At 65.3% G+C, this 55,805-nt stretch carries 54 protein-coding genes (2 of these 54 running past the window's edge); 17 read left to right on the top strand and 37 right to left on the bottom strand.

All coding sequences use genetic code 11. The annotated features are described in order from the left end of the window. From ACE3RX_RS04055 to ACE3RX_RS04040, 4 genes are all read left to right on the top strand, one after another. Nucleotides 1–2,257 carry the 3' portion of a DUF3683 domain-containing protein gene (locus ACE3RX_RS04055; RefSeq protein WP_374480577.1) on the top strand. Its footprint begins 1,622 nt before the window's first position, so only the last 2,257 of its 3,879 coding nucleotides appear in the window; the start codon falls outside the window, past its left edge; the stop codon is at nt 2,255–2,257. A gap of 213 nt (nt 2,258–2,470) precedes the next feature. Beyond that, nucleotides 2,471–4,498, top strand: a complete 2,028-nt coding sequence (locus ACE3RX_RS04050) for an SAM-dependent methyltransferase (protein ID WP_374480575.1) — start codon at nt 2,471–2,473, stop codon at nt 4,496–4,498. Between the two features lie 24 nt (nt 4,499–4,522). Continuing rightward, nucleotides 4,523–5,314: a uroporphyrinogen-III C-methyltransferase gene (gene cobA, locus ACE3RX_RS04045; protein ID WP_374480573.1), complete on the top strand. Its 792-nt coding sequence runs from the start codon at nt 4,523–4,525 to the stop codon at nt 5,312–5,314. After that, nucleotides 5,311–6,603, top strand: coding sequence for a cobyrinate a,c-diamide synthase (locus tag ACE3RX_RS04040; RefSeq protein WP_374480571.1), 1,293 nt, complete (start codon nt 5,311–5,313; stop codon nt 6,601–6,603). Before cobA ends, ACE3RX_RS04040 begins: the two co-directional genes overlap by 4 nt. Nucleotides 6,604–6,611: 8 nt before the next feature. On the opposite strand, the gene ACE3RX_RS04035 is transcribed toward ACE3RX_RS04040, so the two are convergent. Next, complete coding sequence (locus ACE3RX_RS04035; RefSeq protein WP_374480569.1) at nt 6,612–7,775, bottom strand: PLP-dependent aminotransferase family protein; 1,164 nt, start codon at nt 7,773–7,775, stop codon at nt 6,612–6,614. A gap of 73 nt (nt 7,776–7,848) precedes the next feature. On the opposite strand from ACE3RX_RS04035, the gene ACE3RX_RS04030 reads away from it, so the two are divergent. After that, nucleotides 7,849–8,283 carry a MarR family winged helix-turn-helix transcriptional regulator gene (locus ACE3RX_RS04030; protein WP_374480567.1) on the top strand — a complete coding sequence of 145 codons (435 nt, stop codon included), beginning with the start codon at nt 7,849–7,851 and terminating at the stop codon, nt 8,281–8,283. Between the two features lie 8 nt (nt 8,284–8,291). Here ACE3RX_RS04030 and ACE3RX_RS04025 read toward each other — a convergent pair whose 3' ends face one another. From ACE3RX_RS04025 to ACE3RX_RS03970, 12 genes are all read right to left on the bottom strand, one after another. Then, the gene (locus ACE3RX_RS04025) at nt 8,292–8,855 is read right to left on the bottom strand and encodes a hypoxanthine-guanine phosphoribosyltransferase (protein ID WP_374480565.1); all 564 of its coding nucleotides are present in this window, start codon (nt 8,853–8,855) and stop codon (nt 8,292–8,294) included. A gap of 17 nt (nt 8,856–8,872) precedes the next feature. Continuing rightward, nucleotides 8,873–9,157 (bottom strand): YqjK-like family protein, encoded by a 285-nt coding sequence (locus ACE3RX_RS04020; protein WP_374480563.1) that lies wholly within the window; start codon nt 9,155–9,157, stop codon nt 8,873–8,875. After that, complete coding sequence (locus tag ACE3RX_RS04015) at nt 9,154–9,537, bottom strand: phage holin family protein (protein ID WP_374480561.1); 384 nt, start codon at nt 9,535–9,537, stop codon at nt 9,154–9,156. Before ACE3RX_RS04015 ends, ACE3RX_RS04020 begins: the two co-directional genes overlap by 4 nt. A gap of 12 nt (nt 9,538–9,549) precedes the next feature. Then, on the bottom strand, nt 9,550–9,858 hold the full coding sequence (locus ACE3RX_RS04010; RefSeq protein WP_374480559.1) for a YqjD family protein: 309 nt from the start codon (nt 9,856–9,858) through the stop codon (nt 9,550–9,552). A gap of 108 nt (nt 9,859–9,966) precedes the next feature. After that, nucleotides 9,967–13,050, bottom strand: a complete 3,084-nt coding sequence (locus tag ACE3RX_RS04005) for an efflux RND transporter permease subunit (RefSeq protein WP_374480557.1) — start codon at nt 13,048–13,050, stop codon at nt 9,967–9,969. Between the two features lie 10 nt (nt 13,051–13,060). Then, complete coding sequence (locus tag ACE3RX_RS04000; RefSeq protein WP_374480555.1) at nt 13,061–14,197, bottom strand: efflux RND transporter periplasmic adaptor subunit; 1,137 nt, start codon at nt 14,195–14,197, stop codon at nt 13,061–13,063. After that, on the bottom strand, nt 14,194–15,648 hold the full coding sequence (locus ACE3RX_RS03995; protein ID WP_374480553.1) for an efflux transporter outer membrane subunit: 1,455 nt from the start codon (nt 15,646–15,648) through the stop codon (nt 14,194–14,196). The genes ACE3RX_RS04000 and ACE3RX_RS03995 overlap by 4 nt, the downstream gene beginning before the upstream one ends. After that, on the bottom strand, nt 15,645–16,322 hold the full coding sequence (locus ACE3RX_RS03990; RefSeq protein ID WP_374480551.1) for a CerR family C-terminal domain-containing protein: 678 nt from the start codon (nt 16,320–16,322) through the stop codon (nt 15,645–15,647). Before ACE3RX_RS03990 ends, ACE3RX_RS03995 begins: the two co-directional genes overlap by 4 nt. 119 nt (nt 16,323–16,441) lie before the next feature. Continuing rightward, nucleotides 16,442–17,602 (bottom strand): NAD(P)/FAD-dependent oxidoreductase, encoded by a 1,161-nt coding sequence (locus tag ACE3RX_RS03985; RefSeq protein ID WP_374480549.1) that lies wholly within the window; start codon nt 17,600–17,602, stop codon nt 16,442–16,444. 71 nt (nt 17,603–17,673) lie between these two features. Next, on the bottom strand, nt 17,674–17,838 hold the full coding sequence (locus ACE3RX_RS03980; protein ID WP_079434560.1) for a rubredoxin: 165 nt from the start codon (nt 17,836–17,838) through the stop codon (nt 17,674–17,676). A gap of 54 nt (nt 17,839–17,892) precedes the next feature. Continuing rightward, entirely contained in the window at nt 17,893–18,378 is a 486-nt protein-coding gene (locus ACE3RX_RS03975; protein ID WP_374480547.1) for a rubrerythrin family protein, read from the bottom strand. A 150-nt stretch (nt 18,379–18,528) separates the two neighbouring features. Then, nucleotides 18,529–19,317, bottom strand: a complete 789-nt coding sequence (locus ACE3RX_RS03970; RefSeq protein WP_374480544.1) for an exodeoxyribonuclease III — start codon at nt 19,315–19,317, stop codon at nt 18,529–18,531. 34 nt (nt 19,318–19,351) lie between these two features. On the opposite strand from ACE3RX_RS03970, the gene pyrE reads away from it, so the two are divergent. The 4 genes from pyrE (at nt 19,352) to ACE3RX_RS03950 (ending at nt 22,098) form a co-directional block, all read left to right on the top strand. Next, nucleotides 19,352–19,999 (top strand): orotate phosphoribosyltransferase, encoded by a 648-nt coding sequence (gene pyrE / locus ACE3RX_RS03965; RefSeq protein ID WP_374480542.1) that lies wholly within the window; start codon nt 19,352–19,354, stop codon nt 19,997–19,999. A gap of 4 nt (nt 20,000–20,003) precedes the next feature. Beyond that, complete coding sequence (locus tag ACE3RX_RS03960) at nt 20,004–20,633, top strand: hypothetical protein (RefSeq protein ID WP_374480540.1); 630 nt, start codon at nt 20,004–20,006, stop codon at nt 20,631–20,633. Between the two features lie 44 nt (nt 20,634–20,677). Then, entirely contained in the window at nt 20,678–21,319 is a 642-nt protein-coding gene (locus ACE3RX_RS03955; RefSeq protein WP_374480538.1) for an MBL fold metallo-hydrolase, read from the top strand. A gap of 62 nt (nt 21,320–21,381) precedes the next feature. Further along, a complete protein-coding gene (locus tag ACE3RX_RS03950) occupies nt 21,382–22,098 on the top strand; it encodes a response regulator transcription factor (protein ID WP_374480536.1) in 717 nt (238 codons plus the stop codon). 28 nt (nt 22,099–22,126) lie between these two features. Here the strand turns inward: ACE3RX_RS03950 and mscL are convergent, their stop codons facing one another. Continuing rightward, complete coding sequence (gene mscL, locus ACE3RX_RS03945) at nt 22,127–22,555, bottom strand: large conductance mechanosensitive channel protein MscL (protein ID WP_374480534.1); 429 nt, start codon at nt 22,553–22,555, stop codon at nt 22,127–22,129. 200 nt (nt 22,556–22,755) lie between these two features. Here mscL and ACE3RX_RS03940 point away from each other — a divergent pair, with 200 nt between their 5' ends. Then, a complete protein-coding gene (locus ACE3RX_RS03940; protein ID WP_374480532.1) occupies nt 22,756–25,083 on the top strand; it encodes a CHASE2 domain-containing protein in 2,328 nt (775 codons plus the stop codon). A 145-nt stretch (nt 25,084–25,228) separates the two neighbouring features. Here ACE3RX_RS03940 and ACE3RX_RS03935 read toward each other — a convergent pair whose 3' ends face one another. The 6 genes from ACE3RX_RS03935 to ACE3RX_RS03910 form a co-directional block, all read right to left on the bottom strand. Continuing rightward, entirely contained in the window at nt 25,229–26,557 is a 1,329-nt protein-coding gene (locus ACE3RX_RS03935) for a diguanylate cyclase domain-containing protein (RefSeq protein ID WP_374480530.1), read from the bottom strand. After that, nucleotides 26,554–27,201, bottom strand: coding sequence for a hypothetical protein (locus tag ACE3RX_RS03930; protein WP_374480528.1), 648 nt, complete (start codon nt 27,199–27,201; stop codon nt 26,554–26,556). The genes ACE3RX_RS03935 and ACE3RX_RS03930 overlap by 4 nt, the downstream gene beginning before the upstream one ends. A gap of 4 nt (nt 27,202–27,205) precedes the next feature. Further along, a complete protein-coding gene (locus ACE3RX_RS03925) occupies nt 27,206–27,571 on the bottom strand; it encodes a response regulator transcription factor (RefSeq protein ID WP_374480526.1) in 366 nt (121 codons plus the stop codon). Nucleotides 27,572–27,737: 166 nt separating this feature from the next. Beyond that, a complete protein-coding gene (locus tag ACE3RX_RS03920; RefSeq protein ID WP_374480524.1) occupies nt 27,738–29,030 on the bottom strand; it encodes a DUF2325 domain-containing protein in 1,293 nt (430 codons plus the stop codon). Next, on the bottom strand, nt 29,014–29,256 hold the full coding sequence (locus tag ACE3RX_RS03915; RefSeq protein ID WP_374480522.1) for a hypothetical protein: 243 nt from the start codon (nt 29,254–29,256) through the stop codon (nt 29,014–29,016). The genes ACE3RX_RS03920 and ACE3RX_RS03915 overlap by 17 nt, the downstream gene beginning before the upstream one ends. A 187-nt stretch (nt 29,257–29,443) precedes the next feature. Beyond that, a complete protein-coding gene (locus ACE3RX_RS03910) occupies nt 29,444–29,761 on the bottom strand; it encodes an amine oxidase (RefSeq protein ID WP_374480520.1) in 318 nt (105 codons plus the stop codon). A gap of 278 nt (nt 29,762–30,039) precedes the next feature. Here ACE3RX_RS03910 and ACE3RX_RS03905 point away from each other — a divergent pair, with 278 nt between their 5' ends. Then, on the top strand, nt 30,040–30,183 hold the full coding sequence (locus tag ACE3RX_RS03905; protein WP_374480518.1) for a PEP-CTERM sorting domain-containing protein: 144 nt from the start codon (nt 30,040–30,042) through the stop codon (nt 30,181–30,183). Nucleotides 30,184–30,203: 20 nt separating this feature from the next. Here ACE3RX_RS03905 and ACE3RX_RS03900 read toward each other — a convergent pair whose 3' ends face one another. From ACE3RX_RS03900 to ACE3RX_RS03850, 11 genes are all read right to left on the bottom strand, one after another. Next, on the bottom strand, nt 30,204–32,375 hold the full coding sequence (locus ACE3RX_RS03900) for a primosomal protein N' (RefSeq protein WP_374480516.1): 2,172 nt from the start codon (nt 32,373–32,375) through the stop codon (nt 30,204–30,206). A gap of 496 nt (nt 32,376–32,871) precedes the next feature. Beyond that, nucleotides 32,872–33,945 (bottom strand): uroporphyrinogen decarboxylase, encoded by a 1,074-nt coding sequence (hemE, locus tag ACE3RX_RS03895; RefSeq protein WP_374480514.1) that lies wholly within the window; start codon nt 33,943–33,945, stop codon nt 32,872–32,874. A gap of 185 nt (nt 33,946–34,130) precedes the next feature. Then, nucleotides 34,131–35,381, bottom strand: coding sequence for a sigma-54-dependent transcriptional regulator (locus tag ACE3RX_RS03890; RefSeq protein WP_374480512.1), 1,251 nt, complete (start codon nt 35,379–35,381; stop codon nt 34,131–34,133). Beyond that, entirely contained in the window at nt 35,374–37,500 is a 2,127-nt protein-coding gene (locus tag ACE3RX_RS03885) for an ATP-binding protein (RefSeq protein ID WP_374480510.1), read from the bottom strand. Before ACE3RX_RS03885 ends, ACE3RX_RS03890 begins: the two co-directional genes overlap by 8 nt. Next, complete coding sequence (locus ACE3RX_RS03880; RefSeq protein WP_374480508.1) at nt 37,497–38,114, bottom strand: DUF4390 domain-containing protein; 618 nt, start codon at nt 38,112–38,114, stop codon at nt 37,497–37,499. Before ACE3RX_RS03880 ends, ACE3RX_RS03885 begins: the two co-directional genes overlap by 4 nt. Further along, nucleotides 38,074–39,390: a 16S rRNA (cytosine(967)-C(5))-methyltransferase RsmB gene (gene rsmB, locus ACE3RX_RS03875; RefSeq protein ID WP_374480506.1), complete on the bottom strand. Its 1,317-nt coding sequence runs from the start codon at nt 39,388–39,390 to the stop codon at nt 38,074–38,076. The genes ACE3RX_RS03880 and rsmB overlap by 41 nt, the downstream gene beginning before the upstream one ends. A 4-nt stretch (nt 39,391–39,394) precedes the next feature. After that, nucleotides 39,395–40,255, bottom strand: a complete 861-nt coding sequence (locus ACE3RX_RS03870) for a polyamine aminopropyltransferase (RefSeq protein ID WP_374480504.1) — start codon at nt 40,253–40,255, stop codon at nt 39,395–39,397. A 14-nt stretch (nt 40,256–40,269) separates the two neighbouring features. Next, entirely contained in the window at nt 40,270–41,034 is a 765-nt protein-coding gene (locus tag ACE3RX_RS03865; protein ID WP_374480502.1) for a sulfite exporter TauE/SafE family protein, read from the bottom strand. 30 nt (nt 41,035–41,064) lie between these two features. Continuing rightward, a complete protein-coding gene (locus ACE3RX_RS03860) occupies nt 41,065–41,907 on the bottom strand; it encodes an NAD-dependent deacetylase (RefSeq protein WP_374480501.1) in 843 nt (280 codons plus the stop codon). Continuing rightward, a complete protein-coding gene (locus ACE3RX_RS03855; RefSeq protein ID WP_374480500.1) occupies nt 41,904–42,665 on the bottom strand; it encodes a methyltransferase domain-containing protein in 762 nt (253 codons plus the stop codon). Before ACE3RX_RS03855 ends, ACE3RX_RS03860 begins: the two co-directional genes overlap by 4 nt. A 75-nt stretch (nt 42,666–42,740) precedes the next feature. Further along, the gene (locus ACE3RX_RS03850) at nt 42,741–42,971 is read right to left on the bottom strand and encodes a hypothetical protein (protein WP_374480498.1); all 231 of its coding nucleotides are present in this window, start codon (nt 42,969–42,971) and stop codon (nt 42,741–42,743) included. Nucleotides 42,972–43,183: 212 nt separating this feature from the next. Between ACE3RX_RS03850 and ACE3RX_RS03845 the strand changes: the two genes are divergently transcribed. Further along, on the top strand, nt 43,184–43,384 hold the full coding sequence (locus tag ACE3RX_RS03845; protein ID WP_374480496.1) for a hypothetical protein: 201 nt from the start codon (nt 43,184–43,186) through the stop codon (nt 43,382–43,384). Nucleotides 43,385–43,473: 89 nt separating this feature from the next. Here ACE3RX_RS03845 and mnmE read toward each other — a convergent pair whose 3' ends face one another. The 5 genes from mnmE to rpmH form a co-directional block, all read right to left on the bottom strand. Further along, nucleotides 43,474–44,820, bottom strand: coding sequence for a tRNA uridine-5-carboxymethylaminomethyl(34) synthesis GTPase MnmE (gene mnmE, locus ACE3RX_RS03840; protein WP_374480494.1), 1,347 nt, complete (start codon nt 44,818–44,820; stop codon nt 43,474–43,476). Beyond that, nucleotides 44,801–46,444, bottom strand: coding sequence for a membrane protein insertase YidC (gene yidC, locus ACE3RX_RS03835; RefSeq protein ID WP_374480492.1), 1,644 nt, complete (start codon nt 46,442–46,444; stop codon nt 44,801–44,803). The genes mnmE and yidC overlap by 20 nt, the downstream gene beginning before the upstream one ends. A gap of 46 nt (nt 46,445–46,490) precedes the next feature. Further along, nucleotides 46,491–46,700, bottom strand: coding sequence for a membrane protein insertion efficiency factor YidD (gene yidD, locus ACE3RX_RS03830; protein WP_374480490.1), 210 nt, complete (start codon nt 46,698–46,700; stop codon nt 46,491–46,493). After that, nucleotides 46,700–47,041, bottom strand: coding sequence for a ribonuclease P protein component (rnpA, locus tag ACE3RX_RS03825; protein WP_374480488.1), 342 nt, complete (start codon nt 47,039–47,041; stop codon nt 46,700–46,702). Before rnpA ends, yidD begins: the two co-directional genes overlap by 1 nt. An 88-nt stretch (nt 47,042–47,129) precedes the next feature. Beyond that, nucleotides 47,130–47,264 (bottom strand): 50S ribosomal protein L34, encoded by a 135-nt coding sequence (rpmH, locus tag ACE3RX_RS03820; RefSeq protein WP_079434516.1) that lies wholly within the window; start codon nt 47,262–47,264, stop codon nt 47,130–47,132. A 293-nt stretch (nt 47,265–47,557) separates the two neighbouring features. On the opposite strand from rpmH, the gene dnaA reads away from it, so the two are divergent. The 5 genes from dnaA to ACE3RX_RS03795 all read left to right on the top strand — a co-directional run bounded on the left by dnaA (nt 47,558) and on the right by ACE3RX_RS03795 (nt 55,090). Next, on the top strand, nt 47,558–49,012 hold the full coding sequence (gene dnaA, locus ACE3RX_RS03815; RefSeq protein ID WP_374480486.1) for a chromosomal replication initiator protein DnaA: 1,455 nt from the start codon (nt 47,558–47,560) through the stop codon (nt 49,010–49,012). 88 nt (nt 49,013–49,100) lie between these two features. Beyond that, nucleotides 49,101–50,207, top strand: a complete 1,107-nt coding sequence (gene dnaN, locus ACE3RX_RS03810; protein ID WP_374480484.1) for a DNA polymerase III subunit beta — start codon at nt 49,101–49,103, stop codon at nt 50,205–50,207. A gap of 73 nt (nt 50,208–50,280) precedes the next feature. Then, nucleotides 50,281–52,755: a DNA topoisomerase (ATP-hydrolyzing) subunit B gene (gyrB, locus tag ACE3RX_RS03805; RefSeq protein ID WP_374480482.1), complete on the top strand. Its 2,475-nt coding sequence runs from the start codon at nt 50,281–50,283 to the stop codon at nt 52,753–52,755. Between the two features lie 120 nt (nt 52,756–52,875). After that, nucleotides 52,876–54,777, top strand: coding sequence for an ATP-binding protein (locus ACE3RX_RS03800; RefSeq protein WP_374480480.1), 1,902 nt, complete (start codon nt 52,876–52,878; stop codon nt 54,775–54,777). 19 nt (nt 54,778–54,796) lie between these two features. Then, nucleotides 54,797–55,090: a hypothetical protein gene (locus ACE3RX_RS03795; protein WP_374480478.1), complete on the top strand. Its 294-nt coding sequence runs from the start codon at nt 54,797–54,799 to the stop codon at nt 55,088–55,090. Between the two features lie 78 nt (nt 55,091–55,168). Here the strand turns inward: ACE3RX_RS03795 and ACE3RX_RS03790 are convergent, their stop codons facing one another. After that, nucleotides 55,169–55,805, bottom strand: the 3' portion of a protein-coding gene (locus tag ACE3RX_RS03790; RefSeq protein WP_374480476.1) for an MAE_28990/MAE_18760 family HEPN-like nuclease. Its footprint extends 47 nt past the window's final position; 637 of the gene's 684 nt are visible here — the last part of the coding sequence; its start codon lies off the right edge, out of view — the gene reads right to left on this strand; its stop codon occupies nt 55,169–55,171.

The following is a 55,805-nucleotide window of genomic DNA, read 5'->3' as shown; positions in this document are numbered from 1 at the left end:
GCCGCGCATGGGCGAGTACTGCGACGGCATCGAGCGCATCAACATCGAGCTGTCGACCCGCAACAAGATCGACCTGTGCGACGCGCTCACCGATTTCCTGCAGGGCGATCTGCCGCTCGACGCCGGCGATGCCGATGTCGCCAAGGAGGAGCTGATCGGCGACCACCGCCAGGCGGCGCTGGAGCAGATCGCCGCGGTGCGTGCGCGCTGGCAGTGGCTGCTCGACAACCTCGACCTGCCGCTGGCCGAAGCCGAGCCGCAGTTCGCCGACTTCGGCATCGAGGCTGGCCCGCTGACCAACCGTGCCGACAACCCGCGCCTGTTCCACCGCCTGCAGGATTACTCGATCCGCGTGTCGTGGAAGAAGGAGCTGCGCCCGCTTCTGAAGAACAGCTTCGACGGCGCGGTGTTCGCGCCGGTGCTGGCGCGCATCCAGGACATCCACCGCGAGCTGCTGCGCGGCCGCGTCTTCGTCGCGCTGCACATGCACGCCGGCGACGGCAACGTGCACACCAACCTCCCGGTGAACTCCGACCACTACGAGATGCTGCAGACCGCCAACCGCGCGGTCGACCGCATCATGGCGCTGGCGCGCAGCCTGGATGGCGTGATCTCCGGCGAGCACGGCATCGGCATCACCAAGCTCGACTATCTCAGCGACGACGAGATGGCCAACTTCTGGGCCTACAAGAAGAAGGTGGACCCGGAAGGCCGCTTCAACCGCGGCAAGCTGATGAAGGGCGGCAATCTCGACAACGCCTACACCCCCAGCTTCAACCTGATGGGCCACGAGTCGCTCATCATGGAGCAGACCGACGTCGGCGACATCGCGCACGACATCAAGGACTGCCTGCGCTGCGGCAAGTGCAAGCCGGTGTGCTCCACCCACGTGCCGCGCGCCAACCTGCTGTACAGCCCGCGCAACAAGATCCTCAGCACCTCGCTGCTGATCGAGGCCTTCCTGTACGAGGAGCAGACCCGCCGCGGCGTGTCGCTGGCGCACTGGGCCGAGTTCGAGGACGTGGCCGACCATTGCACGGTGTGCCACAAGTGCGAGAAGCCGTGTCCGGTGGACATCGACTTCGGTGACGTGTCGATCAAGATGCGCAACCTGCTGCGCGAGCAGGGCAAGCGGTCCTTCAACCCCGGCAAGGCTGCGGCGATGGCCTTCCTGACCGCTACCGATCCGGCGACGATCAAGACCATCCGCGCCGGCATGATCGGCCTCGGCTACAAGGCCCAGCGCTTCGGCCACGCCGTCGGCAAGTCCCTCGGCTTGATCCAGAACCAGGTCCAGCATCCGCCGGCAACCCTCGGCAAGCCGACCATCAAGGCCCAGGTGATCCACTTCATCAACAAGCCGATGCCGGGTGGCCTGCCCAAGCGTACGTCCCGCGCGCTGCTGGACATCGAGGACGACACCATCGTCCCGGTGATCCGCAACCCGCAGGTCAAGCGCGATGAGTCGGATGCGGTGTTCTACTTCCCGGGCTGTGGTTCGGAGCGCCTGTTCAGCCAGGTTGGCCTGGCCACCCAGGCCATGCTCTACCAGGTCGGTGCCACGACCGTGCTGCCGCCGGGCTACCTGTGCTGCGGCTACCCGCAGTCGTCGGCTGGCGAGGACGAGAAGGGCCAGCAGATCACCACCGACAACCGGGTGCTGTTCCACCGGGTCGCCAACACGCTCAACTACCTCGACATCAAGACGGTGATCGTGTCCTGCGGCACCTGCATGGACCAGCTGCAGAAATACCAATTCGAGAAGATCTTCCCGGGCTGCCGCCTGCTCGACATCCACGAGTACCTGATGGAGAAGGGCCTCAAGCTCGACGGCATCACCGGTACTCGCTACATGTACCACGAGCCCTGCCACACCCCGATGAAGGTCCATTCCGGTATCAAGGTGGCCAACGAGCTGATGGGGACGCGGGTCGACCTGTCCGACCGCTGCTGCGGTGAATCCGGCACGCTGGCGGTGTCCCGCCCGGACATCTCGACGCAGGTGCGTTTCCGCAAGCAGGAAGAGATCGAGAAGGGCGCCGAGAAGCTGCGCGGCGCTGACGCCACCGCCCAGGTGAAGATCCTGACCTCCTGCCCGAGCTGCCTGCAGGGCCTGTCGCGCTACGCCAACGATGCCGGCGGCGTGGACGCCGACTACATCGTCGTCGAGATGGCCAAGCACATCCTCGGCGAGAACTGGATGGCCGACTACGTGGCCAAGGCCAACAGCGGCGGCATCGAGCGCGTGCTGCTGTAAGTAGTTTTCGCTCCACTGAAACTACAAGGCCCGCGCAAGCGGGCCTTGTCACGTCTGAAATCTATTCTGTGGAGACTCTCATTGGCCCTCACTACGGCTTGAGTGGGGTAGGCAGGAGGCGCTTGATCCTGCCCTTGTCCGCGGCCGCAAAAGGCTTCGTGCTATCCTGCGTCCCCCGTTTTTCCGGTCGTGCATGGGCATGGCCGCCAGAACATGAGCGAAGAACAGAATTTGGTTCCGCCGGCTGTGCCGGCGGACGCGGAGGTGCCCGCCAAGCCGGCCCGCCGCAAGGCCCCGGCCCGGACCTCGCGCAAGAAAGCCGAAGTCGTGGCTGAAGCCCCCGCTGTCGAGGTGGTTCCTATCGTTGGGGAAGCCGCTGAAGTGCCCGCCGCCAAGAAACCGGCCAAGCCCCGAGCGAAGCGCGCACCGCGCAAGCCGAAGGCCGAGGCGCCGGTTGTCGTCGAGACGACCGCCGACCTTTTTGCGGCGGTTGACGCGGCGGTCGATGTTGCACCGCTGGCGGTCGAACCGGTGCCTGCTGCTGAACCGCCCGTCGTGGAAGCGCATGCAGTACCCGAACCTGAAGCTGTGCCGGTCGAGGTCGTGATGCCGGTGGAGCAGCCGCAACCTGTCGAGGCCGAGCCGGTACCAGAGGTGCTTGCACTTGAACCGGTGCTGTCGGACGCCTCTGTCGAGCAGGCAGTTGCCGCCGATGGGGGGGGCCTGGAGGATGAGACGTCCCAGTCGCCAGCCGACAGTGAAGAAGTGGACACGCCTGCCGGTCCGCGGCGCAAGCGCAAGCGCCGGCGTGGCCGTGGCGAACGGAACGGCCAGGGTGAGCGCCGTGACAGCAAGGCTGGCGAAGCGTCGAGCGAAGACGAGGCCGCCGAGGCCTTCCCTGCGGTAGCGGAGACGCTTGCCGAGGTGGAGCGCGAAGCGCCCAGCGGTGCTCCCGTCGACGCGGTTTCCGATGCCGTCGAATCGTCGATGGTCACCGAAGGCGAGTCTGTAGCAGAAGCCGCCGCCGCCGAGCCAGCCCCGCTGACCATCGTCAGCTTGGGTCTCGACGTGCCGCCGGTGCTGTCTGCCGACGCGTTGGTGGCGCTGCGCAATGCGCGGATCGTGCTGGGTACTGCCGATGCACTGGACCGCCTGGCCGGACTCGAATTGAATGTGCCGCAGCAGTTGTGTGCCGCCGAGTCAGCCCACGTGGACCTGCGGGCGATCGGCCATGCGGGCAGCGTGCTGGTGGTGACCGGTGATGGCGCTGGCGACGGCCCTGCCGCCGAGCTGTTGGCCGAACTTGGCCCGGCTCATGTGCGCGTGTTGCCCGGTGTCGGACGCGTGCAGGCGGCCTGCGCCGCGCTGGGCCTGTCGGCGGAGATCGTGTCGGTGGTGGACCTGCGCCGGGCGCCGCTGGCGACGTTGCGCGGCCAGCTGCGTGCCCATCGGTTGCTGGCCCTGCCGATCGCCGATGCCGCGACGCCGGTGGCGGTGGCGCGCCTGCTGCTGGACAGCGGCTTTGCCGGTGCACGGGTGTGGGTCTGCGAATTCTTCTCCGGCCAGCTCCAGGCGCGGGCCTGGCTGGCGTCGGAACTGGTCGAACTGCGCGAAGCTTTCGACCCGCGGGCGGTGCTGATTGTCGCGACCGGTCCGTCGAGCGGACTGTTCGCCGAGCTGCCGGGCCTGTCCGACGCGGCGCTTGGCGAAGGGGCGCCCGACGCGTTGCCGCTGGCCGTGCGCACGCTGGCACTGGCCTGGCTGCAGCCGGCGGCGTGGGAAAACGGCTGGGTGATCTCCGACGGCGAAGCCAGCCTGGCGCTCGAATGGGCGCGGGCGGTGCCGACGGCGCGGGTGCGCGCGGTGGGGATGGAGCCCAGCCTGTTGGGCATGAACATTCCGCTGGCCGGGGTGGGTGACAACCTGTCCGCGGTGGGCAATGCGTCGCCGCTGCGGTGCCGCGAATGGCCGGCCCCGGAGGCCGTGTTCATCCGTGGTGCGGCGGGCCTCGGCGACTGGCTGGCCGCCGCGTGGGCGCGCCTTGCGCCGGGCGGACGCCTGGTGGCCAGTGCCGAGGACGACCAGGCCCGCGGCGACCTGCTGGCCTTCGCCGCCCAGGTGCCCGCCGAAGCCTGGCAGGAACTGAGCCTGTCCCGCGGCGAGACGGTGGCCGGGCGCCTGCGCTTCACGCCCAGCGCGCCGGTGCGCCTGGCCTTGTGGCGCAAGCCCGCTCTATCCTGAAACTTTCGACCGTGGAGCGCTGACGTGCCTGCTGCCTCTCTTCCCCGCGAACGTTCCCCGGCCAAGCCGGGCTGGGTTTACCTGGTTGGCGCCGGCCCCGGCGATCCGGAACTGCTGACGCTGCGCGCTTTCCGCCTGCTGCTAGAGGCGGACGTGCTGGTCTACGACAACCTCGTCAGCAAGGAGGTGCTCGACTGCGTGCCAGCCGCCATCGAACGCATCTACGTGGGCAAGAAGGCCTCCAACCATTCGCTGCCTCAAGAAGGCATCAATGCGCTGTTGGTGCGCCTGGCCCAGGAAGGCAAGCGCGTCGTACGCCTGAAGGGTGGTGACCCGTTCATCTTCGGACGTGGCGGTGAGGAAGTGGAGGAGCTGGTGAAGGCCGGCGTACCCTTCGAGGTGATTCCCGGCATCACCGCGGCGGCCGGCATTGGCGCTTACGCCGGCATTCCGCTGACCCACCGGGATTTCGCCCAATCGTGCATCTTCGTCACCGGCCACCTGAAGGATGGTTCGGTGGACCTGGACTGGGACATGCTGGCCCGCCCCAAGCAGACCCTGGTGTTCTACATGGGTATCACCCAGCTGGCGACGATCTGCGCCCAGCTGGTTGCTCACGGCCTGGCCGCCACGACGCCGGCGGCGGTGGTGCGGCGCGGCACGACCAAGGCCCAGCGGGTGGTGACCTCCGACCTGGCCAATCTGGCCGAGGCTGTGAAGGCGGCCGGCATCACCCCGCCGGCCCTGACCATTGTCGGCGACGTTGTCAGCCTGCAGTCGCGCCTGGCCTGGTTCCACCCGGAGGGGAAAGAATGAGCGCGGCCACCTGTCCCGCCCTGTTCGTCGCGGCCCAGGCCTCCGGCCAGGGCAAGACCACCGTCACCGCGGCGTTGGCCCGCCTGCACACCCGTCAGGGGCGCAAGGTCAGGGTGTTCAAGTGCGGCCCGGACTTCCTCGATCCACAGATCCACGCGGTGGCCAGCGGGGCGCCGGTGTACAACCTGGACCTGGGCATGTGCGGTGCCGAAGACGCCGCCTGGCGTTTGCATGCGGCTGCGCAGGATGCTGACCTGATCCTCGTCGAGGGGGTCATGGGCCTCTTCGACGGCGCGCCGTCCGGCGCCGATATCGCGCGCCGCTTCGGTATCCCAGTGATGGCGGTGATCGATGCCAAGGCCATGGCGCAGACTTTCGGCGCGCTGGTGCATGGCCTCGCCACCTGGCAGCCGGACCTGCCGTTCTCCGGCGTGCTGGCCAACCACGTAGGCAGCGAGGGCCACGCCAAGCTGTTGCAGGACAGCCTGGGGCCCGGCATCGCCTGGTACGGTGCGTTGCCGCGGGATGCCGACGCGGCGCTGCCGGAACGCCACCTGGGCCTGCTGCAGGCGGCCGAGATCGTCGATCTGGGCGAACGTCTCGATCGCCTGGCCGATCATCTGGCACGCACTGGCGCGGCGGACCTGCCGCCGCCGGTGAGTTTTCCGGCGGTCGAGCGTCCGCCGGTGGACGCAGCCCTGCGCGGCCGGCGCGTCGCCGTGGCCCGCGACGCGGCCTTCGGCTTCATTTACCCGGCCAACCTGGATACGCTGGCCGAACTCGGCGCCGAGGTCAGCTTCTTTTCGCCGCTGGCCGGCGATGCCTTGCCGGATTGCGACGCGCTGTGGCTGCCTGGCGGTTATCCCGAACTGCACGCCGAGGCGCTGGCCGCCAATGCGCGCTGGCAGGCTGATCTGCATGCCCACGTGGCGGCCGGCAAGCCGCTGCTGGCCGAATGTGGCGGCATGATGAGCCTGTTCGAGACCATCACCGACAAGGAAGGTGCGACCTTCCCCGGTTCTGCCGTGCTGCCCGGCCACACGCGCATGCAGGCGCGGCTGGCGGCCCTCGGCACGCAGGTGGCGGAGCTGCCGGAGGGACGGCTCACCGGCCACACCTTCCATTACTCGAAGAGCGAGACGCCATTGCAACCCCTGACCCGCGCCAGCAGCCTGCGCGGGGGCAAGGACGGCGAGGCGATCTTCCGGCTGGGCCGGGTGACCGCCTCCTACGTGCATTTCTACTTCCCGTCCAATCCGGCTGCTGTCGCCGCACTGTTCGGCGCCTGACTGCCTTGTCAGGCCGGCTGGCGGGCGATCAGCGCTGCCAGCCGGGCCAGTCCGTGGTCGATCTCATCCTCGCTGGCGTGGCTGAAGTTGAGGCGCAGTGTGCCGGTGGCCTCCGGCGCATCCGGGTAGAAGGCCTCACCGGGCATGAAGGCGATGCCCTCCTCGATGGCCAGCGGCAGCAGCTTGCGGGTGTCGATGCGGCGTTTCAGCTGTAGCCAGAAGAACAAGCCGCCCTTGGGCACGCTCCAACTCGCCAGGGCGCCGAAATGGCGTTCCAGCGCGGCTGCAAACAGGTCGCGCTTGTGGCGGTAGAAATCGGCCAGCCCGGCGAGGCGCTCGGCCCGCGTCGGCGATTCCAGCTGCTGCAGCACGAGCCATTGGCTGAGGCGGTTGCTGTGCAGGTCGGCGGCCTGCTTGAGGCGCACCAGATAGGGGAACAGGTCTGCGGAGGCAGCCAGGAAGCCGAGGCGCAGGCCCGGCGCCAGGCTCTTCGAGAAGGAGCCCTGGTAGATCCACGGGCTGTCCGTCAGCGATGCGCACACCGGGCGCCGTTCGCAGGCGTCGTAAACCAGGTCGCGATACGGATCGTCCTCGAACAGCGGCACGCCAGCTTCGCCGCAGGCCGTGGCGAGCGCCTGCCGTTCGGCGGCGCTGTAGCAATACCCGGTAGGGTTCTGGAAGGTCGGGATGGCATAGGCCAGCGCCGGTCGGCTGGCACGGAAGGCCGCGGTGCTCACGTCGGTTGCCGTGAAAGGCACGAAGCGCGCGCCGAAAAAGCGGAACACCTGCAGTGCAGCGAGATAAGTGGGCGATTCGACGGCCACCGGCGTGCCCGCATCGACGAACAGCTTGCCGACCAGGTCGATACCCTGTTGGGAGCCGGACAGGACGAGGATGCGCTCAGGGCCGCAGTCGAGGCCACGGCGGCTGAGTTCTTCAGCGATGCGCGCGCGCAGCTGCGGATCACCCTCGGTGGGACCGTATTGCAGGGCCTCGGCAGGCGCGGCGAGACCGAGTTCGGGAAAGGTCTCGGCGGCTGGCAGCCCGCCGGCGAAGGAGATCATGCCGGGGCGCCCTACGACGGCCAGGATCTCCCGGATCGGCGACGGGTGCAGATCGTGCACGCGGGCGGAAAGGGAGGTCGGCAGGCGCGGGGAGGGGGTAGTCGGCATGGAAGTCTCCAGAAAGAATTAAGTCAATAATATTGACCTATAAATCCTGAGCTTCTTCCGGAATAATGTCAACATGATTGACCTAAATCGCCAGGCCGAGCTCCGCGAGGCCATCGAACTGTTCTATTTCGCCTACCGGGCCTTCACCACGCCGCCGGACGATATCCTGGCGCAGCGCGGCCTCGGCCGCGTGCATCACCGCATCCTGTATTTCGTCGGGCGCAATCCGGGGATTGCCGTGAATGCCTTGCTGACCACCTTGGGCGTCAGCAAGCAGGCGCTGCATGCGCCGCTGCGCCAGCTGGTGGACGATGGCCTGGTGGGGACCGCGGCGGCCGACAACGACCGGCGCGTGAAGCGTCTGCAGCTCACCGCCGAAGGGGCGGCACTGGAGGCGCAGCTATCAGGAACGCAGATGGAGATGCTGGAGAAGGTCTTTGCCGCGGCTGGCCCGGAGGCTGCCGACGGCTGGCGCCGCGCGATGGCGGCGCTGGTGAAGGGGAGCTGAGGCGGGGTTCAGTGACCCTTCAGCGCGTAGATGCCCGGCGCGTTGCGCCAGTAGCCTTTGTAGTCCATGCCGCCGCCGAACAGGAAGCGGTCGGCCACGTCAAGGCCGGTGAAGTCGGCGCGCATGCCGGGGTAGGCCTTGCGGTCGTGGACCTTGTGCACCAGCACTGCCGAATGGACTTCGCGGGCGCCTTCCTGCTTCAGGTAGTCGATGATCGCGGCCAGCGTGTGGCCTTCGTCGAGGATGTCGTCGAGCACCAGCACCGTGCGGTCGCGCAGGTCCTGGGTCGGCCGCACGCGCCAGTCGAGTAGGGTGCCCTGCAGTGCGTGGCCGTAGCGGGTGGCGTGCAGGTAGGCCAGTTCCAGCGGGAAGGGCAGGCGCGGCAGCAGGCGGCCGGCCAGGATCAGGCCGCCGTTCATCACCACATAGACCAACGGGTTCTTGTCCTGCAGGCGGACGGTGATGTCGGCGGCGAGCTGATTGAGGGCGGCGTCCACTTCGGCCGGTGTGCACAGGCAGTCGGCTTCTTCGCGGGCCCGGCGGATTTCCTCGAGGTCGACGGTGGTGGTCATGGCGATTGCGGTGGAAGTCAGGGAATCAGGTTGCGGACGCGGCGCAGCAGCTGCCAGCCGAGCCAGCCGCGGCGTGCCCAGCGGATTGCCGCACGGGGTCGGACGACCAGCGCGAACACCGCGATGCCGCTCAGCAAGGGGGCATTGTGGCGGGCCCAGCGCAGGCCGTCGCCGATGCGGTCGACGCTGTGCAGTACCGGGGCGAAGGCCTGGGCATGGTGGATCAGCGCATCGCGCTGTTCGCTGCAGCGGATCTGCAGGCGCTGCTTGCGCAGCGCGAGTTCGACGAGTTCGGGATTCATTCTTTCGGCCGCAGGGCTTCCCGATCCTGGGCCAGTTCGGCCAGGCTGGAGGCGAACAGGCGCGAGCCCGCTCGCAGCCGCGCGGCAGCCCGGGTGGCGGCCCACACGCCGGCGGCGAACAGCCCGGTGGTGGCGAGGCCGAGGGACAGCAGGCGGTGGCTGTCCCAGAACAGCACGGTCAGGAAAGCCAGCAGGAAGACGAAGCCGAAGCCGATGAAGAGCGCGGCGAGCACGGTGTCGAAAAGAAAGCTGCCGGCGCGCAGCTTCTCTTCCTTCAGCTCGACCGCGAAGAGTTCGAGACGGGTCTGGACGGTGGCCAGACCCGAATCGGCGAGGCCCTTCAGGGACTCGCCGAGGCGCGAGGGCGCGGAATCGCTCATGCGCAACCGGGTTTAGCGGCGATTGACCAGCAGGCCCAGCAGGAAGCCGACGCCGGCGGCGACGCCGACGGCCTTCCAGGGGTTGTCATGCACATAGTCGTCGGTGGCGCGGGCGGCAGCCTTGGTCTTCTGCACGACCGCAGCTTCCAGGTCCTGCAGCTTGTACTTGGCGCTGGTCAGCTTGTCGCCGAGGCGGGCGCGGACATCCGCGACCTTGTCGCCGGCCTGGCCGGCGGTCAGCTTGAGCAACTCTTCAGTGTCGGCCACCACGGCCTTGAAGTCGGAGACGAGTTTGTCTTTGGTCACTTGTGCGTCGCTCATGGTTTTCTCCCAATGAATGGCGTTATCGAAGATTGGTAAGCGGGTTGGAGGTTTGTTGTCGCCACTTGTTCCCGACTTAGGCTAATCCCAATCGAAGTCCGTGGCAATTCATTCTGGCTGGGAGGCGGGCGCGGAGCGGCGCAGGATGCGGGCCAGCCAGCCTTCGATGTCGTCCACGTAGGTATACACCGCGGGCACCACCAGCAGGCTCAGCAGCGTCGAGCTGATCAGGCCGCCGATCACCGCGGTGGCCATCGGCGCGCGGAAGCTCGGGTCGGCGCCGAGGCCGAGGGCGATCGGCAGCATGCCGGCGCCCATCGCCAGCGAGGTCATGACGATCGGGCGGGCACGCTTGCGGCAGGCGTCCACCAGCGCGTCGTGACGGCTGAGCGGTGTGCCGCCGCGGCCGTGACGGGCCTCGATGGCGTATTCGACGAGCAGGATGGAGTTTTTGGTGACGATGCCCATCAGCATCAGGAGGCCGATCAGGGACGGCATCGAGAAGCTGTTGTGGGTGACCAGCAGCGCCACGAAGGCGCCGCCGATGGCCAGCGGCAGGGCCGCCAGTATGGTCACCGGCTGGGTGAAGCCGCCAAACAGCAGCACCAGCACCATGTAGATGCATAGCACGCCGATACCCATCGCCAGCCCGAAGCTGCCGAACAGTTCCTGCATGACTTCGGTGTCGCCGGAATCGGCCAGCGTCACGCCGGGCGGCAGCTTGGCCAAGCCGGGCAGGGCCAGGGCTTCCTGGTAAACCGAGCCGAGTTCGCGTTGGCCCAGTTCCACTTCGAGGGTCACGTTGCGGCTGCGGTCGAGGCGGTTCACCTGGGCCGGGCCGCTGTCCATCGCGATGTCCGCCACGTTGGCGAGGAATACCGGGCCGTTCCGGCCGGGCACCTGCAGGCGGCCGATGGCGGCCAGGTCGGCCCGCTCGGCATCCGGCAGGCGCACGCGGATTGGCACCTGGCGGCGTTCCAGGTTGAGCTTGGCGAGGCCGACGTCGTAGTCGCCGGCGGTGGCGATGCGGATCGTGTCGGCGATGGCCTCGGCGGTCACGCCCAGGTCGGCGGCGCGGGCGAAGTCGGGGCGGATCACCACTTCCGGGCGCACCAGGCTGGCGCTGGAGGTGATGTTGCCAATGCCCTGGAGCGTGCGCAGGTCGCGGGTGGCGGCTTGGGCTGCGATGGCCAGCGTGGCCGGGTCGTCGCTCTTCAGCACCAGCAGCATCTTGACGCCCGAGTCGGCCGGGCCGACGGTGATGCGCATGCCGGGCAGCACGGCGAGGCGCTGGCGCATCTCCATCTCAACGGCCTGCTGGTTGCGATGGCGATGGGTACGGTGGCTGAGAGTCACGGTGAGCACGGCGCGGCGAACCTCAGCGGCGGCACCAGGGTTGAAGCCGTCGCCGGCCGCGCCGCCGCCTACCGAGCTGAGCACGGCCTTCACGTCGGGCATCACGGCTAGGGCTTGGCGGGCCTGTTCGGCGGCGGTCCAGGTTTCCTTCAGCGTGCTGCCGGGCGGCAGCTCCACATTGACCAGAGTCTGGGCGCGGTCGGCAGGCGGCACGAAGCCGGTCGGCAGCAGCGGGATCAGCATTACCGAGCCGACCAGGAAGGCGATCGCGCCGAGCAGGGTCAGGAAGCGGTGGCGCAGGCACCACTCCATCGCCGTCATGTAGCTGCGCATCAGGCGGCGCTCCGGCACCTCGCCGTGGGCCACTGGCTTCAGGAAGTAGGCGGCCATCATCGGCGTCAGCAGGCGGGCAACGACCAGGGAGGCGAGGATGGCCAGCACCGCGGTCCATCCGAACTGCTTGAAGAACTTGCCGGCGATGCCGGCCATGAAGGCGGTGGGCAGGAACACCGCGACCAGTGCGAAGGTGGTGGCGATGACCGCCATGCCGATCTCGTCGGCGGCCTCCATGGCGGCCTGCAGCGGCGTCTTGCCCATGCGCAGGTGGCGGGCGATGTTCTCGATCTCGACGATCGCGTCGTCCACCAGGATGCCGACCACCAGCGCCAGCGACAGCAGCGTGACGGTGTTGAGGGTGAAGCCGAACCAGGCCATGCCGAGGAAGGTGGGGATCACCGACAGGGGCAGGGCCAGCGCGGCGACCAGGGTGGCACGCCAGTCGCGCAGGAACCACCAGACCACCAGCACCGCCAGCAATGCGCCCTCGTAGAGGAGCTGCATGGAGCCGTCGAAGTTCTCCTGCACCGGGGCGACGTTGTTGTAGGCGTGGGCGAAATGCACGCCGGGATGGGCGGCTTCCAGTTCGGCGATGGCCTTGGCGACGCCATCGGCGACGGTGATCTCGCTGGCGCCCTTGGTGCGCGAGACCTCGAAGCCGACCACCGGTTTGCCGTCGAAGAGAGCTACGGAACGGCGCTCGGCGATGGTGTCGGTGATTCTGGCGATGCGATCCAGGCGCACGCTGCGGCCTTCGGACAGCGGGATGTCGATGGCCCCCAGGTCGTGGGCACTGGCCACGGTGGCGATGGTGCGTACGGCCTGCTCGCCGCCGCCCACGTCGCCGCGGCCGCCGGGGGCCTCCTGCTGGGCGCGGCGCAGCTGGCGGGACACGTCGGCAGCGCTGACGCCGAGGGCGGCCATCCGTTCGGCGTCGAGTTCGATGCGCACCTCCCGGGTGACGCCGCCGAGGCGCTTCACCGCGCCGACGCCCTTGACCGCCAGCAGGCGGCGGGTGACCGTGTCGTCCACCAGCCAGCTGAGGGATTCCTCGTCGTGGGTGTCGGCGCGGATCGTCCATGCGCCGAGGGGCCTGCCCGCGGTGACGATCTTGGCCACCACCGGGTCGCGTACGTCGGCGGGCAGGTCGGCGCGTACGCGGCTGACCGCGGCGCGGACCTCGGTCTCGGCCTCGTTGGCGTTCTTCTCCAGTTCGAACTCGATGGCCACCGTGACCTCGCCGTCGAGGATGGTGGTGTGCATGCGCTTGATCTGGGCGAGGGTCGCGATGCTGTTCTCGAGCTTGCGGGCGACCTCGGTCTCCAGCGTGCCGGGGGCGGCCCCGGGCAGGCTGGCTTTGACGGTGACCACCGGCAGCTCAATGTCCGGAAAGTCCTGCACGCCGGTGCTCTTGAAGGCCAGCAGGCCGGCCAGGCTGAGCAGGATGAAGAGCAGGATCGCCGGGACCGGGTTGCGGATCGACAGGGCGGAAAAGTTCATGGCGTGCCGCTCACTTGCTCGGGGCCTGGGGGGCGGGGGCCGTCACCTGGACCAGGTCGCCGTCGTCGAGGAAGCCGGCGCCGCTGGCCACCACCCGCGCGTCTGCGGGCAGGCCGGAGAGGATCTCGACGCGTTCGCCGTCACGCCGACCGACCTCGACCTTGGTCTGTACGACGCGGTTGCCGTCGCCGATGCGGAACACGTAGTTGAAGCCGTCGCGCAGTGCCACCGCCTGGCGCGGCAGGGTCAGGCCGCGGCTGGCGGCCAGCGTGAACTCGCCGCGGGCGAACATGCCGGCCTTGAACGGGGCGCTGACGCCCTTGCCAGCGGCGGCCGGCAGGTCCACATAGACCAGCGCGTTGCGGCTCTGCACATCGACGGTGGGGGCCAGCGTGCGCACCGTGCCCGTGACCCGCTCGCCGCCGGGTGCGGTGAGTTGTACCGGCTGGCCGACACGGACGCGGGCCAGTTCAGCGGCCGGGACTTCGGCTCGCCATTCGAGGCGCTGCCGGCGGATCAGGCGGAACAGCTCCTGGCCCTGGGGCACCACCGCGCCGACGGTGGCGCCGGCGGCGCGGAAGGAGATCACGCCGTCGTCGCTGGCCACCACGCGGGTGTGGCGCACGCGCAGCTCGGCACTGGCAAGACTGGCGCGGGCGGCCTGGCGTCGCGCGTCGGCAGTGGCCTCGGCGGTCAGGTATTGCTGGATCTGCTGGGGGCTGAGGCCGCCGCTGGCTTCCACCGAGCGGGCCCGGGCCGCGTTGGCGCGGGCTTCTTGTAGCGTGGCTTCCGCTTCGGCGAGGCTGGCGCGGGCCTGGGCCTCTTCGGCGAGGGGCACGTCGGCGGCGAATTCGGCGAGCAGTTCGCCGCGCTTGACCGGGCTGCCCACATTGACCTTCACGTCGGCGAGACGGAGGCCGCCGGATTCGGCGCCGATGGAGGCTTCCTGCCAGGCGGCGACGCTGCCGTTGGCGACCAAGCCGCGGGGCAGCTCACGGCCTTCCGGGCTGACGGTGGTGACGGCGAGGGCCGGCTTGGCAGGCCCGGCAGCGGGTTTGGCCGCTTCGGGCGGCGGGGCTTCCGAGGAGCAGGCGGTCAGCAGGCCGGCCAGCAGGCTGGCCATGAGGGGGGCGCGGAGGGACATCATCGGGCGTCGTCCGGGGAGGGGGCTTGAGGGGCTTGGGGGGCGGCGGTGTCGGTGGCGGACCAGCCGCCGCCGATGGCCCGGTACAGGGCGATCCACGCGGAGGCTCGTTCCTGCTCCCACCCGGCCACTGCGGTGTCGGCGGCGAGCAGGGTGCGGCGGGAGTCTTCGAGTTCGAGCAGGCTGGCGAAGCCGGCGCGCTGGCGGGCTTCGGTGGCGCTGTAGGCCTGGCGGTAGCCGGCGGCAGCGCGGCGTACGTCCGCCTCGCGGGTGGCGGCGGCGTCGAGGCGCACGAGGGCTTGTTCGACTTCGCTGACCGCGTTGCGCACGGCCTGGCGGTAGGCGGCTTCGGCGGCGGCGTAGTCGGCGCGGGCAGCGTCCACGTTGGCGGCAACGCGGCCACCGTCGAACAGCGGCATGGCCAGCGTAGGGCTGATCGACCAGGTTGTGGCGGAGCTGCGCTGGCCATTGGTGTTGAGGCGCAGCGGGGTGAAGAAGCCGGCCAGGGTCAGGCGCGGATAACGGTCGGCGGCGGCGCTGCCGATGGCCGCGCTGGCGGCGGCGAGATCCCGTTCCGTGGCGGCCACGTCGGGGCGCTGGGCGAGCAGGCGGGCCGGTAGCGCATCGATGGCGAAGGCAGCAGGGGTCGGGAAGCGCCCGCTGGCACTGGCGAGACGTTGGCGCAGACCGGCCTCGTCGAGCCCGGTGAGGGCGACCAGGGCCTTGATCTGGCGGTCGCGGGCGGCGCGCAGGTCGGCCACCGTGGCGGCGCCGTCGGCGGCGCTGGCGCTGGCGAGGGCCACGTCGGCGGGGGCGTTGAAGCCGGCACTGCCGAGCTTGCGGGTGAGTTCGAAGGTGGCGGCGCGGGAGGCGGCGTCGGCTTCAGCCTGGGCCAGGCGGCGTTCTTGGTAGCGCAGCTGCAGGTAGGCGTCGGCGGTTTCGGCGGCGACCGACACGCGGGCGGCGTGCCAGCGGGCGGCGCTGGCCGCGAGGCGGGCTTCGGCACCTTGTTGGTCACGGGCCAGGCCGCCGAACAGGTCGATCTCCCAGTTGGCCATCACAGAGGCCTGGCGGGTGGTCTGGAAGGTGGTTGGGGCGCCGAAGGTGAAGGCGGCGCGCTTGGCGGCGATGCTGCCATCGACGGTGGGCAGGCCGGCGACGTCCGCTGCTACGGCCGAGGCGCGGGCCTGGGCGATGCGCGCGCGGGCCTGGGCGAGGCTGGCGCTTTCCCGTTCGGCGGCGTCGATCAGCTCGGGCAGCAGTGGGTCGTCGAGGCGCCGCCACCAGTCGGTGAGTTCGGCGATCTGGCCGTTGTGGGGCTGCGGGGCCTGCCAGCCGGCGGGGGCGGGTATTGCAGGCGTCTGGTAGTCGGGGCCGACGCGCGGCAGCACGCCGCAGGCGGACAGGCCGAGCAGGGCAAGCAGCGCGGCGGCGGTGTGCTGGCGCAGGTTCATGGGTTGCTCCCTGCCTGGCGGCGGCGTTGTTGTTCGTTGGTGATCATCGCCAGGGCGCAGCCGGCGAGCCGGTCGGCGAGCGTGTCGACGGCGGCCGCATCGGCCAGCAGTGCGGGGCTGACCCGGTCGATCAGGTCGCGGGCGACGTAGTAGGGCAGCGCCAGGCCGATGATGGAGTGAGCCAGGCGCTGGATGTCGGTGTCCATGCCGGCGAGGCCCAGGTGTTGGGTCAGCAGGCCGGTGAGGCCGGTGTAGAGGGCGGCCAGCTCCGCGTCGTAGTCGTGCCCGAGGACGCCGCTGGGATCGAGCAGTTCGCGGAAGTGCAGGCGCATCACCAGGTCCACTGGCGCGCCGTTCTTCAATGGAGCCAGGAAATCGTGGAAGAAGGCAGCCAGGACAAGCGCCAGCGGCTGATCGACGGCGTCGCCGAGGGGGGGCGTGGACTTGGTGTCGGCGCACAGGGATTCGCTGAACACGGCCCGGTAGAGGCCGGCCTTGTCGCCGAAGTAGTAGTTGATGGCGGCCAGGTTGGCGTCGGCGGCGTCAGCGATCTCGCGGGTCGAGGTCTGTTGATAGCCCTTGGCGGCGAACAGCGGCAGCGCGGCTTCCAGCAGGCGGCGGCGAGCCAGGATGCCGTCGGCGCGGGTCGGCTGGTGGACGGAGGTGGCGGTCATGGCGCGCACGCGCCGGGAGCCGTATCGATGCTCCCGGTACGTTAAGTTAGTCAATCGACTGAATTTAGTCGATCAGCATGACGGCGGTCAACTCTCCATAGCCGGCAGGGCGGTATCGGCTAGCTCAGCGTGGACGGCAGCTGGGCTGTGAGTGCCTGCTTGCCGGCGGTGGCGCTGCCGAGTACCGCGAAGCCGCGCAGACTGCCATCAGAGGCGACGAAGCGGGCGGTCAGGCCGTCGCGGTCATCTTCCACTTGCCACGCGCCCTCAGTGCCGGCCGCGGGCGGGGCGACGACCGTTGGGACGGCAGGCGTCTTCACCAGCACCGGCATGGCCGGGTAGCGCACGTCGGTCGGCGTGCCGGCAAGGGTCTGGGCCAGCGCGCGGACCTGCTGCATGATCGGCATCACGAAGGGCAGGCTGAGGCCGTCCACCTCGGCGCAGTCGCCGATCGCATAAACGTTCGGGGCGCTGGCGGCGAGGCGGCGGTCGACGACGATGCCGCGCTGGGTGGCGAGTCCTGCCTCAGCGGCGATGCCGGTACGTGGGCGCAGGCCGACTGCCGACAGCACGAGGTCCACATCGAGCTGGCTGCCGTCGTCGAGTTCGAGACGATAGCCGTCCGCCTGGCGGGTGACGCTGCGCGCTGCGGTGCCCATGCGGAAGCGGACGCCAGCGGCTTCGAGTCGTCCCTGGAACCAGTGTCCGGCGGCTTCCGGAAGCAGGCGGCCGAGGGGCCACGGGGCGGGGTCGAGGACCGTCGGCACGATGCCGCGGGCCAGCAAGTCGTTGGCGAACTCGCAACCGATCAGGCCCCCGCCGAGGATCGCGATGCGCTGCACGCCGTCGAGGCGGGCGCTGAAGCGGGCGAAGTCTTCGAGGTCATTCACCGACAGTACGTCGGCGGCGCCGTCACCATCGAGGGGCAGGCGGATCGGGTCGGCGCCGATGGCCAGCACTACGTCCCGGTAGGCCAGGTGTTCGCCATTGCTGAAAGACACCTGACGCGCCGCCGTGTCGATGGACGCGACCTGGGTGTGGGCGAGGATCCTGGCGCCGAGTTCTTCGGCCATCCGGTCGGCGCTCTTCATCACCAGCGACTCAGCGGTCTTGCCGCCGGCCAGTGCGTTGGACAGCATCGGTTTGGAGTAGAAGGGTGCCGCGTCGCGGCTGACCAGCACCAGTGGGACAGTCTTGTCGAGCTTGCGGATCTCGCGGGCCAGGTTGTAGCCGGCGAGGCCGGTGCCGAGGATGAGGGTGGGCAAGTCGGGATGGGGCATCGGTAGGACCTCGCGAAATGGGCTGGCGGGGCGGCGCGGAAAGGGAAGGCGCGCCGCCCGGATGGGCATGGTCAGATCTCGACCATCTCGAAGTCCGACTTGGCCACACCGCAGTCGGGGCAGGCCCAGTCGTCAGGGATGTCGGCCCAGCGGGTGCCCGGGGCGATGCCTTCGTCGGGGAGGCCGGCGGTTTCGTCGTAGATGAAGCCGCAAACGATGCATTGGTAGGTTTTCATGGTGCGCTTTCCTTTTTAGTCTGAATGCGGGGATTGAACAGGGTCGGGTTGGCGTCAGGCGCCGATTTTGTCGAGGGCGGCCTGGTAGTGGGCGGCGTGGCGTTCCTCGACCTTGGCGAGGGCGGCAAAGCGCTTGGCGGCCTTTTCGAGCACGGCGCGGAACTGCTCCGCATGCTCCTTCGACTCGGCGATCTGCTCATCGATCTCCTGCACCGCGGCATCGTTGCCTTCGGCGACGGCGGTGTGGCGGAAGGCCGGGTACATTTCGGTGTACTCGTAGGTCTCGCCCTCGATGGCGAACTGCAAGGCGCGGGCCGGGCTCATCTTGGCCTTCGGGTAGAGCAGGTCGAGGTGGCCGAAGGCGTGCATCACTTCCTGATCGGCCGTGGCTTCGAAGGCCTTGGCGGTTTCCTCGTCGCCCATTTCGCGGCACAACTTGGCGAAGTAGCGGTACTTGATATGGGCCATCGATTCGCCGGCGAAAGCGGCTTCGAGGTTCTGGATGGTGGCCGAGGCGGGATTGTGGAAGGGGTTTGCCATGGTGATTCTCCTGATGGTTGTTGTGTCGATCGGGATTCGATGGAGACCATCGTATGGCAGCAGGAAAAATACTTGAAATTAATTGTTTAAAGAATTTTGATAATAAATAACTATTATTAAATGGTGTCGCCCCCGTGGGGGCGAACTGGATCAGCCGGCGAAGGGCAGGTCGTAGTCGACGGTCAGCGGTGCGTGGTCGCTGAAGCGCTCGTCCTTGTAAACGGCGGTACGCACTGCTCGGGCGCCGAGATCCGGTGTGGCGATCTGGTAGTCGAGGCGCCAACCTACGTTTTTGGCCCAGGCCTGGCCGCGGTTGGACCACCAGGTGTAGCAGGCGTCGGTGGCTTCGGGATGGAGGCGGCGGTAGGTGTCCACCCAACCCTGTTCGTCGAACAGGCGGCTTAGCCAAGCCCGTTCTTCGGGCAGGAAGCCGGAGTTCTTCTGGTTGGAGCGCCAGTTCTTGAGGTCGATGGCCTGGTGGGCGATGTTCCAGTCGCCGCAGATCACCACGTCGCGTCCGCTGGCCCGCAGCTCGGCCATGTGCGGCAGGAACAGATCCATGAAGCGGAACTTGGCAGCCTGACGTTCCTCGGAACTCGAACCGGACGGCAGGTACAGGGAGACGACCGACAGGTTGCCGAAGTCGGCCTGCAGGTAGCGGCCTTCCAGGTCGAATTCTTCGTGACCCAGGCCCTCGACGATGCGGTCGGGCGCCTTGCGGGTGTAGATGCCGACACCGCTATAGCCTTTCTTGGCAGCGCAGTGGAAGTATCCCGTCATGTCGGCGGGAGCGCTCATTTCAGGCGTAAGATCCGGAAGTTGAGCTTTCAACTCCTGTACACATACGACGTCGGCATCCTGCTGGCCGAGCCACGTGAGGAAGCCTTTCACGCTGGCGGAACGGATGCCATTGAGGTTGGCGGTGACGACGCGTAACATTTTGTTTGATTTGGTCCATTTTTTTGGAAACGACGTGGATTTTAGCCGTGATTTCATCGCCCTCTCCTGCGACAAGGGCGTGCTGAGGTTTGGAGAGTTCGTCACCAAGGCGGGGCGTCTCTCCCCCTATTTCTTCAATGCCGGGCTGTTTAACGACGGTGCGTCCTTCGGCAAGCTGTGCGACTTCTACGCGCAGACCCTGCTGGCCGCCCAGTTGCCTTGCGACATGCTGTTCGGGCCTGCCTACAAGGGCATCCCGCTGGTGGCGGGTACCGCGATGCGGCTTGCCGAGCGCGGCCACAACCTGCCGTTCTGCTTCAACCGCAAGGAAGCCAAGGACCACGGCGAGGGCGGTACCCTGGTCGGCGCGCCGCTGGCCGGCCGCGTGGCGATCCTCGACGACGTGATCTCGGCAGGCACCTCGGTGCGCGAGTCGGTGGAGATCATCCGTGCCCACGGCGCCACGCCGTCGGCGGTGGTCATCGCCCTCGACCGCATGGAGCGCGGCACTGGCACGCTGTCGGCGGTGCAGGAGGTGAGTGATACCTACGGGATTCCGGTGCTGGCCGTGGCCAACCTGAAGGACCTGATCGCCTACCTGGCCGATAGTCCGGCGCTGAAGGCCAATCTGGAGGCCGTGCAGCGGTATCGCGACACCTATGGTGTGAGCGGAGAAAACTGATCTCATGCGACGGCTGGCCCTGTTGTGCGCGCTATGGGTGGTGCTGCCGGTAGGGGCGCAGACGCCCTCCCGGACCGTCTTTTGCTGCTCGGACAATGGCCATCAGGTGTGCGGCGACGTGTTGCCGCCCCAGTGTTATGGCAAGAGCTACCGGGAGATGAGCCCCCAGGGCACCGTGCGCCGGCTGGTGGAGGCACCGCTGACGCCCGAGCAACTGGCCCGCAAGGAAGCCGAGGATCGGGCCCGACGGGCCGAGCAGCTGCGCCTGCGTGCTGAACAGCGTCGCAACCAGTCGCTGCTTGAAACCTATTCCAGCGTTGCCGACATCGACGCGCGCCGGGATCGCGCGATTCAGGGGGTGCAGCTGGAGCTGAAGCAGGCTGAGGCGGTGCGTGCCCAGTTGTTGCAGAAGCGTTCCGGCCTGACCCGCGAGGCGGAGTTCTACCAGAAGCGCGGCATGCCCCCCAGCCTGGCGGCCGCGCTGCGGGAATCCGACAGCGAGCTGGCGGCACAGGGGGTGGTGATCGATGCCAAGAAGCGGGATATCGAGGCGATCCGGACCCGCTATGAACAGGACCGCAGCCGTTACATTGCGCTGACCGAATCCCGTTCGGCGCCGCAGCCCCAGCGTTGAACGCAGCCCGGGCTTTTCAGACTACCTTTCCGGCTTTTCCGACCATGCTTCAATACAAGATCGTTCCTGTCACCCCCTTCGAACAGAACTGCTCCCTGCTGTGGTGCGACGTGAGCCGCAAGGCGGCGGTCGTCGACCCGGGCGGCGACGTGGACCGGATTGCCGCGGCGATCGATCAACTGGGGCTGACGGTGGAGAAGATCCTGCTGACCCATGGCCATATTGACCATGCCGGTGGTACCGCCGAGTTGGCCCGCCGGCTGGCCGTGCCGGTCGAGGGGCCTGAGAAGGAGGAGCGCTTCTGGATCGATGCCTTGCCCCAGCAGAGCAAGATGTTTGGCTTTCCGCAGGTGGAGACATTCACGCCGGACCGCTGGTTGGCCGATGGCGACACGGTGACGGTAGGCCAGGAAACGCTGGACGTGCTGCATTGCCCTGGCCACACACCGGGCCATGTGGTGTTCTTCAGCTCGTCGGCACGGCTGGCTGTGGTTGGCGACGTGCTTTTCGCCGGGTCTATCGGGCGCACGGATTTCCCGCGCGGCAGCCATGCGGACCTGGTTCAGTCCATCCGCGGCAAGCTGTGGCCGCTGGGCAATGACGTGTCCTTCATTCCAGGCCACGGGCCGATGTCCACCTTCGGCGAGGAGCGCGACAGCAATCCATATGTGGGCGACTACGCCTGAGCAGCAGGCGCATCCCGGTTTTTCAGGCGACGAGCTTCAATTTCAGAAAAAGGTAGGTCTGCGTGCGATTTGCGATTATCGAGGACGATCCAGCTCAGATGGAGGTACTGACGGCCTGGCTGAAGGAAGCCGGGCACGATGTTCATGGCTTCACGCTGGCCCGTGAATTCATGCGGGTGGCCAGTCGCGAGAGCTTCGACCTGTTGCTGGTGGACTGGATGTTGCCGGGTCTGACCGGCGAGCAGGTGCTGCGCTGGCTGCGCGTCGAGCGTAACAACGATACGCCGGCGATCTTCATCACTTCGCGGGATGCCGAGGAGGACATTGCCAATGCCTTCAGTGCTGGCGCCGACGACTATGTGGTCAAGCCGCCGCGGCGCATCGAGTTGTTGTCGCGCATCGAGGCGGTATTGCGGCGGGCCCAGCCGAAGAGCCCCAACCAGACCCTGACGGTGGGCGTGTACCACTTCGATCTGGCCAAGAAGACCCTCGGCATCGACGGCACCGGGGTGGACCTGACGGACAAGGAGTTCGAACTGGCGGCCTTCCTGTTCCGCAACCTCGGCCGCCTGCTGTCCCGTGGCCACCTGCTCGAAGCCGTGTGGGGGCGCAACCCCTCCCTGGCAACGCGTACCGTGGATACCCATATCAGCCGTGTGCGCAGCAAGCTCAACCTGCGGCCGGAGAACGGTTTCCGACTGACGCCCACCTACAATTTCGGCTATCGCCTCGAGCGGATCGATCCTTCCGAACCGTCCGCCGTCGTCTCGCCCGACTGAGGGGCGAGGACGACGGGCCACGCTGCGCCTACTTCTTCAGCGCGTCGCGGATTTCCCGCAGCAGTTTCACATCTTCCGGTTCCGCCGGCGGCTCCGCGGGTGCCGGTTCGGCGGCCGGCTCTTCGCGCTTCAGTTTGTTGATGGCCTTGATCGCCACGAAGATCGCCAGTGCGACGATCAGGAAGTCGATCACCGAGTTGATGAACACGCCGTACTTGAACAGCGGTGCGCCGGCCTTCTCGGCGGCCTCCATGGTGTCGTAGGTCTTGTCGCTGAGGTTCAAGTAGAAATGCTTGAAGTCCATGCCGCCCAGCAGCTTGCCGAGGACGGGCATCAGCATGTCCTTGACGAGGGAGTCGACGATCTTCTGGAAGGCGCCACCGATGATTACACCGACGGCCAGGTCGACGACATTGCCCTTGACGGCGAATTCCTTGAATTCCTGGATGAAGCTCATGGCTGCTCCTTTGTGGATGAGTCGATGAAGGCTCGTGGCTTGAAATACTGCCGCTCGGTAAGTGCAAGAAGCGCGCAAATCTGGCAATACCGAGCAAGAACAAACCGAATTTTGTGCATGAAGATCGAGTTTGCGAAGTATTGCACTTCGGGTAGAACAATAACCTAATATATTCGTCGCATTTCAATCAAGAGACCGCCTTGAAAAGCGTTACCGCTTCTCTGCACCGGCCCACCCTCGAGTGGCTGGCGGTGACGTTCCTGTGTGCTGTCCTGGCCGGGCTGTCGGCCTGTGAGGGCTGGTTGTGGCGCATCGACCAGACCCTGTATGACGATGCCCTGTCCAGCTGGCTGCGGCCGCCGAGCTCCGATCTGGTGATCATCGCCATCGACGATGCCAGCCTGGCAAGCGTCGGGCGTTGGCCATGGTCGCGCCGTCTGTATGCGCGGCTGCTCGAACAGGCGCGTGCGGCTGGAGCGGCGGCGGTGGTGCTGGATCTGCCGCTGGATTCGGCAAGCCCGGATGATCCCGAAGGTGATCTGATGCTTGCCCGCGCCATGCGGAGTTTCGGGCGCGTCGTGCTGCCGCTGCGCCAGGCGGGGTCGGGCATGGGTGAGGACTTGCCCTTGCCGATGTTTGCCAATGCGGCCGCATCGGTAGGCCTCGATCAGGTGGAGTTCGATCCTGATGGCATCGTGCGCAGCCTGTACCTGTGGGGTGGCTTCGGCGCTGCCCGCAATCCCCATCTTTCGCTGGCGCTGCTGCGCGTCGTTGCGCCCGAGGCGGCGCGGCACTATCGGGAGCCACCGCTCGCCGATGGGCTCGACAACGTGCTGTGGCAGCGCTCGGACTGGCTGCACATCCGTTTCTCCGGGCCGCCGGGCAGTTACACCCATTACCCCTTCCGCGCGGTACTCAATGGGGATGTGCCGGATATGACCCTGCGCGGCAAGATCCTGTTCGTCGGGGTGACGGCCACCGGTCTCGGCGAAGCGGTGCCGACGCCGACATCCGGCTTGCTGCGGCCGATGCAGGGCATCGAGGTGCAGGCCAACGTCTTCGAGGCGCTGCGCCGGGGCGCCACGGTGACCGCGTTGCCACCGTGGGCGGCGGCTACAGTGGCGGCGGTACTGGTCGTCGTGCTGATGCTGTTCCTGCTGCATGCCGGCCCCAGCGCGGGTCTGATCGGCACCTTCGTGCTGGGCGGTCTGGCCGTGGCGCTGGCCTTTCTTGGCCTCCACTTGGGGGGCTGGTGGTTCGGTCCGGCGCCGGCCATGCTCGGCTGCGCGCTGGCTTACCCCCTGTGGAGCTGGCGCCGGCTGGAGTCCGCCCAGCGTTATCTGGATGCCGAGTTGGTGGCCCTTGAACGAGAGGGGACGACCTTCGGTGAGCTTCCGAATAAGGTCGGTAGCGGCAGTGCGGATCCGCTGGAGCGGCGGATCCGCATCGTGCGGCAGGTTGCCCAGCACCAGCGCGATGTGCGTCGCTTCATGGCGGCCACCCTCGAACACCTGTCCATCGGGGTCGTCGTAATAGACCCGCGTGGCCAGGTGACCCTGCACAACGGCCAGGCGCGCCTGCTGCTTCATGCGAGCCACGGTGAGGCCTTGCTCGATGCGTTGCGGGCACTGCCATGGCCTGGCTATCTGCCGATGCGCGATGGCTTGCCGGATCTCGGTGGCTTTACGGGAACCCGCCAGTTCGAGTTGTCCAGCGACGAGCGACATTGCATGCTGGTGTCGGTGGCCGATCTGCTCCTCGATCCCGGTGTGCCGCCGGGGCGGGTCATCGGCCTGGCCGACGTGACGGTGATGCATGAGGCCCGCCGCAGCCGTGAAGACACGATGCATTTCCTGTCCCATGACCTGCGCGCGCCCTTGGCCTCGATCCTGACCCTTATCGAGGGGCGCAACGTCTCGCTTGAGCAGCGCGCTGCCCAGATTCCGCGGATCGCCCGCTATGCGCGCTCCGCCCTCGACCTGGCCGACGGTCTGTTTCGCCTGGTGCGCGCGGAAGGATCGGATCCACGGGATTTCGTCGAGCTGGACCTGGCCGGCTTGGTGGATTCCGCCGCCGACGAAGTGTGGCCGCAGGCCCATGCCCGCGGTATTCGGGTCGAGGTGGACACCCATGACGCGGACAGTGAAGAGGCGATCGTGCGTGGGGACTTTTCCCTGTTGCGGCGGGCGGTGATCAACCTGCTGACCAATGCGATCAAGTACGGCGCCCCGAACAGCACGGTGGCGGTACGTCTGCAGGCCGACGGCGGCGACTGGCTGATTCGCGTCCGTGACCAGGGTGTCGGCATTCCCCCCGAAGCGTTGCCACGGCTTTTCAAACGTTTCAGCCGGTTGGGCGGGGATGGATCGTCGCAGCCGTCCGGGGTCGGCCTGGGTCTGCTGATCGTCAAGACGGTGGCGGAGCGCCATGGGGGAACGGTGACGGTGGAGAGCACACCCGGACAGGGCAGTACCTTCGAACTGCATCTGCCGCTGCGGAACCAGGCTGCCACCTCGCTGCCGGCCTGAGCGGGCGGCCATTCGGGTACCCAGAACGTCTTCAGCCTGCTGCGGGCGATCCGCGAGTTCTTGGATGGCGTGCTGCTGACCAGCCCGGCGTTGGTGGGTCAATGATCTTTCCGGGGACCGAAGCGGCGAGGTGAGTGCCGCCGGTCTAGCGGGTGTCGCTGTGACGCCGCTTTGCGCTGTACATGCTCTTGTCGGAGTGGGTCAGCAGGGTAGCGGGATCGCGGCCGTGATCGGGATAGATGGCCAGGCCGACGGAGCAGCAGATACGCACGTGGCAGTGTCCCAGGTTGATCGGTAGCGCGACGACCCGCTTGATCTTGTCGATGACACCATCGATGGCCTGTTGGTCGTGGGCTCCGTTGAGCAGCACGGCGAATTCGTCGCCACCGTAGCGGGCCACCCGGTCTTCGTTGCGCAGGATGCGTCGCAGGCGGCTGGCAATGGCCTTCAGTACGGCATCGCCGGCCTGGTGCCCGTGGGTGTCGTTGATCTGCTTGAAGTCGTCCAGATCGATGAACAGCACTGCGACGCGCTCGCCGCTCTCGGCGGCGCCGGCGATTGCCGCGCAAAGGTGGCGATCGAAGCGGTCACGGTTGAGCAGCGCGGTGAGGCTGTCGTGGTTGGCGCGGAATTCGTTGAGGGCGGCCCGTTCGTGGAATTCGGTGACATCCACCATGGTGCCGATGAAGCCGCTGATGCGCCCTAACTCGTCGCGCAACGGGCCGGCTTCGGCGCGCATGCGGCGCCGGCTGCCGTCGTCGGGGCGGATGAAGGCAAACTCCTCGGCGAAGCGGGTCGCCGAGGCCACGGCCAGCTGCCAGCCATCCCGTACCCGCGCCTGTTCGCCGGCCGGCAGCAGGTTGATCCATGGCGTGTCGGCGACTTCGGGCAGGCTGCGGCCGAGGATTTGCTCGCAGCGCTCGTTGAGGAAGGTGCAGCGGGCATGGCTGTCAGCCTCGAAGAGGCCGGCCGGGGCCTGGCGGGCCAGCTCGCGGAAGCGCATTTCACTGTGCTGGAGTTCGACCTGCGCATGTGACAGGCGCTGGAGGTCGTTGCGTAGCTGGCGGCCCTGCTGCTTGAGCAGGGCCTCGCGGCGGACGGTTTCGGTGACGTCGCGAATCTGCAGCAGGCAGTGGCGGACACCGTCAACGTCCAGAGGGATCACGTCGATGGCTTGCTTGACCCGTTCGTCCTGCTTGCTGCCGGGGGGGAAGAGCGGCATCGGCATCGGATGCAAGGCGTGGGACAGGCGTGCCGACCAGCCGAAATCCAGGGTTTCGCGGATGACCAGCGCGACGCGGGGATCGATCGGGTGGCCAAAGGCCTCGGCCAGTGCCCGCCCGGTGACGTGGCCGGCCTCGAGCCCGGTGCGTTGTTCGATCCAGCGGTTCCACAAGCAGATGTGTCCCTTCCCGTCCAACAGGATCAGGCCGATGTCGACGCAGTCGGCGAGGAGGGAGTGGAAGCCGGTCATGGCGTGGTCACGGGGTCGTCGTGGCCGGGTAGGCGGAACAGGCGGCGGATCTGGGCCATGAAGCTGGTGATCGACGGCACGTTCATGATGAACAGCACGAAGCCGGACAGATTGTGGGCGGCCATGTTCATCGAGATGCGGGCCACCAGGATCACGCTGTCGGCGTCCCGGTCGTCGAGCAGGGTGGCGGCGCTGCGGGATTGCACGCTCGGCAGCGAGCCGATCATCTCGGTGCCGAAAAGGTTGGCCAGGCTGGCCATGCAGCTGTTGATGATGATGTTGCCGATCTCGGCGAGGGCGTCCTGTTCGAGTTCGGTGATGTGCTGGACGGGGGCGTCGTCGCCGAGCATACGGCGCACTATCTCCAGGCTGCCGTGTTCGGGGAAGAGCAGCAGCGCATCGGTCTGGAAGCCGTCGGCCGCCTTGAAGTGCTGGTTGATGCGGCACAGGCGGTCGTTGCCGCCACCAGGCCGGCCTTGGCTCAGGCGTTCGGTGAGGGTGTCCCGGGACAGGATCTCGATGGCCGGTACCGACAGTTCGATCTCTTCGTGCACGATCGCCGAAAAGGTGGCTGCGGCTTCGCCGAGGGACAGGTTGAAGGCCTCGGTGAGTGCGTCGAGTTCGAGCTCGGAGAAGTCGTGCATCGCGTTAGTCCAGCAATTGCAGGATGTCGCTGATGACGGCCTCACCTATCGGTTTGCGGAAGAAGCGTACACCCAGGCCTGCGGCCCGCCGCTGGATGGATTCCTGGACGTTGGCGGTGAGCAGCGCGAGGGTGAGGCCGGGGTGGGTGGCGCGGATCTTCTCGGCCAGGTCGAGCCCCGAGATGCCGGGCATGTTCATGTCGAGCACCGCGAGATCTGGCTGGGAGGTGCTCAGGAGTTCGAGGGCCGCTTCGCCGTTGCCTGCTTCGAGCAGGGTCAGATCCGGCCGCAGGCTGCGCATAACAGAGGCGCACAGCATCCGCGAGGCGCGGCTGTCGTCGACGAGCAGGATCGTTGCAGGGGAGGGCATGGGGTCGCTCCGATGAGTTCCTTCCCTTGCTTACGGAGAGCAGGGATGAGAACTTGAGTGCAATTATTCACAAGGAATGAGTGCGCAGAGACCGGAGCGGTCGGGCTTCAGCCGTTCTCCGGCTGAGCCAGTGTTCTGATGGCGTCGTTGTACGGGACGGTGCTGTTCAGCCCGGGTCGCCGGCGAGGCTGTATTCGCCGCGGCCGATGCGCGCCATCGCCACCGCAAAGCCCGAAATGCCGCCGCCCCGGTAGAACAGGCAGGGCTTGCCGACCCGTTTGCAGTGGGCTTTTACGTGGTAGTAGGCGTTGTGGCTGACATGGTCGGTTGGGCACATCACGGCATCGGCGCAGCGGATCAGCTCGGGCAGGCGCGACAAGGATTCCTCCTGGCCGCCGTCGTGGTGGATCAGGGTGATGCCGAGGCGCCCGGCGAGCTGGCGGTACTGTGCCAGCAGTGCGGCGCGGCCTCCCACGTACAGCACGCAGCGTGTACTGATGGCGTGTTCGCAGGCAGCGCAGGCGTCGCTGCCCGATGTGGCTTCGCAGGGGCCAGGTTCCATGGCACGTAGCAGCTGTTCCAGCGCATCCCGCTCGGACAGCGCGGCGTCCCGTTCCGCGGCAATGCGTTGGGCCTCCTCGCGGATGTCCTTCAGATTGCGCTCCAGTTCCCACATCCGTCCGGAGGTGGCCAACAGCTTGTCGTGGGATGTCTGCAGGGCGACCAGGCGTTGTCCCATCTCGACGATTACCTGACCGGATTCGAAGCGCTGTAAGCGCTTGTGCAGGGTGTCGATTTCATCACGTAGGGCGTCCCGTTCGGAGCGCTCGGCCTCGGCGGTGGCAAGCTGTCGGCGCAGGGCAGCCAATTCCTGTTTGAGGCCATTTTTCAGTTCGGCATTTTCCTTTTCCAGATGGGCGAGGCGCCGCGTGTCGGCGGCCAGGCTCGCGCCGACCTGGTGGGACAGCATGTGCACGTCGGCGTAGGCCCGCTGCAGGCTGCTCTGGGACGCGTTCCGGTGGGTGCATAGGGCCCATAGGGGGCCGGCGATGTCGCCGCGCTGTTGGCATTCGTGCCACAGGGCCAGCAGATCCTTGTCGTCTTTGAGCTTGCCGAAGCGGGCCACCCAGAGCTGGTATCTGCGGTCCAGATGGCGCTGCATTGCCTCGGAAGCCGGGTTGCGGCTCCGGCATTGGGCCACGGCCTCCACGTGCAGGGCAAAGTCGTCGCCGGGACGGGCGGAGAAGTGGAAGCGCTTGGCGAAGCGCTGCAAATCGTCAATGGACAGGCAGGTACCGATCAGAGGGCAGTGGTGCTTGTCGTCGAGATCCCACAGCTTGGGATGCTTTCGGCCTGTTGTGCCGCTGGTCGGTGCGTCGATGGCCACCAAGGCGTTGGCGTATTCCGCCCGCAACAGGCTTTGCAGGCTCTGGGGCTGGTTCTCAGGGGCGAGACACATGCTGCTCTCCCGCGGAGGTGTCTTCGATGCGATGGGCGGCACGTTCGCAAAGGTCGCGAAAGTCCGGCTCCAGGTCGGGCCGGTCGGCCAGTCGGCCAAGGAGATCGGCGGCGCGTCTGGCCGCGTGCCGGCAGCCGGTTTCTTCGAAGCGGAGGAGCTGGGCGAGCGTACCGAGCCACAGGCTGGGCGATTCGATGGCGGGCAGCGGCAGGGCCGGAGTGTTCATAGGAGCATCCATTCGGGTTAATGAGAATGGATCTCAAATTACTCGGGTTAGGTGTAGAAGTAAACGAGAATTATTATCAAATAGTTTCAGGCGGAGGCCTATCGCATGAGAAGCAAAAGCGCCGCGGGGCGTGATCCGGAGGACCGGACCACGCCCCGCGGCGCTGTATCAGTACGACTGCTGCGGCTTACTTGGCGGCGGCAGGCGCTTCGGCGGGTTTGGCTTCCGCCTTGGTTTCAGTCTTGGCGTGCTTCACGTGCTTGACATGCTTTTCGACCTTCGCGCCTTCGGCCTTGGCCGGCTCGGTGGTCTTGGCTGCCTCGGTCTTCACCGTCTCGCCGGCCTTGGCGGCTTCAGCCTTCGGCGCTTCGGTCTTCTTCTCGACGGCTGCAGTCGCGGCGGCGGCGGGCTTGGCCGGCGTAGCCGGGGTTGCAGCAGGCGCCTGTGCAAAGGAGGCGGAAGCGAAACCGGCGGCGATGGCGATGGCGATGATCTTGTTCAGCATTTGCGTTCTCCTTGATAACTCGGTCGTTTGTTCCGGGGCGGCGTAATTGCCTGCCCTTGTAGCGAATAACGCCCGCCATCGCCGGTGGTTGTCAGGGGAAATGTAAGCCCTTGTTCATTTGTAACAGGGCGCTTTCCCTGTTTTTTCGGAGAGTCTGCCGTCGACGTCAACTTTTTGGTTCGAGGTCCCTGTGCTCGAAAAAAAGACCTGCGCTTGGTTCTCAATCCCGGGCGGCCACTGTAGCGGAGGCGATTGCTTCACTTCATGAGGAGGATTCCATGCGAGTCACACGAGCTGGCCTATCTGAATGTCCACACCCAGGTGTTTCCCGCGGCTTCCTGCAGGCCGTGCCGGAGCCTGCGTCCCTGTCTCTGCTCGGTCTGGCCGGGGGGATGACGCTGGTGCGCAGAAGGCGGTCGTAGGCTGTCCTGAGCCCGGCCGCTCAGACTTCGGCTGGATCCACGTCGAGGTGCCAGCGCAGCTCCCTGGGCGCTCGCAGGGCCCATAGCTGGCGGCTCCATTCGGCGAGAAAGGCCTGCAGTGCCGGGCGGGTCTGCGCTTCGACCAGCAACTGGGCGCGTTCCCTGCGGGCGAGGCGGACCATGCGCATCGGCACCGGATCGAAGACATGCACGCCGAAAGCCTGGGACAAGGGTTCGGCGGCGGCGCGGGCGGCTTTCAGCCAGTCGATGGCCATTGCAAGCTCGGCGGCGTTGGCGCATAGCAGCGCGTTTGCTGCGAACGGCGGGAAGCGGGCCTGCTTGCGCTCCTCCAGCTGTAGGGAGGCGTAGCGGGCGAAGTCGTGGGCGGCGAGGCACTGGTACAGCGGATGGTCGGGATACTGGGTCTGCACCATCACTTCGCCAGGCAGTTCGCCGCGCCCGGCGCGGCCACCGACCTGCATGAGCTGCTGGAACAGACGTTCGGGGGCCCGGAAATCGGCGGCGAACAGCGATGAATCGGCGTTCAGGACACCGACGAAGGTCAGCTTGGGAAAGTCGTGTCCCTTGGCCATCATCTGGGTGCCGACCAGAATGTCGGCGTCGCCGCGGCCAATTTGGTCGAGCAGCGCGTCCCATTGGCTGCGGGTGCGCGCGGCATCCCGGTCGACGCGCAGGATTCGGGCATCGGGAAAGCGCTCGCCCAAGGTTTCCTCAAGTCGTTGGGTGCCACGCCCGAAAGGCTGGATGTCCTGGTCGCCGCAGTCCGGGCAGGCCAGCGGGATGCCGGCTTCGAAGCTGCAGTGGTGGCAGCGCAAGCGCCGGTCGGCCAGGTGCAGGACCATGTTGGCCGTGCAGTGCGGACAGCGGCTGACCCAGCCACAGGATGGACAGGACAGCACCGGCGCATAGCCGCGGCGGTTGAGGAAGACCAGGCTCTGCTCGCCACGCTGCAAGCGCGCGTCGATGGCGCGCAGCAGGTGTTCGGATACCCCGTGCTGGAGTTTTTCGCGGCGGACGTCCACCGGGCGTACCCGTGGCAACGTGGCGGCGACGGCGCGATTGGCGAGCTCGATGCGCCGGTAGCGGCCGCTGTCGGCGGCGTACCAGCTCTCCAGGGACGGCGTGGCGGAGCCCAGGACGATCGGCACGCTGCGCTGGCGGGCGCGCCAGATCGCCAGGTCACGGGCGTTGTAGCGCACGCCCTCGTGCTGCTTGTAGCTGGCGTCGTGTTCCTCGTCCACCACAATCAGCCCCAGGCGGGGCAGCGGCGTGAATACCGACAGGCGGGTACCAAGAACGATCTCCGCGCGTCCTTCCATGGCCTGCACGAAGCCCTGGGAGCGGGCGCCTTCGGCCAGTGCGGAATGCAGGCTGACCACCCGGGCGGCCGGGAAGCGGCCGGCCACGCGTCCCTCCAGTTGCGGGGTGAGGGCGATTTCGGGAACGAGGATCAGGGCTTGTCCGCCTTGGGCGATGACCTGCTGGACCAGTCGCAGATAGACCTCGGTCTTGCCACTGCCGGTGACGCCGGCCAGCAGGAAGGTCTGGAAGCGGCCGAAGTCCGCCGACATCGCATCGACGGCCGCCTGCTGCTCTGCGGTGAGCGTCGGTGCGCCTGCCATTGCCGCGGGATTGGCGGCGGCGGAAGGGGCAATCCAGCCCCGCTTGAGGGCGTCGGTCACCGCCGGGTTGGCGCTATTCCCTTCACGTAGCTGGGATTTGCGGCGGGGGCCTTGGTTGGCGAGATTGTGCAGCAGGGTCAGTGCGCGGCTCTGCCGTTTGGTGGAGTGGATGGCGTCCCGCCCAGCGTCGGTCAGATCGAGCAGGGGGTCAGCTTCGTTGCCGCTGACCGCGTCCGCCCGGCGCAGGCGCGGCGGCAGGGCCATCGCCACGACTTCTCCGAGAGGGTGCTGATAGTAGCGGGCGGTGAAGTCGACCATCGCCAGCCAGTCCGCAGGCAGGGCCGGTGCTTCACGCTGGATGGCAATGACCGGCTTCAACTGCTCCATCGGCACTTCAGCCATGTCGGGGAGAGCGACGATCAGTCCGGTCTTCTCGCCGCGTCCGAAGGGAACCCGCACGCAGCGGCCCAGATCGGCCGGGCAGAGATCTACGGCGATGTAGTCGAAGGTCCGGGGTAAGGGGACCGGCAGGGCGACGCGGACAATCACGGCGGGTTAGATGGCGAGTTTGTGGCCGATTCCGAAAAATACCGGTAAATCAGTGTATTGCAAGGGGTTGATGAGATGGCGGATGGGGAAAGGGATTGAAGCCTTTGGCTCCGAATACGTATTTTTTCTTGTCCACAAAATCTGTGGATAACTTTGTGGGGAAAACCGGAAAATCTCCCTTATAGCCGCTCGCCATATGCTTTCCATTTTCTGGATCCGAATCTGGCACGGATAATATTCCATTTAAAAACAGTCTCTTGGAAATGCCCAAAAACCAGTTCGAAATTTGTGTCGAAAAAATGACGGGAGGCGTGAAGCTGTGCACAAGTCAAGGGGTAAGTCGAAAATTTAGTGCTTGACGGGGCCTTTTTCCGTATTCGTTCCGGGGAGATCGAGGGAGCCTCCGGGGGGTATTGGCAAGGGGCATTGTTGAGGAGGAGCTGTCAGTAAAAAGGCCGGCACTCTGCCGGCCTTTTTGCGATTGAGCCGACCTGCCTCAGGCGGCCTTGGCCTTCAGTTCGCGGCTGTAGCTATGCACGGTATTGACCAGAACCTCGACGTTTTCCGGCGGGGTGAACTGGGAGATCCCGTGGCCCAGGTTGAAGACATGGCCGTGGTGCGGGCCGAAGGCGTCGAGAACCTTCTTCGCTTCAGCGGCGACGGCCTCGGGGCTGCCGAACAGTACGGCCGGGTCGAGGTTGCCCTGGAGCGCGACCTTGTCGCCGACAAGGCGGCGAGCTGCACCGATATCCACGGTCCAGTCGAGGCCGACGGCGTCGGCGCCGCTGTCGGCAATATCGGCCAGCCACAGGCCGCCACCCTTGGTGAAGACGATGCACGGTACCTTCTCGCCATCCTTCTCGCGGGTGAGGCCGGCGACGATCTTGCGGATGTAAGCGAGGGAGAATTCCTTGTAGGCACCGTGGGCGAGCACGCCACCCCAGGAGTCGAAGATCATTACGGCCTGGGCGCCGGCTTCGATCTGTGCATTGAGGTAGGCGATGACCGCCTGGGCGGTGACGTCCAGGATGTGGTGCATCAGATCGGGGCGGCTGTAGAGCAGAGCCTTGACCTTGCGGTAGTCGTCCGAGCCGCCGCCTTCCACCATGTAGCAGGAGAGGGTCCAGGGGCTGCCGGAGAAGCCGATCAGAGGCACGGAGTCGTCCAGCGCGCGGCGGATCTCCTTCACTGCGTCCATCACGTAGCCCAGCTCGATGTTGGGATCGGGTACTGCCAGGTTGCGGATCTCCCATTCTTCCTTCAGCGGTCGCTCGAACTTCGGCCCCTCGCCTTCGGCGAAGTAGAGGCCAAGGCCCATTGCGTCCGGTACGGTGAGGATGTCAGAGAACAGGATCGCCGCGTCGAGGTTGTAGCGGGTGAGGGGCTGCAGCGTGACCTCGCAGGCTAGGCTGGGGTTCTTGCACAGATCAAGGAAGCTGCCGGCACGCTTGCGGGTCTCGCGGTACTCGGGCAGGTAGCGGCCGGCCTGGCGCATCAGCCAGAGGGGGGTGTAGTCGGTGGGCTGGCGCAGGAGTGCGCGCAGGAAGGTGTCGTTCTTCGGACGGCTCACGGTAAATCCTCGACGGGGACCGCGCTGGGCGGCAAAGGCAGGATTATCCGTCATTTGCCGCTCTGGCGTGATGGGGCAGATCAAGAAGGATTCGCCCGCACCTGTGAGCCATTGAGATGTCTGGCGTTTACGCGGTCGCCTTGCCGAGCCGGGTGGCCAGGGCGCAGGGCCCTGCGGTATCGAGCTTAGGCGTTGCCTTCCTCGTGCTTGCGGCCGACGCTGATGCCGAGTTGTTTGAGCTTGCGGTAGAGGTGAGTGCGTTCGAGACCGGTCTTTTCCGCCAGGCGGGTCATGTTGCCGCCGTCCAGTTGCAGGTGGTGTTCGAAGTAGAGGCGCTCGAAGATCTCGCGGGCTTCGCGTAGCGGCAGGTCGAGGGGCAGGCCGAGGGCGGCGGTCGGCGTCTTGACCAGCAGGTGCGCGACGTCGTCCATGCCGATCTCCTCGTCCAGTGTGCCGAGGGACAGGGACTTAATGGCGGCCTTCAGTTCGCCGTAGCCGCCCGGCCAAGCCTGGTTGCGCAGTGCGTTGAGGGCTGCGGAGGACAGACGGCGGGGCGGCACTTCGCCGGCTTCGACCAAGTGCAGCAGAACCTGGCTGGCGATCTCGGGGATCTCATCGCGGATCTCGCCGAGTGCCGGTGGTGCCAGGGATACTTCAAACAAGCGTGCGAGCACGCGTTCTTCCCAGCCGTGCTCGGTCAGTTCGTCCGGGCGGTGCTCGGTAGCGACCACCAGGGTCTGGCCGTGGCGTTCCAGGCGGTCCATCGCGAAGACCAGGTTCTTCTGCTGGGGGCGTGACAGGTAGATCAATTCCGGGACGTAGAGCAGGCCGTTGCGGGCGCCTTCTAGTACGTTCAGCTCGAGGGGGGCGCTGTTCAGCGACAAGTCCAGCCACGGGGCGCCGACCCGCTGCAGCGTGCGTGCGCACAACTCGGCGAGGCTGCCGGGGCCGACCCGCAGCAGGATGATCCGCGACTTGTCGGCCATCTGCTCAAGGCGCTTGCGTAGGTCGCGCAGCGGGGCGGAACGGGCGAATGCCGCGAGGCCCAGCGGACTTGGGGCATGGGCCGGCTTGATGCGGGCCAGGCCGCGTTTGACGGCGGCAAGGAGCTTCTGCAACGCAATTGGTTTTTCGAGGAATTCCATCGCGCCGATGCGCGTCGCTTCGACAGCGGTATCAATGGTGCCGTGGCCCGACATCATGACTACCGGCATGGTCAGCTGACCGTTGGCTGACCATTCCTTGAGCAAGCTGACGCCATCGGTATCGGGCATCCAGATGTCGAGTAGGACCAGATCCGGGCGCGCGGCGTTGCGGGCAGCCCGGGCGGTGGCGGCGTTTTCGGCGAGGATGATGTCGTGACCTTCGTCGCGCAGGATCTCGGACAGGAGTTCGCGGATACCGACTTCGTCGTCAACGATGAGGATTTTAGCCATGGACACTGGACTCAGAATGGGGGGCACAGCGCAGGCGGATGCGGATTTCCGCTCCACCGGCTTCTCGATTGGCGAGACGGATCTCTCCCTCGTGCTCGTCGATGATCTTTTTGACGATGGCGAGGCCGAGGCCGGTACCGCGGGTTTTGGTTGTTACATAGGGCTCGAAGGCCCGGGACAGGATCTCGGGGGGGAAGCCCGGTCCGTTGTCGCGCAGGATCAAGTCTACCCGGCGCGCGTCGGATCGGGTTAACAGCTCGATTTCCGGCTGCGCCTGTTCGGCGAGCGCATCCTCGGCATTCTGCAGCAGGTTGTGGATGACCTGCCGAATCTGTGTGACATCGCCGAGCACGCGGGGCAGTTCGGCAGCCAGTTCGGCATGGATCATCACCGGCGAACCTTCGTACAGAACCAGGACTTCGCGTACCAGAGCGTTCAGGTCCACCGGCGTCATGACGGGACTGGGCAGGCGAGCATAGTCACGAAAGGCATTGACCAGATTCTTCATCGCTTCCACCTGGTTCACGATGGTGGTGGTGGAGCGCTCCAGCATCTGCCGGCCTTCGTCGTCGAGGCGGTCGGCCAGCTTGAACTGCAGGCGCTCGGCCGACAGCTGGATTGGGGTCAGAGGGTTTTTGATCTCGTGGGCCAGGCGTCGTGCCACCTCGGCCCACGCTGCGGTGCGCTGAGCCGTGATGAGGTGGGTGATGTCGTCGAACACGACCACCCAGCCGCCGCCGGTATCGTCGGGCAGACGGGTGCCATGCAAGAGCAGGGTCTGGGTGCTGCCGTCCGGATTGGAGAACTCGATCTGCCGGTTCCAGTCAGCCTCAGGGCCATGGAAACCGTCGAGCAGGGCATCCCGGAAGGCGTTGTGGCCCTCCCATTCATCCAGACGCAGGCGTTCGTAGCCGTCGAGCGGATCGTTGAGGATGGTCATCGCTCCATGATTGGCGGCGCGCAGATGGCCATCCGGAGAGAATGCCAGTACGCCGGCGGAAAGGTTGGCGAGCACGCCTTCCAGATAGGCCCTGTTGCGCTCTACGGCTGCGCGGTGCTTGTCGGCCTGGGCGCGAGCGTCTTCCAGCTGGCGGGTCATCTGGTTGAAGGACTGGGTCAGCACGCCGAGTTCGTCGCGGGCTGGCAGGGCCTGGCGAGGGCTGAAGTCGCCGGCGGCTACGGCCTGGGTACCTTCGGCGAGGATGAACAGCGGTGCGGCGAGTCGACGGGTCAGTACGAAGGCGACGGCGACGGCGGCGAACAAGGCCAGCAGCAGGGTCAGCGTGAGGGTCAGCGTGTAGATGCGCTTCAGGCCGTTGCGGGCGAGGGACAGCTCCTGGTAATCGCGGTGTACGGTCTCGACGCTCTCGGCGTGCATCGCGAAGGAGCGCGGCACTTCCTGTGTTACCTGCAGGAGCTGGGGTTCGGTGAAGCGCCTCGATGGAATCGGCACGATGACGCGCAGCACCAGCCCTTCGGTTGCGTTGCCTTCCGCCGCACGGTAGCCGCGGGTCTGGCGGGCCTGACGCAACTGGGCGGCATTTGGCTGCTCAGGCATCAATGTGTCGAGCTGGATGTCTGCGGTGGCGACGATCTTGCCGTTGGGGGCGAATACTGTAGCTGACTCGATGCCGGCCCTTTCCCGCAACTGGTTGAGTTGGGGCGGGCGGATCGGTGCGGCTGATTCGAGCTCCAGGGCCATCTGGTCGGCCTTGTTGGCGAGTTGGTCGAGAAGGATCTCGAGGGTCGTGCGGCCGAGCTGGAGGCCGCTTTCCAGGGCTGCGTCCACCCGCACGTTGAACCAGGACTCGATGCTCTTCACCGCGAACTGCAGGGAGACCGCATAGACGAGGGCTCCGGGGACGACCGCCATCGCCGCGAAAATGGCCATCAGGCGCAGCTTCAGGCGAGAGCCGAAACGACGGGCGCGGTGCTCCTGCCACAGGCTGCGCAATTGCACGAACACCAGGCTGGCCAACCCGAGGGTGATGGCACCGTTGAGTCCAAGGAGCAGGGTGTAGTTACGGGCGAAGAGGGGCGTGTTGGCGCTGGCGGTGGCGAGCAGGAAGAGCAGAATGCCACCGACTGCCGCGGCGACGACGAGACCGGTGGATCTCATTTCGATTCCCGGGTGATGACAAAGGTCCACCGGTACCAGTCGGTGGCCATATTCCAGTCCTTCCGGCCAAAGGCGCTAACCTGCAGGGGCTTGGGCAGTTCGCCGACATCCAGGCGGAAGCGCAGGGCGGCGTTGTAGCTTCTTCCGACTTTCAGGGCGTTGCGGTCGGCAATGCCCCAGTTGCGGATGCGCAGCATGGTCCGCATGGCCTCTTCCAGACTGCCGAAGTTCTGGTGCAGGGCACCGGTGGTCAGTCGGTACTGACGGGTCAGGGACTGATAGGAAAGGCGGTAGGTCAGGCTCTTGGTGGCGATCTCCTCGTCCATCCAGTACCAGCGCGGGGCGCTCAGCTCGAACTCGGCGACGAAGTAGAGCGACACACCGCGGGCGACCACATCAGCGAGGAGTGGTGTCAGTTCTGCGTTGATGTCGGCATTGAGTACGTAGAGATCGTCGCTGGGTAGCAGGGCCGCGTTACGGATCTCCGCCTCCGCGGCCTGGGCCGGTGCGGATTCAAGTGCAAGCAGCGCACCGGCGGTGATGCCGAGAGTGTGGAGCAGGAAGCGGCGGCGCTCAGGCGATTTTCTCGAGCAGGGCGTAGAAGAATCCGTCATGTTCGGAGCTGGGCAGATATTGGCAGTCGAGCTGACCATTCACGGGCAGTCGGCGGCAATCGGGATGACGGGCAGCGAAGCCGGCCATCTGCTCACGGTTCTCTTCGGCGAATACCGAGCAGGTGGCGTAAAGCATTTTGCCACCCGGGGCGAGGACCTGCCACAGCGCATCGACGATCTCAGCCTGTTGTGATGCGAAGTGGGCAATGTCGCTGGCACGGCGTAGCCACTTGATATCCGGGTTACGGCGTACCACGCCAGAAGCCGAGCAGGGTACATCTGCCAGGATACGGTCGAAGTGGCGTCCGTCCCACCAGCTGGTGAGGTCACGGCAATCGGCATGCCGCACGGTGGCGTTCAGGCCGAGGCGCTCCAGGTTTTCAGTGACGCGCCGGGCGCGCAAGGGGTCGGCATCGAGCGCAGTGAGCTCCACGTCGGCGATCTCGAGGATGTGGGCGGTCTTGCCACCGGGGGCAGCGCAGGCGTCGAGCACGCGTTGTCCATCGTCCACATCCAGGTACTGGGCGGCAAACTGAGCGCCGGCATCCTGAACGCTGATGCAGCCTTCGGCAAAGCCGGGCAGGCGGGACACGGGTACCGGGCGATCCAGCAGCAGGGCACCGTTGCCGAGCTGGCGCACACCGAGGCCCGCCTCGGCGAAGTTGGCCAGGGTGTCCTCAAGGTGGCTGCGCAGTACGTTGATCCGCAGGGCCATCGGCGGGTGGGTGTTGCCAGCCCGCAATATGTCGCGCCATTCGGCGGGATACTGGGCCTTGAGGCGACGGATCCACCAGGGGGGATGACGGTGTTCGGCAACCATGTCCGCATCGGCCGCCTTGTTGAGCGCATCCATCTGGCGCAACGCGTTACGCAGCACACCATTCACGACGCCCTTGAACTTGCCGTCGATGCACGTGGCCGCGGCGCCGACGGCCTGGTTTACGACTGTGTGGGCGGTGTCCGAATGGCTGTCCAGCCGATGCAAGGCTACGCGCAGAATGGATTGGACGGGTTCGGGCAAGGGCTTTTGCAGGAGGCTTCCGAGAATGAAGTCTTGGCGCCCATAGTCCCGCAGGGTGCCATAGGTGAGATCGAGCACGGCACCCCGCACGCCAGCAGGCGTCTGTGGGCGGGCGGACCAGAGGGCAGCCAGGCTATCGGTAAGATTGCTTCCGGCAACGACGTCGGCAATCAGTTGGGCGGAAGTGAGAATGGCGTAGCCCAAGCTGTCTTCCGGCAGATGTGCTGGGGGCGTGGTGGCGAAAGCGTGGGGCATGGGTTCAGGCGAGAAGTTGGCGAAGATGATTGGGCAGGACCTGGCAGGCGTGATGCAGGTCAGGATTGTAGTGGCGCAGGTCTGTGATGGCCCGTTCAGCGAGGCGGGCATACAGGCCCGCGGAACTTGGGTCATCGATTGTGCTGATGCAGGCACGGGCCAGCAACCAGGGGCCGCCGTAGGATGGCACGCTGATGAACGCGGGGCGCAAGCCGGCAAAGATGCCACGCATGCGTTGCCATAGGGCAACGGTCTGCTCAGCTTGATAGAACGGTGAGCCGAGCTGGACATGGATGATACCGCCGGCGTTCAGACTGGCCGCACACAGTCGCATGAATTCTTCGTGATGGAGGTGGGCGCAGGCAGGATCGTCGGTGGCGGTGAGATCGAAAAGGATCAAGTCGAAGCGTTCACCGCGGGCATAGAGTTGGCGCAGGCTTTTGGCGGCATCACCAATCTGCAGGCAGACGCGGGGTGAATCGAAGCTGCGGGCCGGAAGGGCAGGGATGAACTGTCCGACGAGGCGCACGACCTCCGGGTCGAGTTCAGCGACGACGATCCGTTCGATGCCTGGATGCTTGAGCAATTCACGGGCTGTTGCGCCGTCCCCGCCGCCGAGGATCAGGGCGCTACGTGGGTTTGGGTGGGCCAGGGCCGGGAGGTGGGCCAGGCTTTCATGAATGATGAACTCGTCAGCCTCGCTGGCCATCAGGTCGCCATCCAAACGATACAGGCGTCCGAACGTGCTGGTGTGCTCGATGGTGATGCGTTGGTACGCGCTGTGTTCTTCGGTCAGCCGTACCTTGGGCTCGAAGGCGAGGCCGACGTCGGCTGCAAGCGGGACATGAAAGCTTGGGTGTTTCACGTGAAACAGCTCCGTCAGGCAAGGAAGGTGTCGAAGCTGAAGCGCAGGATAAGCACAACGACCACCAGTAGGAAGGCCTTGCGGATGAAGGTGGTGCCATGGCGCAGTGCAAGCGCGGTGCCAAGCCGGGAGCCGAGCAGATTGCAGGCGCCCATGATCGCGGCTACCTGCCAGAATACTTCGCCGTGGGCGACGAAGACACCGATTGCAGCCAGATTGGTCGCTACGTTGATGATCTTAGCGGACACCGATGCGTGCAGGAAATCCATCCCGAGGAAGCGGATGAACAGAAAGATCAGGAAGCTGCCGGTGCCTGGACCGAAGAACCCGTCATAGAAGCCAACGGCGGCACCAATGGTCACCGCTATCCGTTGCTCGCGGGAAGCGTCGGCGAGGCGTTGGTGATGGGCTCCGAAGTCCTTGCGGATGAAGGTATAGGCTGCGACGGCGGTCAGCAGGATGAGGATCAGCGGGCGAAGGGCGGCCGGTGGAAAGAGCACGACGGTCCGGGCGCCGAGCCAGGATCCGGCTGCCGCGGCGAGGGCTGCCGGGGCGGCTGCACGCCAGGGGATGCTCAGGCGTCGACTGTATTGGACAGCGGCGCTGGTAGTGCCCAGCACACTGGCGAGCTTGTTGGTCCCGAACAGCGTGCCTGGGCTTGCCTGTGGAAAGGTGGAAAAGAGTAGTGGGATCTGAATCAGCCCGCCGCCGCCCACAACGGCATCGACGGTGCCGGCAAAGAAGGCGCCAACGGCAAGAAGCGGAAGCGTCAAATCCATGGGAGATGTTTCACGTGGAACACACGCCGTTCAGGCAAAGAAATGCCGTGCGGTCAGTGCTGCATGGATGCCGTTGAGGGCAGCCAATCCGCCCTGGGGAATACTGACACCTCGCCCGGGGATTTCTGGTTCTGTCGGATTGATGCGCACCAGTGGCTCTCCAAGCGTCTCGCTGAACCAGCGGACCGTGGGGACGTGATTGCCCGCGCCGATCTCGACGATCACCGGATTGCGCACGCTCTGCAGCCAGGCTTCAAGGCGCCGCCGCTGGGCATTGCTGCGTTGGCCCAGCCAGTCTCCATCCCCGAACATCAGGATATTGGGGCGCATGAGGTTGTTGCAGCGGGAGCAGCGTGGCAGTGGCGATAGCAGGCGGCAGGTGCTGTCGTCCACTTCGGGCCTGAAGTCGTCGGCAGGGCTGATTGCTCCGTCACAACCGTCGACGCATTGGAGGTGATGAATGGAGCCATGCACCTCGCAGACTCTGTCCTCGTCGTAACCGGCCTGCTGGAACTGGCCGTCCACATTGGAGGTGAACACGAAGGCGCCTTTAGGTAGATGGCCAGCGATCTCGCGCAGGATCGTGAAACCGTGATGTGGTTGGGTGTTCCGGTAGAGATTCAGGCGGTGGCCGTAGAAGCCCCAGGCAAGTACAGGATCGCGCCGGAAGGTGGCCGGGTTGGCAATCTCCTCGAACGCGAGGTGGGCTTCGGCAAGGGCAGGGTAGGCGCGCCAGAATCCGCTGCTGCCCCGGAAATCCGGTAGTCCTGAATCCACACCCATGCCGGCCCCGACCGCGATGATCAGTCCGTCCGCTGCGGCGATCAGATCTGCCGCTTCGGTATGCAAGGCAGTATGTTCGATCTTGCTCATCGCTGTGCGACGATGAAAATCCGCCGAAACGGGAACAGCGTGGTGCCACTCTCGTCGGCTGGGTAGGCTTCTGCTAGCTGTGTGCCCAGTTCGGCAAGGAAGGCTTCGCGGCTTGTATCGTCCATCGGAGCGACATAGGGCAGCAGAGTGGTGCCGCGTAGCCAGTCGAGCACAGGATTGGCTCCGTGCAGGGCTTGCCAGTAGGTGGTCTCCCACAGGGACAGGCGTGTGCTGCGCGGGGCGAGCAGGCGGTGATACTCCGCCATGTCGAGAATGGCACCCATGCGTCCGCCGCCGACCTTGCCGGACCAGGCTGGCGACGCGGCGAGTTCGCGGATCAGACGGTGGGATGGAGCATCGAAATTGCCGGGCATCTGCACAGCCAGTACGCCGCCGGGTGACAGCATGTCGAGCAGGCGCGGGAAGAGGCTCTCGTGCTGTCCGATCCAGTGTAGCGCAGCATTGGAAAACAGCAGGTCCAGCGAGTCCTCGGAATCCCAGTGCTCGACGCCCGCCAGTTCGAAGCGGGCGTTCGGTAGCGTCTCACTCGCCCGCGCCAGCATCTCGGGGGAACTGTCGAGCCCGGTCAGCTCCGCGTCCGGCCAGCGCTCGGCCAGCAGTCGGGTGACGTTACCAGCCCCACAGCCGAGGTCGACGATGCGCGTCGGCCGGCTTAGTGGAATGCGCCCGAGCAGATCGAGCGCAGGGCGCAGGCGTTCATCGGCAAACTGCAAATAACGGTCTGGCTCCCAAGGCATGATCCTGTCTCCTGTGCGTCGATTGGAAGGTGGGCTTGGTGCGGGCAAGCATAGCGCCGGAGCGCTCGCTGGTGTTCATACGTCGGGCTTGATGCAGTGAGCTGTCTTGGCGAGCTGGTAGATCTGATCGACCTGCCGGTTGTCCGACGCACCACCGATCTTGCTTGCGTACTCGGCACACTCCGGACGGTCTGCGATCAGCTCACTGGTTGCCTTCACCTTGTCGGTGAGGGAGAGGGGGGCTTCGGCCGAGCAGGCTGCCAGTGCCGTGACGAGCAGACAGGTGCAGAGTTTTGGCATGCGCATGGATGGGGTCCTGAAATGGATGGCTGCTTGTAGCAGCCATGGGGAACGACGTTCGAGCAACCTGAACTACAGTCGCTTGATACAAAAGCAGGATGGCGAGAATTATGTCGCATCTGGACGTCGGGAGTGGGGCATGCCGAGAACTAGTTCTCGAAGCCTTTTGACTCTGAAGCCGATGCTTGAGATGAGGAGTACACAGACGGGTGAGGAAAATGGAAAAGCTGCTTATCTCCCGCGGAAGGAACTGGAGCGGATTCGAGCGGCGCTCCGGCAAGGACCGGCGACAAAGGGAAGGCCGATCTCCCACTGGCTACGAACGTCGTCATCAGGTGGAACAGCGGGAAATCGAGGTTACCGAGTGGTACCTTTCCGAACCGGAATGGGAAATCCTGCAGAAGGTGTGGCTGCACTGATGAATGCAGGCCCAGGCTGCTGTTGAATGGATTGGTTTGACCGCTATCCGGCTTTCCCGATCGTAGATGGGGAGTCACGTCGGGCCGGCTTACTTTCCGATACAGAAGCGCGAGAAGATGACCCCAAGTAGATCGTCTGGAGTGAATTCCCCGGTAATCTCATTGACCGCCTCCTGAGCGAGGCGAAGCTCCTCAGCCATCAACTCCAGGGCGTGGCGATTTTCCAGCGCAGCCTGGGTGTGGGCCAGCGCAGTCCGTAGGGCGACCAGATGGCGTTCCCGGGCCAGGATGACATCCTCGCCGTGGCGGTGCCAGCCGGCCACGCGCAACAGCTCGTTGCGCAGCAGGTCGATGCCTTGGTCGGCCTTGGCGGACAGGAAGATTTGGAGGCCGTTCGAGCCTTCCAGCCGTTCTGGCTGGCGCTCCAGAAGGTCTACCTTGTTGAAGACGGTAATCCGTTCGACACCAGCCGGAAGGCGTGCGTCGATGGCTGCATCTGCGTCGGTCACGCCGGCGCGGACATCCACCAGTCGAACAACGACATCCGCTCGGTCGATTTCCTGCCAAGTACGTGCGATGCCGATCTTCTCGACCTCGTCGGTCGTGTCACGCAAGCCGGCGGTGTCGGTGATGTGGAGCGGGATGCCCTCGATCTGAATCGTCTCGCGCAGCGCATCGCGGGTCGTGCCGGCGATGTCGGTGACGATCGCGCGCTCCTCGCCGGCGAGGCGGTTCAGCAGGCTGGACTTGCCGACGTTGGGCTGACCGACCAGCACCACGTGCAGGCCGTTACGAAGCAGGCTGCCCTGGGCGGCGCGGTCGAGGATAGCCGACAGTTCGTCGACGATGGCGGCGACGCGTTCGAAGGCACGCGCTTCGACGAGGAAGTCCACGTCTTCGTCCGGGAAGTCCAGCGTGGCTTCCACCAGCATGCGCAGGTCGATGAGGCGATCACACAGGCCGTGGACTTCCTTCGAGAAACTGCCGGTCAGCGAACGGACCGCCGAACGGGCAGCGGCGGCGGTGGAGGCTTCGATGAGGTCGGCGACGCTTTCCGCCTGGGCGAGATCAAGCTTGCCGTTGAGGAAGGCGCGGCGGGTGAATTCGCCGGGCTCGGCCAGGCGGGCGCCGAGTTCCAGGCAGCGGGCCAGCAGCATTTGCATGACCACCGGGCCGCCGTGGCCCTGCAATTCGATGACGTCTTCTCCGGTGAAGGAGTGGGGCGCCGGGAAGTAGAGGAGGAGGCCTTCGTCGATCAGTTGCCCGCTGCCATCACGGAAGCGGGCGAACTGGGCGACCCGGGCTTGCGGCTCGCGGCCGGAGAAGCTGGCTGCGAGCGCGGAGAGCTTCGGCCCGGAGATCCGGACCACGCCGATGCCACCACGCCCGGGCGCGGTGGCAATCGCCGCGATGATGTCACTCGGCGGTTTTGCCACCGGCCGCGATCATCCGGTTGATCTGCCACTGCTGGGCGATCGACAGGGAATTGTTCACCACCCAGTACAGCACGAGGCCGGCCGGGAACCACAGGAACATGAAGGTGAACAGGATCGGCATCAGCATCATGACCTTGGCCTGGATCGGATCGGGCGGAGCCGGGTTCAGGCGGGTCTGGATCAGGCTGGTGGCGCCCATGATCAGCGGCAGGATGTAGAACGGATCCTTCACGGACAGATCGTGGATCCAGCCCAGCCACGGCGCGCCGCGCATCTCGACGACGCCGAGCAGCACCCAGTAGAGGGCGATGAACACGGGGATCTGGATCAGGATGGGCAGGCAGCCGCCGAGGGGATTGACCTTCTCGCGCTTGTAGAGGTCCATCATGGCCTGCTGCAGCTTCATCTTGTCGTCGCCGTACTGTTCCTTCAGGCGTTGCAGGCGCGGGCCGAGGGTCTTCATCTTGGCCATCGACTTGTAGCTGGCGGCGGACAGCGGGAAGAAGATTGCCTTCAGCCCGATGGTCACCAGGATGATGGCCCAGCCCCAGTTGCCGGTCAGCTTGTGGAACCACTGCAGCACCCAGAACAGCGGCGCGGCGATGATGGTCAGCCAGCCATAGTCCACCACCAGGTCGAAGCCCTTGGCGAACTGGTCGAGGCGGCTCTGTTCCTGCGGGCCGGCGTACAGCGGCACCGACAGCTTGCCGGTCTGGCCAGGGGCGATGCTGGCCACCGGCACGATCACGCCGGCGGAGTACAGGTCGGAGCTGATCTGGTTGGCGAAGAACTCGCGCTCGCCTTCCTTCGGAGCCCAGCCAGCGACGAAGTAGTGCTGGACCATCGCGGCCCAGCCGTCGGCGGCTTTGGTGACGAACTTGGCCTTTTTGTCGGCGATGTCCTCGAACTTCACCTTCTGGTATTTCTCGGTCTCGGTGTAGAAGGCCGGGCCGGTGAAGGTCTGCACGCCGAAGCCGCCGGGCTGCTCGGCCGGCTTGCCGTCACGGGTGAACTGGAAGTAGGCGTGCGGCGCCAGCGGTGCAGCGCTGCCGTTGGCGATTTCGTAGCTCACATCGGCCACGTAACTGCCACGATGGAAGGTGATCAGCTTGCTGACCTTCACGCCGTCGGCGGTCGGCGCTGCGTCGAGGCGCAGCGTCACGGCATCCTCGCCGTCCTTCAGCGCGACGTTCTTGCTGCTCAGCGTGAACAGGGTCTTGTGATTGGGCAGGCCGTTGCCGATCAGGCCGGTCTGGGCCGCGTAGTTGTGCTTTTCGCCGTTGTCGAAGAGCACGTAGTTGCGGGCCTGGTCGTCAGTGGCCTTGTGCTGGGTCAGCTCCAGGCGAATGATGTCGCCGCCCTGGGCGGAGATTTCGGCCACCAGCAGGTCGGTGCGCACGGTAGCGATTTCGGCGGGCGCTGCGGCTGCTACAGCAGCCTGGCCGGGTACGGCGGTGGCGCCAGGAGCCGCCGTGGCGGTCGGCGTCGGTACGCCGGTGGCTGCGCCGCTGCCGGCAGCAGCTGCGGGCGGAACCTTGGGCTGGTTGTGCTTCTGCCAGCCGTCCCACAGCATGACCAGCGAGAACGAGAAGACGAGAAGGAGGATCAGGCGACGGTTGTCCATCGGTGTCAGTGTCAGGAAGGGGTTGAGGCGGACCGGAGGGGGTGGATCAGGGCACGGGGTCGAAGCCGCCGCCACTGAAGGGATGGCAGCGGCACACCCGGCGTGCGGCGAGCCACGAGCCTTTCAGGGCTCCATGACGTTCCACGGCCTCCACGGCGTACTCCGAACAGGACGGAACGAAGCGGCAGTTGCGTCCCAGCATGGGGCTGATGGCGTAGCGATAGACCTGCAACAGGGCCAGCACGGCGCGTTTCATCACTTTGCCTTGCTTTCGCGGCCTGTCTTGGGCAAACGCTCGAACAGGGCGAGCATGTCTTCGCGCATGGTGCGTCTCGTTACGTCGCCAACCTTAGCCGACAATCGTAACACCAGATCGTAGTCCGGCAAGCTTGCGTGGGCATGACGGAACACGTCGCGGCCGATCCGCTTCACCAGGTTGCGCAACACGGCGCGTTTGGCGAGCTTCTTGGCGACAACGAGACCCAGTCGGGCGCCCCCGGCTTCGTTCGGGCAGTAGTGCAGTGCGAAGTACTTTCCGCGCAGCACGCGCCGAAAAGCAAAAACGGATGAGAACTCATCCGTTTTGTGCAGTCGCAAGGACGAGCCGAAGCCGAATCCTGCCGGGGGTGTCGCTTCCTCTGCCGCGCGGTTGTCGCTGCCGACAGGGGAAGTGGCCTCTGCGGCCTTAGACGGCGAGGCGATGACGGCCCTTGGCGCGGCGAGCGGCGATGACCTTGCGGCCGCCACGGGTGGCCATGCGAACCAGGAAGCCGTGGGTGCGCTTGCGACGGACGACGGAAGGTTGGTAAGTACGTTTCATTTTTCGTGCCCGAAAAGTTGAGTCAAACGCGCAATTTGATACGTTAACCCACTGTTTGTCAAGCACGTTTTGATGTCCCCGCGCAAGCCCCCGCCGCTTGTGCCCGTTGATGGCGTGCGCTGCACGGCCATCGGTCTGTACAAGCTGTGGATAAGTCTACGCCGGGAGGGTACAATACGCGTTTGGCCGGACCCCTTTGCGCGCCTGTCCGGCTGCCCCGACCGTGTGTCGGTGCGCCCCGTTTAACGAGAATCCGCGCGCATTCCGCTGTTTATCAAACCCACCCGTAGATCGTGCCCGAAGCCTCATCGTCGTCCCAATGCGCCGCCTTCTGGACGCATTGCCTGAGCTGCCTGGAGCAGGAATTGCCCGCCCAGCAGTTCAAGACCTGGATCCTTCCCCTGCGCGTCGAAGAGCTGAGCGACGACGGGGTTGGGCTGCGTCTGGTCGTTCCGTCCAACTTCCATCGCCAGTGGCTGCGTGACCGCTACCTGCGGCGTATCGAAGAACTGGGCGAGGAATACTTCGGTGGCCTGCCGACCATCGAGGTTGGCCTGGCGCCGGCTGGTGGCCTGCGTCGTCCCGCGCCGGCTGCTGCGCCCGTTGCCGCGGCCCCGGCGGCGCCTGCTGCAGCGCCCTCCCCTGCGGCGCCGGCCATCGCCACGCCGGCGGGCCTGCGTCCCGCGGCCCCGGAGGCCGTCGCCTCCGCCGAAGTCGTCAACTACGACAAGTCGCGCCTCAACCCCGATTTCACGTTCGACACGCTGGTCACCGGCCGCGCCAACGATCTGGCCCGTGCTGCCGCCCTGCAGGTGGCCCAGAACCCCGGCGTGTCCTACAACCCGCTGTTCATCTACGGCGGCGTCGGCCTCGGCAAGACCCACTTGATCCACGCGCTGGGCAACTACGTCTTCAAGCACGACCCGAAGAAGGTCATCCGCTACGTGCACGCCGAGGACTACTACGCCGACGTGGTGCGTGCCTACCAGCAAAAATCCTTCGACGTCTTCAAGCGCTACTACCGCTCGCTGGACGTGCTGATCATCGACGACATCCAGTTCTTCAACAACAAGAACCGGACGCAGGAAGAGTTCTTCCACGCCTTCAACGCCCTCACCGAGGCCAAGAAGCAGATCATCATCACCAGCGACACCTATCCCAAGGACGTCCAGGGGCTGGAAGACCGCCTGATCTCGCGCTTCGACTGGGGCCTGACGGTACAGATCGAGCCGCCCGAGCTCGAGATGCGCGTCGCCATTCTCAAGAAGAAGGCCGAAGCCGAGCGCATCGACCTCAACGAGGACGTCGCCTTCCTGATCGCCAAGAACCTGCGCTCCAACGTGCGCGAGCTCGAAGGCGCCCTCAAGAAAGTGCTCGCCTTCGCCCGCTTCCACGGCCGCGACGTCAGCCTCGAAGTGGCCAAGGAAGCCCTCAAGGACCTGCTCAACGCGCACAACCGGCAGCTCACCGCGGAGTTCATCCAGAAGACCGTCGCCGACTACTACAAGATCAAGGTCGCCGACATGCACTCCAAGAAGCGCACCCGCGTCATCGCGCGGCCGCGCCAGGTGGCCATGTTCCTCGCCAAGGACCTCACCCCGATGAGCCTGCCTGCCATCGGCGAAGCCTTCGGCGGCCGCGACCACACCACCGTGCTGCACGCCTGCCGCACCATCGCCGAACTCCGTCTCGGCGACACCCAGCTCAACCATGATCTGCACGTCCTGACCCAGGTGCTGCGCGGATGATGATGAAACCTTTCGCCATCAAGATTGAAGGCCGGATGCCCGCCGCCGGGCGTCTGCCCCTGTAAAAACGATTCGGAGACCTGAGTCCATGCTGCTCTTCACCGCGCCCCGCGACGCCCTTCTCGCCCCGCTGCAATCGGTATCCGGCATCGTCGAGAAGCGTCACACCCTGCCGATCCTCTCGAACGTGCTGATCGAGAAGAAGGGTGAGTCCCTCACCCTCCTCGCCACCGACATCGAGATCCAGATCCGCAACAGCACCACCGCGGCCGACGGCGCCGACGACGTGGCGATCACCGTCGGTGCCCGCAAGCTGCAGGACATCCTGCGCGCCCTGCCCGACACCGCCGACGTCAGCCTCACGCTCGACGACAAGCGCATCACCCTCAAGGCCGGCAAGAGCCGCTTCCAGCTGCAGACCCTGCCCGCCGCCGACTACCCGCGCCTGGCTCCGCCGGAAGGCGAAGGCATCCACTTCACCACCACCCAGAAGGCTTTCAAGAAGCAGCTGGCGCTGGTGCAGTACGCCATGGCCCAGCAGGACATCCGCTACTACCTCAACGGCCTGCTGCTCGTCGTCGCCGGTGACACCCTGCGCATGGTCGCCACCGACGGCCACCGCCTGGCCTACGCCGCCTCCCCGCTGGTCGGCGATTACGCCCGTACCGACGTGATCCTGCCGCGCAAGACCGTCGTCGAACTGGCCCGCCAACTGGCCGACTCCGACGAAGCCCTCGAAGTCACCATCGTCGGCAACCAGATCGTCTTCCGCTTCGGCCACATCGAACTGATCTCCAAGCTCATCGACGGCAAGTTCCCCGACTACGAGCGCGTCATCCCGCAAGGCCACCCCAAGCTGGTCAAGGCCAGCCGCCTGGCCCTGCTGCAGTCCCTGCAACGTGCCGCCATTCTCACCAACGAGAAGTTCCGCGGCGTGCGCCTGATGCTCTCCGAAGGCAGCCTCAAGCTGGTGTCCACCAACGCCGAGCAGGAAGAAGCCCTCGAAGAACTCGAAGTCGACTACGCCGGCGACAGCCTCGACATCGGCTTCAACGTCACCTACCTGCTCGACGTGCTGACCAACGTCGCCGCCAACGAGATCGAAATCCGCTTCAACGACGGCAACGCCAGCGCCCTCTTCGGCCTCGCCGACAACGCCGACTTCAAGTACGTAGTCATGCCGATGCGGATCTGATCCGTCGCATCACCATCCGACTGCGAGCCCCCGTAAGGGGGCGTCCTGCTGTACCCGCTGAACCGAGAACGCCATGTCCGATACGCCGCAACAACCCGCACCCGCCGACAACTACGACGAATCCAGCATCCAGCAGCTCGAAGGGCTGGAGGCCGTGCGCAAGCGGCCGGGCATGTACATTGGCGACACCTCCGACGGCACCGGTCTGCACCACATGGTCTTCGAAGTGGTCGATAACGCCATCGACGAAGCCCTCGCCGGCCACTGTGACGACATCGTCATCACCATCCACGCCGACAACTCCATCTCCGTCACCGACAACGGCCGCGGCATCCCGACCGGCGTCAAGATGGACGACAAGCACGAGCCCAAGCGCTCCGCCGCCGAGATCGTCATGTGCGTGCTGCACGCCGGCGGCAAGTTCAACCAGAACAGCTACAAGGTGTCCGGCGGCCTGCACGGTGTCGGCGTGTCCTGCGTCAACGCCCTCTCCAAGTGGCTGCGCCTCACCGTCGCCCGTGACGGCCACAAGCACTTCATGGAGTTCAACCGCGGCCACGCGGTGGACCGCGTCATCGAAGTCGTCGACGGCGTCGAGACCAGCCCCCTGAAGGTCATTGGTGAGACCACCAAGCGCGGCACCAAGGTGCACTACCTGGCCGACGAAGAGATCTTCGGCACCGTCGAATACCACTACGAAATCCTCGCCAAGCGCCTGCGCGAACTGTCCTTCCTGAACAACGGCGTCAAGATCCGCCTGGTGGACCAGCGCAACGGCAAGGAAGAAGACTTCGCCTTCGCCGGCGGCGTGTCCGGCTTCGTCAGCTACATTAACCGCGCCAAGTCGGTGCTGCACCCCACCATCTTCCATTCCAGCGGCGAATCCATCCAGAACGGCGTGCCCATCACCGTCGAAGTCGCCATGCAGTGGAACGACAGCTACGCCGAACAGGTGCTGTGCTTCACCAACAACATCCCGCAGGCGGATGGCGGCACCCACCTCACCGGCCTGCGCGCCGCGATGACCCGCGTCATCAACAAGTACATCGAAGAAAACGAGATCGCCAAGAAGGCCAAGGTGGACATCTCCGGCGACGACATGCGCGAAGGCCTCGCCTGCGTGCTCTCCGTCAAAATGCCCGACCCCAAGTTCGCCTCCCAGACCAAGATGAAGCTGGTCTCCGGCGAAGCCCGCCCGGCCGTCGAAGAAGTCGTCGCGCAAAAGCTTGCCGACTTCCTGCTCGAACGCCCCGCCGACGCCAAGACCATCTGCGGCAAGATCGTCGAAGCCTCCCGCGCCCGCGAAGCCGCCCGCCGCGCCCGTGAAATGACCCGCCGCAAGGGCGTCCTCGACGGCGTCGGCCTGCCCGGCAAGCTCGCCGACTGCCAGGAAAAAGACCCCGCCCTGTGCGAAATCTACATCGTCGAGGGTGACTCCGCAGGCGGCTCCGCCAAGCAGGGCCGCGACCGTAAGTTCCAGGCCATCCTGCCGCTGCGCGGCAAGGTGCTCAACGTCGAACGCGCCCGCTTCGACAAGCTCATCAGCTCCGAGCAGATCACCACCCTGATCACCGCCCTCGGCACCAGCATCGGCCCCGAAGACTTCAAGCCCGAAAAGCTGCGCTACCACCGCATCATCCTGATGACCGATGCGGACGTGGACGGCGCGCACATCCGCACCCTGCTGCTCACCTTCTTCTACCGCCAGATGCGCGAGCTCGTCGAGCGCGGCCACATCTACATCGCCCAGCCGCCGCTCTACAAAATCAAGCACGGCAAGAACGAGATGTACATCAAGGACGACACCGAGCTCAACGCCCACCTGCTCAAGCTGGGCCTTGACGGTGCCGCCCTCACCCCGCGCGAGGGTGCCGATCCCATCCACTCCGAAGCCCTCGGCGGCCTCGCCCGCACCTACCTGCTGGCCGAAGCCGTCATCCGCCGCCTCGCCGACTGGATCGACTCCTCTGTCCTGCACGCCCTGCTCGCCAACGACCTGCCGCTGTCCCTGGCCGACGAAGCCGCTGCCCGCGACTCCGCCGCCCGCCTGCAGGCCGCCGTCGGCACCGCCGTCACCATCGAGGCCCGCCACGACGAAACCAGCGAAGCCTGGACCCTCGAAATCGCCCGCATGCACCACGGCAACCGCAAGCTCAGCCGCATCGATGGCGACTTCCTCAACGCCGGCGACTACCGCACCATCCGCCAGGCCACCGAGTCCATCTCCGGCCTCATCGGCCCCGGCGCCGTCATGCGCCGCGGCGAAAAGCAGCAAGCCGTCACCAGCTTCGCCGACGCCATCCGCTGGATGCTCAATGAAGTCGAACGCGGCATCTCCAAGCAGCGCTACAAAGGCCTTGGCGAAATGAACCCCGAGCAGCTGTGGGAAACCACCATGGACCCCGCCGTCCGCCGCCTGCTCCGCGTCCAGATCGACGACGCCATCGCCGCCGACGAGATCTTCACCACCCTGATGGGCGACAACGTCGAACCCCGCCGGGCGTTCATCGAAGAGAATGCGCTGTATGCGCGGAATATCGATGTGTGATTTCACCAACGGGTGATACCAGCATTGCAGCGTAAGTCAGTATGAAAAAAGCTCCTCAGGGAGCTTTTTTCATAATTACTCCCCCGCTTATTTATCACGATCGCCTTCCAGGCTTCCGACATGAACGATTTCGAATTTAATCCGGAAGAGCTCTTGCAGCAGTTGCGCGAACTGGACGAACACCCGCGCATAGAGGCAAAGTGGGGCAGTGAGATTGGTGGGTCTGCCATGCAGACCGTTTGCGCTTATGCAAATGAGCCCGGGCTGGGTGGCGGCTATCTGTTGCTCGGTATCGCAGAGCCGGATGAGGTTCATTCGGAATTCTGGGTGGCCGGTGTTACGGATAGCGACAAGCTACTCAATGATCTCCAGGGCAACTGCCGGGATCAGTTTGAACAGCCGATTCCAGTCCACGCCAGGGCTGCTGTGCTTGAGGGCAAGCGTGTGCTGGTGATCTTTGTTCCGGAATTGGAACCAGGGGCCAAGCCGTGTACTTTCAAGGGCAAATTCGACAGCAAGAACAAAAAGAAAACGGGTATCTGGCGACGCGGTTTGAATGGCGATTACGAGTGCGGTCAGCTGGAGCTGGAGCCCATCCTGCTGGCAAAAAGCGGTCTGGGATTCGAGCAGATCGTGCCCAGAGATGCGGAGTGGGACGACCTTGATCCTGCTGCCATCAGCCTGTATCGAACCCTCCGGCAAAAGGTGCGGCCACATGCCGAAGAACTGCTGGCCGATGACCCGGATATGCTGCACGCGCTCCACTTGGTAAGGCGAAGGGATGGCGCATGGGTGCCCAACATTGCCGGCCTGCTGCTGCTCGGAAAGCCCCTGGCTCTGCGTCGGCTATTGCCCGCCATGCGCGTGGATTATGTCCGGATCAATGGTACCCAGTGGGTGGAAGATCCGGACCAACGTTTTGCCACCACGCTCGATATCCGGGAGCCCTTGATTCGGCTGATTCCCAAGCTGGAAGCAAGCATTCTCGACGATATGCCCAGGCATTTTCGTCTGCGGGAGGGGGATACGCAGCGCAGTGACGAGCCCCTCCTGCCACAAAAAGTCATTCGGGAGGCCATCGTCAACGCGGTGATGCACAGGGACTACCAGGTTAATCAGCCGATATTGGTCGTGCGCTACAGCAACCGCCTGGAGGTCCGCAATGCAGGCTATTCGCTCAAGCCGACAGCAACATTGGGTGAAATGGGCTCCATCCAGCGCAACCCCTACATTGCCTCGGTTCTCTACGACCTGGACTTTGCAGAAACCAAAGGGTCAGGTATCCGCACCATGCGGCGCCTGCTTCAGAAGGCCAGGCTGACAGCCCCTGTGTTTGCCAGCAGCAGCCAGAGCAACCAGTTCACGGCAACCTATCTGCTTCACCAGTTGCTGGATGCCGATCAATTGCGCTGGCTGCAGCAATTCACTCATCTTGAGCTTAGTGATGATGAAGCCAAGGCGCTGATATTGGCCCGGGAGACCGGCGCTGTAGACAATGCCGGTTTGCGAGCCATTACGGATCTGGATACGCTGGCTGCAAGTCAGGTCTTGCGCAGACTCCACCATCAGCGTCAGTTGCTGGCACAGGGAGGCGCGGGGTCAGCAACGTACTACCAGTTGCGGGACTTGCCCGACCTGCCTCTGTTTGACGGTCCAAACGCAGGTGAGCTCCCACCAAATACGGGTGACCTCCCATCAAATACGGGTGACCTCCCATCAAATACGGGTGACCTCCCCCAAGAGCTTCACGATGCCATCGCTGCGCTCGGCCCCAAAGCGCGCAGGGACAAGCTCTGGCCGCTCATCGTCTGGCTGTGTGCGATCAGACCCCATAGTGCTGAGCAACTGGCATCCCGATTGGGGCGGCAGGTCAATGCACTCAAGTCCTCGCATTTGAACGCACTGCGTGAGCAGCAGGGTTGGCTTCAATACACCCACCCGGAGGTGGTGAACCATCCTCAGCAAGCCTACGTCGTGACCGATGCAGGTCGGGCTTGGCTCGCCCACATATCCGTTACGTGAGCCTCGCGCATTGCATGCGATGAGCGAACTGATCCTTTACCGGACGGACAAAGGACAGGCACAACTTACGCTACGGACCGAGGATGTCAGCGTCTGGCTAATCCAGCTCGAAATTGCGGAGTTGTTTGCTACTGAACGGGCCAAGAAGACCGCCGCCTTAGAGCACTATGAGCTGTTTGATGCCCAACGGAGGCATGGAGATGTAGTTGCGGCGTATCTGGAGAGTCTGCTGATGCGGGGAAGAGGCGAAGAAGGAGATAAAGGACTGAGAGCGCCTGAGCTCGCATTGATCTATGCAAATGTGCTTTTCTAGTAGCTTCCCCACTATTGGTATCCATTCTTTAAAACACAGAAGAAGGCTGGTATTAATAGTGATTTGACAAACTTTCCTTTACTGATAGTGTGCTTGATGAGCAGCGTACACAAATTCTCGGGCATTAAAGTAATTCTCAAATCGATCTATAAGATTGGTGACAAGTGTTTGTACTTGGTTCAATCTCCTTCTAAGGTCTTCACACCTATCACGCTCGCCTATGCTTGACGGACTTTCTCGTCCGTGTGCGATGGCATTCCTTTTTTCAACCAATTCGTCAACCAATGCTCGGTCAGAAACAGACAGCGCAAATCCAGTGATGCCCAATGCTAATATGATGTCATCGATTGTTTTGGCCCAAATGTTCTGAACAATGTCTGCAAAAAGAGATTCGTCTATACCGTGAAACTTGTTTTCCTCTACGGCTAAGAAAAACTCTCGGACACGGCAGAGTGCGTTTTTATAGCCGCTATCTTTAAGTGATTTCCATTGTTTTGACATGGAAATAACATTGAAAGGTAGGGTTACATGGCAATTTTTTGGTTGGAGTCCTCCGATTTTTGATAATAAATTTTGAAGTGAATCATTAGTTGCTTTCTCTAAAGCTCCATATAATTGAACGTAAAATAGACCGCGCATGATCTTTACCTCTTGAGGAACAGGTTGTCCTGCGGGTGGCTCTAATGTCGTAATGTGGTTAAGGTAAACGAGAACC

The organism is Zoogloea sp. (assembly GCF_041914405.1).
Lineage (GTDB): Bacteria > Pseudomonadota > Gammaproteobacteria > Burkholderiales > Rhodocyclaceae > Zoogloea.
This window is presented reverse-complemented; position numbering and strand designations above follow the sequence as displayed.

Bases quoted from the DNA above. Each gene is read 5' to 3' on its own strand.
- ACE3RX_RS03930 (WP_374480528.1), bottom strand. From the start codon at position 27,201: ATGCACGACTTCTCCGAGCTCGAACTCGACGCACTCACCGAGGCCTTC.
- ACE3RX_RS03970 (WP_374480544.1), bottom strand. From the start codon at position 19,317: ATGTTACGCGTCGTCACCGCCAACCTCAATGGCATCCGTTCCGCCAGC.
- ACE3RX_RS03920 (WP_374480524.1), bottom strand. From the start codon at position 29,030: ATGTGTCTCGCCCCTGAGAACCAGCCCCAGAGCCTGCAAAGCCTGTTG.
- ACE3RX_RS03995 (WP_374480553.1), bottom strand. From the start codon at position 15,648: ATGAACCTGCGCCAGCACACCGCCGCCGCGCTGCTTGCCCTGCTCGGC.
- ACE3RX_RS03890 (WP_374480512.1), bottom strand. From the start codon at position 35,381: ATGGCTAAAATCCTCATCGTTGACGACGAAGTCGGTATCCGCGAACTC.
- ACE3RX_RS03880 (WP_374480508.1), bottom strand. From the start codon at position 38,114: ATGACGGATTCTTCTACGCCCTGCTCGAGAAAATCGCCTGAGCGCCGC.
- ACE3RX_RS04025 (WP_374480565.1), bottom strand. From the start codon at position 8,855: ATGACCACCACCGTCGACCTCGAGGAAATCCGCCGGGCCCGCGAAGAA.
- ACE3RX_RS03850 (WP_374480498.1), bottom strand. From the start codon at position 42,971: ATGCGCATGCCAAAACTCTGCACCTGTCTGCTCGTCACGGCACTGGCA.
- ACE3RX_RS04050 (WP_374480575.1), top strand. From the start codon at position 2,471: ATGAGCGAAGAACAGAATTTGGTTCCGCCGGCTGTGCCGGCGGACGCG.
- gyrB (WP_374480482.1), top strand. From the start codon at position 50,281: ATGTCCGATACGCCGCAACAACCCGCACCCGCCGACAACTACGACGAA.
- ACE3RX_RS03860 (WP_374480501.1), bottom strand. From the start codon at position 41,907: ATGAGCAAGATCGAACATACTGCCTTGCATACCGAAGCGGCAGATCTG.
- ACE3RX_RS04010 (WP_374480559.1), bottom strand. From the start codon at position 9,858: ATGAGCGACGCACAAGTGACCAAAGACAAACTCGTCTCCGACTTCAAG.
- ACE3RX_RS03885 (WP_374480510.1), bottom strand. From the start codon at position 37,500: ATGAGATCCACCGGTCTCGTCGTCGCCGCGGCAGTCGGTGGCATTCTG.
- ACE3RX_RS03985 (WP_374480549.1), bottom strand. From the start codon at position 17,602: ATGCCCCATCCCGACTTGCCCACCCTCATCCTCGGCACCGGCCTCGCC.
- ACE3RX_RS03845 (WP_374480496.1), top strand. From the start codon at position 43,184: ATGGAAAAGCTGCTTATCTCCCGCGGAAGGAACTGGAGCGGATTCGAG.
- rpmH (WP_079434516.1), bottom strand. From the start codon at position 47,264: ATGAAACGTACTTACCAACCTTCCGTCGTCCGTCGCAAGCGCACCCAC.
- ACE3RX_RS04040 (WP_374480571.1), top strand. From the start codon at position 5,311: ATGAGCGCGGCCACCTGTCCCGCCCTGTTCGTCGCGGCCCAGGCCTCC.
- ACE3RX_RS04030 (WP_374480567.1), top strand. From the start codon at position 7,849: ATGATTGACCTAAATCGCCAGGCCGAGCTCCGCGAGGCCATCGAACTG.
- ACE3RX_RS03800 (WP_374480480.1), top strand. From the start codon at position 52,876: ATGAACGATTTCGAATTTAATCCGGAAGAGCTCTTGCAGCAGTTGCGC.
- ACE3RX_RS04000 (WP_374480555.1), bottom strand. From the start codon at position 14,197: ATGATGTCCCTCCGCGCCCCCCTCATGGCCAGCCTGCTGGCCGGCCTG.
- ACE3RX_RS04005 (WP_374480557.1), bottom strand. From the start codon at position 13,050: ATGAACTTTTCCGCCCTGTCGATCCGCAACCCGGTCCCGGCGATCCTG.
- yidD (WP_374480490.1), bottom strand. From the start codon at position 46,700: ATGAAACGCGCCGTGCTGGCCCTGTTGCAGGTCTATCGCTACGCCATC.
- ACE3RX_RS03865 (WP_374480502.1), bottom strand. From the start codon at position 41,034: ATGGATTTGACGCTTCCGCTTCTTGCCGTTGGCGCCTTCTTTGCCGGC.
- ACE3RX_RS03795 (WP_374480478.1), top strand. From the start codon at position 54,797: ATGAGCGAACTGATCCTTTACCGGACGGACAAAGGACAGGCACAACTT.
- ACE3RX_RS03960 (WP_374480540.1), top strand. From the start codon at position 20,004: ATGCGACGGCTGGCCCTGTTGTGCGCGCTATGGGTGGTGCTGCCGGTA.
- ACE3RX_RS03990 (WP_374480551.1), bottom strand. From the start codon at position 16,322: ATGACCGCCACCTCCGTCCACCAGCCGACCCGCGCCGACGGCATCCTG.
- ACE3RX_RS04015 (WP_374480561.1), bottom strand. From the start codon at position 9,537: ATGAGCGATTCCGCGCCCTCGCGCCTCGGCGAGTCCCTGAAGGGCCTC.
- ACE3RX_RS03935 (WP_374480530.1), bottom strand. From the start codon at position 26,557: ATGACCGGCTTCCACTCCCTCCTCGCCGACTGCGTCGACATCGGCCTG.
- yidC (WP_374480492.1), bottom strand. From the start codon at position 46,444: ATGGACAACCGTCGCCTGATCCTCCTTCTCGTCTTCTCGTTCTCGCTG.
- ACE3RX_RS03975 (WP_374480547.1), bottom strand. From the start codon at position 18,378: ATGGCAAACCCCTTCCACAATCCCGCCTCGGCCACCATCCAGAACCTC.
- rsmB (WP_374480506.1), bottom strand. From the start codon at position 39,390: ATGCCCCACGCTTTCGCCACCACGCCCCCAGCACATCTGCCGGAAGAC.
- ACE3RX_RS03980 (WP_079434560.1), bottom strand. From the start codon at position 17,838: ATGAAAACCTACCAATGCATCGTTTGCGGCTTCATCTACGACGAAACC.
- ACE3RX_RS03955 (WP_374480538.1), top strand. From the start codon at position 20,678: ATGCTTCAATACAAGATCGTTCCTGTCACCCCCTTCGAACAGAACTGC.
- ACE3RX_RS03905 (WP_374480518.1), top strand. From the start codon at position 30,040: ATGCGAGTCACACGAGCTGGCCTATCTGAATGTCCACACCCAGGTGTT.
- ACE3RX_RS04035 (WP_374480569.1), bottom strand. From the start codon at position 7,775: ATGCCGACTACCCCCTCCCCGCGCCTGCCGACCTCCCTTTCCGCCCGC.
- ACE3RX_RS03925 (WP_374480526.1), bottom strand. From the start codon at position 27,571: ATGCCCTCCCCTGCAACGATCCTGCTCGTCGACGACAGCCGCGCCTCG.
- mscL (WP_374480534.1), bottom strand. From the start codon at position 22,555: ATGAGCTTCATCCAGGAATTCAAGGAATTCGCCGTCAAGGGCAATGTC.
- ACE3RX_RS03855 (WP_374480500.1), bottom strand. From the start codon at position 42,665: ATGCCTTGGGAGCCAGACCGTTATTTGCAGTTTGCCGATGAACGCCTG.
- ACE3RX_RS04020 (WP_374480563.1), bottom strand. From the start codon at position 9,157: ATGAATCCCGAACTCGTCGAACTCGCGCTGCGCAAGCAGCGCCTGCAG.
- ACE3RX_RS03910 (WP_374480520.1), bottom strand. From the start codon at position 29,761: ATGCTGAACAAGATCATCGCCATCGCCATCGCCGCCGGTTTCGCTTCC.
- dnaN (WP_374480484.1), top strand. From the start codon at position 49,101: ATGCTGCTCTTCACCGCGCCCCGCGACGCCCTTCTCGCCCCGCTGCAA.
- ACE3RX_RS03915 (WP_374480522.1), bottom strand. From the start codon at position 29,256: ATGAACACTCCGGCCCTGCCGCTGCCCGCCATCGAATCGCCCAGCCTG.